General features: G+C 55.2%; 58 protein-coding genes, 6 tRNA genes and 3 rRNA genes. 59 read left to right on the forward strand and 8 right to left on the reverse strand.

All coding sequences use genetic code 11. The annotated features are described in order from the left end of the window. The first annotated feature begins 466 nt into the window (after positions 1–466). From ACVBEG_RS00005 to bfr, 55 genes are all read left to right on the forward strand, one after another. Positions 467–2,005, forward strand: a 16S ribosomal RNA gene (locus ACVBEG_RS00005). Positions 2,006–2,088: 83 nt separating this feature from the next. After that, a tRNA-Ile gene (locus ACVBEG_RS00010) sits at positions 2,089–2,165 on the forward strand. Between the two features lie 30 nt (positions 2,166–2,195). Then, positions 2,196–2,271 (forward strand) — tRNA-Ala (locus ACVBEG_RS00015). Positions 2,272–2,507: 236 nt separating this feature from the next. Then, a 23S ribosomal RNA gene (locus ACVBEG_RS00020) occupies positions 2,508–5,398 on the forward strand. A gap of 146 nt (positions 5,399–5,544) precedes the next feature. Then, positions 5,545–5,660, forward strand: a 5S ribosomal RNA gene (gene rrf / locus ACVBEG_RS00025). Together the 16S, 23S and 5S rRNA genes with 2 tRNA genes alongside form the textbook arrangement of a ribosomal RNA operon. Before the next feature lie 132 nt (positions 5,661–5,792). After that, positions 5,793–6,752 (forward strand): bifunctional biotin--[acetyl-CoA-carboxylase] ligase/biotin operon repressor BirA, encoded by a 960-nt coding sequence (birA, locus tag ACVBEG_RS00030; RefSeq protein WP_322182894.1) that lies wholly within the window; start codon positions 5,793–5,795, stop codon positions 6,750–6,752. Further along, the gene (locus ACVBEG_RS00035) at positions 6,742–7,491 is read left to right on the forward strand and encodes a pantothenate kinase (RefSeq protein ID WP_322182404.1); all 750 of its coding nucleotides are present in this window, start codon (positions 6,742–6,744) and stop codon (positions 7,489–7,491) included. The genes birA and ACVBEG_RS00035 overlap by 11 nt, the downstream gene beginning before the upstream one ends. A 7-nt stretch (positions 7,492–7,498) precedes the next feature. Further along, positions 7,499–7,939: a hypothetical protein gene (locus tag ACVBEG_RS00040; RefSeq protein WP_322182402.1), complete on the forward strand. Its 441-nt coding sequence runs from the start codon at positions 7,499–7,501 to the stop codon at positions 7,937–7,939. 142 nt (positions 7,940–8,081) lie between these two features. Continuing rightward, positions 8,082–8,166 (forward strand) — tRNA-Tyr (locus ACVBEG_RS00045). A gap of 25 nt (positions 8,167–8,191) precedes the next feature. After that, positions 8,192–8,265, forward strand: a tRNA-Gly gene (locus ACVBEG_RS00050). A 26-nt stretch (positions 8,266–8,291) separates the two neighbouring features. Then, positions 8,292–8,367 (forward strand) — tRNA-Thr (locus ACVBEG_RS00055). Positions 8,368–8,443: 76 nt separating this feature from the next. Next, positions 8,444–9,637, forward strand: a complete 1,194-nt coding sequence (gene tuf, locus ACVBEG_RS00060; RefSeq protein WP_447107262.1) for an elongation factor Tu — start codon at positions 8,444–8,446, stop codon at positions 9,635–9,637. A 54-nt stretch (positions 9,638–9,691) separates the two neighbouring features. After that, positions 9,692–9,767 (forward strand) — tRNA-Trp (locus tag ACVBEG_RS00065). Positions 9,768–9,814: 47 nt separating this feature from the next. Next, positions 9,815–10,183 (forward strand): preprotein translocase subunit SecE, encoded by a 369-nt coding sequence (gene secE, locus ACVBEG_RS00070; protein ID WP_219062800.1) that lies wholly within the window; start codon positions 9,815–9,817, stop codon positions 10,181–10,183. A 9-nt stretch (positions 10,184–10,192) separates the two neighbouring features. Continuing rightward, positions 10,193–10,726, forward strand: coding sequence for a transcription termination/antitermination protein NusG (gene nusG / locus ACVBEG_RS00075; protein WP_219062798.1), 534 nt, complete (start codon positions 10,193–10,195; stop codon positions 10,724–10,726). Between the two features lie 117 nt (positions 10,727–10,843). After that, on the forward strand, positions 10,844–11,275 hold the full coding sequence (rplK, locus tag ACVBEG_RS00080; protein WP_219062797.1) for a 50S ribosomal protein L11: 432 nt from the start codon (positions 10,844–10,846) through the stop codon (positions 11,273–11,275). Further along, positions 11,275–11,970 carry a 50S ribosomal protein L1 gene (gene rplA, locus ACVBEG_RS00085; protein ID WP_219062796.1) on the forward strand — a complete coding sequence of 232 codons (696 nt, stop codon included), beginning with the start codon at positions 11,275–11,277 and terminating at the stop codon, positions 11,968–11,970. The genes rplK and rplA overlap by 1 nt, the downstream gene beginning before the upstream one ends. A 194-nt stretch (positions 11,971–12,164) precedes the next feature. Next, positions 12,165–12,665 carry a 50S ribosomal protein L10 gene (gene rplJ, locus ACVBEG_RS00090; protein WP_219062794.1) on the forward strand — a complete coding sequence of 167 codons (501 nt, stop codon included), beginning with the start codon at positions 12,165–12,167 and terminating at the stop codon, positions 12,663–12,665. 77 nt (positions 12,666–12,742) lie between these two features. After that, positions 12,743–13,108, forward strand: a complete 366-nt coding sequence (rplL, locus tag ACVBEG_RS00095; protein WP_219062792.1) for a 50S ribosomal protein L7/L12 — start codon at positions 12,743–12,745, stop codon at positions 13,106–13,108. Between the two features lie 221 nt (positions 13,109–13,329). Further along, on the forward strand, positions 13,330–17,403 hold the full coding sequence (gene rpoB / locus ACVBEG_RS00100) for a DNA-directed RNA polymerase subunit beta (RefSeq protein WP_322182396.1): 4,074 nt from the start codon (positions 13,330–13,332) through the stop codon (positions 17,401–17,403). Positions 17,404–17,467: 64 nt separating this feature from the next. Further along, on the forward strand, positions 17,468–21,667 hold the full coding sequence (rpoC, locus tag ACVBEG_RS00105; protein ID WP_219062790.1) for a DNA-directed RNA polymerase subunit beta': 4,200 nt from the start codon (positions 17,468–17,470) through the stop codon (positions 21,665–21,667). 201 nt (positions 21,668–21,868) lie between these two features. Then, positions 21,869–22,240 (forward strand): 30S ribosomal protein S12, encoded by a 372-nt coding sequence (rpsL, locus tag ACVBEG_RS00110; protein WP_003186084.1) that lies wholly within the window; start codon positions 21,869–21,871, stop codon positions 22,238–22,240. A gap of 124 nt (positions 22,241–22,364) precedes the next feature. Next, on the forward strand, positions 22,365–22,835 hold the full coding sequence (gene rpsG / locus ACVBEG_RS00115) for a 30S ribosomal protein S7 (RefSeq protein ID WP_003400433.1): 471 nt from the start codon (positions 22,365–22,367) through the stop codon (positions 22,833–22,835). Between the two features lie 30 nt (positions 22,836–22,865). Further along, positions 22,866–24,968 (forward strand): elongation factor G, encoded by a 2,103-nt coding sequence (fusA, locus tag ACVBEG_RS00120; protein WP_322182373.1) that lies wholly within the window; start codon positions 22,866–22,868, stop codon positions 24,966–24,968. A 31-nt stretch (positions 24,969–24,999) separates the two neighbouring features. After that, positions 25,000–26,193 (forward strand): elongation factor Tu, encoded by a 1,194-nt coding sequence (gene tuf / locus ACVBEG_RS00125; RefSeq protein WP_219062788.1) that lies wholly within the window; start codon positions 25,000–25,002, stop codon positions 26,191–26,193. A 140-nt stretch (positions 26,194–26,333) separates the two neighbouring features. Then, positions 26,334–26,645 (forward strand): 30S ribosomal protein S10, encoded by a 312-nt coding sequence (rpsJ, locus tag ACVBEG_RS00130; protein ID WP_003186070.1) that lies wholly within the window; start codon positions 26,334–26,336, stop codon positions 26,643–26,645. An 81-nt stretch (positions 26,646–26,726) separates the two neighbouring features. After that, the gene (rplC, locus tag ACVBEG_RS00135) at positions 26,727–27,362 is read left to right on the forward strand and encodes a 50S ribosomal protein L3 (protein ID WP_219062787.1); all 636 of its coding nucleotides are present in this window, start codon (positions 26,727–26,729) and stop codon (positions 27,360–27,362) included. Positions 27,363–27,374: 12 nt separating this feature from the next. Continuing rightward, on the forward strand, positions 27,375–27,977 hold the full coding sequence (gene rplD / locus ACVBEG_RS00140) for a 50S ribosomal protein L4 (protein WP_219062785.1): 603 nt from the start codon (positions 27,375–27,377) through the stop codon (positions 27,975–27,977). Next, a complete protein-coding gene (rplW, locus tag ACVBEG_RS00145; RefSeq protein ID WP_017129879.1) occupies positions 27,974–28,273 on the forward strand; it encodes a 50S ribosomal protein L23 in 300 nt (99 codons plus the stop codon). Before rplD ends, rplW begins: the two co-directional genes overlap by 4 nt. A gap of 14 nt (positions 28,274–28,287) precedes the next feature. Next, positions 28,288–29,112, forward strand: a complete 825-nt coding sequence (gene rplB, locus ACVBEG_RS00150) for a 50S ribosomal protein L2 (RefSeq protein WP_322182370.1) — start codon at positions 28,288–28,290, stop codon at positions 29,110–29,112. Positions 29,113–29,128: 16 nt separating this feature from the next. Next, complete coding sequence (rpsS, locus tag ACVBEG_RS00155; RefSeq protein WP_002555486.1) at positions 29,129–29,404, forward strand: 30S ribosomal protein S19; 276 nt, start codon at positions 29,129–29,131, stop codon at positions 29,402–29,404. Positions 29,405–29,417: 13 nt separating this feature from the next. After that, the gene (rplV, locus tag ACVBEG_RS00160) at positions 29,418–29,750 is read left to right on the forward strand and encodes a 50S ribosomal protein L22 (RefSeq protein WP_002555485.1); all 333 of its coding nucleotides are present in this window, start codon (positions 29,418–29,420) and stop codon (positions 29,748–29,750) included. A gap of 13 nt (positions 29,751–29,763) precedes the next feature. Next, positions 29,764–30,450, forward strand: a complete 687-nt coding sequence (gene rpsC, locus ACVBEG_RS00165) for a 30S ribosomal protein S3 (protein WP_003176422.1) — start codon at positions 29,764–29,766, stop codon at positions 30,448–30,450. 12 nt (positions 30,451–30,462) lie between these two features. Then, a complete protein-coding gene (rplP, locus tag ACVBEG_RS00170; RefSeq protein ID WP_095080428.1) occupies positions 30,463–30,876 on the forward strand; it encodes a 50S ribosomal protein L16 in 414 nt (137 codons plus the stop codon). Further along, positions 30,876–31,067: a 50S ribosomal protein L29 gene (gene rpmC / locus ACVBEG_RS00175; RefSeq protein WP_002555481.1), complete on the forward strand. Its 192-nt coding sequence runs from the start codon at positions 30,876–30,878 to the stop codon at positions 31,065–31,067. Before rplP ends, rpmC begins: the two co-directional genes overlap by 1 nt. A gap of 2 nt (positions 31,068–31,069) precedes the next feature. Then, complete coding sequence (gene rpsQ / locus ACVBEG_RS00180) at positions 31,070–31,336, forward strand: 30S ribosomal protein S17 (RefSeq protein ID WP_003444370.1); 267 nt, start codon at positions 31,070–31,072, stop codon at positions 31,334–31,336. Positions 31,337–31,359: 23 nt separating this feature from the next. After that, entirely contained in the window at positions 31,360–31,728 is a 369-nt protein-coding gene (gene rplN / locus ACVBEG_RS00185; protein ID WP_002555479.1) for a 50S ribosomal protein L14, read from the forward strand. An 11-nt stretch (positions 31,729–31,739) separates the two neighbouring features. Then, on the forward strand, positions 31,740–32,054 hold the full coding sequence (gene rplX / locus ACVBEG_RS00190; RefSeq protein WP_219062783.1) for a 50S ribosomal protein L24: 315 nt from the start codon (positions 31,740–31,742) through the stop codon (positions 32,052–32,054). 20 nt (positions 32,055–32,074) lie between these two features. Then, a complete protein-coding gene (gene rplE, locus ACVBEG_RS00195; protein ID WP_219062782.1) occupies positions 32,075–32,614 on the forward strand; it encodes a 50S ribosomal protein L5 in 540 nt (179 codons plus the stop codon). 13 nt (positions 32,615–32,627) lie between these two features. Further along, the gene (gene rpsN / locus ACVBEG_RS00200; protein ID WP_219062780.1) at positions 32,628–32,933 is read left to right on the forward strand and encodes a 30S ribosomal protein S14; all 306 of its coding nucleotides are present in this window, start codon (positions 32,628–32,630) and stop codon (positions 32,931–32,933) included. Positions 32,934–33,147: 214 nt separating this feature from the next. Beyond that, a complete protein-coding gene (gene rpsH, locus ACVBEG_RS00205; protein WP_065833640.1) occupies positions 33,148–33,540 on the forward strand; it encodes a 30S ribosomal protein S8 in 393 nt (130 codons plus the stop codon). Positions 33,541–33,552: 12 nt separating this feature from the next. Then, the gene (gene rplF, locus ACVBEG_RS00210) at positions 33,553–34,086 is read left to right on the forward strand and encodes a 50S ribosomal protein L6 (protein WP_219062778.1); all 534 of its coding nucleotides are present in this window, start codon (positions 33,553–33,555) and stop codon (positions 34,084–34,086) included. Positions 34,087–34,096: 10 nt separating this feature from the next. Next, entirely contained in the window at positions 34,097–34,447 is a 351-nt protein-coding gene (gene rplR, locus ACVBEG_RS00215) for a 50S ribosomal protein L18 (protein ID WP_219062777.1), read from the forward strand. Positions 34,448–34,450: 3 nt separating this feature from the next. Continuing rightward, entirely contained in the window at positions 34,451–34,951 is a 501-nt protein-coding gene (gene rpsE / locus ACVBEG_RS00220) for a 30S ribosomal protein S5 (RefSeq protein ID WP_003186035.1), read from the forward strand. A gap of 2 nt (positions 34,952–34,953) precedes the next feature. After that, positions 34,954–35,130, forward strand: a complete 177-nt coding sequence (gene rpmD / locus ACVBEG_RS00225; RefSeq protein ID WP_003186033.1) for a 50S ribosomal protein L30 — start codon at positions 34,954–34,956, stop codon at positions 35,128–35,130. A 3-nt stretch (positions 35,131–35,133) separates the two neighbouring features. Continuing rightward, entirely contained in the window at positions 35,134–35,568 is a 435-nt protein-coding gene (gene rplO, locus ACVBEG_RS00230; RefSeq protein ID WP_002555470.1) for a 50S ribosomal protein L15, read from the forward strand. Then, positions 35,569–36,897: a preprotein translocase subunit SecY gene (gene secY / locus ACVBEG_RS00235; RefSeq protein ID WP_219062775.1), complete on the forward strand. Its 1,329-nt coding sequence runs from the start codon at positions 35,569–35,571 to the stop codon at positions 36,895–36,897. A 28-nt stretch (positions 36,898–36,925) separates the two neighbouring features. Beyond that, positions 36,926–37,042: a 50S ribosomal protein L36 gene (rpmJ, locus tag ACVBEG_RS00240; protein WP_002555468.1), complete on the forward strand. Its 117-nt coding sequence runs from the start codon at positions 36,926–36,928 to the stop codon at positions 37,040–37,042. Between the two features lie 131 nt (positions 37,043–37,173). Then, positions 37,174–37,530: a 30S ribosomal protein S13 gene (gene rpsM, locus ACVBEG_RS00245; protein ID WP_002555467.1), complete on the forward strand. Its 357-nt coding sequence runs from the start codon at positions 37,174–37,176 to the stop codon at positions 37,528–37,530. A 30-nt stretch (positions 37,531–37,560) separates the two neighbouring features. After that, on the forward strand, positions 37,561–37,950 hold the full coding sequence (gene rpsK, locus ACVBEG_RS00250) for a 30S ribosomal protein S11 (RefSeq protein ID WP_002555466.1): 390 nt from the start codon (positions 37,561–37,563) through the stop codon (positions 37,948–37,950). 18 nt (positions 37,951–37,968) lie between these two features. Next, the gene (gene rpsD / locus ACVBEG_RS00255; protein ID WP_322166322.1) at positions 37,969–38,589 is read left to right on the forward strand and encodes a 30S ribosomal protein S4; all 621 of its coding nucleotides are present in this window, start codon (positions 37,969–37,971) and stop codon (positions 38,587–38,589) included. Positions 38,590–38,611: 22 nt separating this feature from the next. After that, entirely contained in the window at positions 38,612–39,613 is a 1,002-nt protein-coding gene (locus tag ACVBEG_RS00260) for a DNA-directed RNA polymerase subunit alpha (protein ID WP_003176403.1), read from the forward strand. A gap of 42 nt (positions 39,614–39,655) precedes the next feature. Further along, positions 39,656–40,042, forward strand: a complete 387-nt coding sequence (gene rplQ, locus ACVBEG_RS00265) for a 50S ribosomal protein L17 (protein ID WP_219062771.1) — start codon at positions 39,656–39,658, stop codon at positions 40,040–40,042. Positions 40,043–40,212: 170 nt separating this feature from the next. Next, positions 40,213–41,667, forward strand: a complete 1,455-nt coding sequence (locus tag ACVBEG_RS00270; RefSeq protein WP_322218246.1) for a catalase — start codon at positions 40,213–40,215, stop codon at positions 41,665–41,667. Positions 41,668–41,822: 155 nt separating this feature from the next. Next, positions 41,823–42,287 (forward strand): bacterioferritin, encoded by a 465-nt coding sequence (gene bfr, locus ACVBEG_RS00275; protein WP_322182350.1) that lies wholly within the window; start codon positions 41,823–41,825, stop codon positions 42,285–42,287. A 72-nt stretch (positions 42,288–42,359) separates the two neighbouring features. Here the strand turns inward: bfr and uvrA are convergent, their stop codons facing one another. After that, a complete protein-coding gene (gene uvrA, locus ACVBEG_RS00280) occupies positions 42,360–45,203 on the reverse strand; it encodes an excinuclease ABC subunit UvrA (protein ID WP_322182348.1) in 2,844 nt (947 codons plus the stop codon). A 129-nt stretch (positions 45,204–45,332) separates the two neighbouring features. Here uvrA and ACVBEG_RS00285 point away from each other — a divergent pair, with 129 nt between their 5' ends. From ACVBEG_RS00285 to ACVBEG_RS00295, 3 genes are all read left to right on the forward strand, one after another. Then, entirely contained in the window at positions 45,333–46,730 is a 1,398-nt protein-coding gene (locus ACVBEG_RS00285; RefSeq protein ID WP_322182345.1) for an MFS transporter, read from the forward strand. A 9-nt stretch (positions 46,731–46,739) separates the two neighbouring features. Beyond that, positions 46,740–47,285, forward strand: coding sequence for a single-stranded DNA-binding protein (locus ACVBEG_RS00290; protein WP_322182343.1), 546 nt, complete (start codon positions 46,740–46,742; stop codon positions 47,283–47,285). Positions 47,286–47,622: 337 nt separating this feature from the next. Further along, positions 47,623–48,111: a hypothetical protein gene (locus ACVBEG_RS00295; protein WP_322182341.1), complete on the forward strand. Its 489-nt coding sequence runs from the start codon at positions 47,623–47,625 to the stop codon at positions 48,109–48,111. A 253-nt stretch (positions 48,112–48,364) separates the two neighbouring features. Here the strand turns inward: ACVBEG_RS00295 and ACVBEG_RS00300 are convergent, their stop codons facing one another. From ACVBEG_RS00300 to ACVBEG_RS00330, 7 genes are read right to left on the reverse strand one after another with little or no spacing between them, the layout of a single operon-like run. Then, on the reverse strand, positions 48,365–49,408 hold the full coding sequence (locus tag ACVBEG_RS00300) for an ABC transporter substrate-binding protein (protein ID WP_322182339.1): 1,044 nt from the start codon (positions 49,406–49,408) through the stop codon (positions 48,365–48,367). Then, entirely contained in the window at positions 49,405–50,589 is a 1,185-nt protein-coding gene (locus ACVBEG_RS00305; protein ID WP_322218242.1) for an NAD(P)/FAD-dependent oxidoreductase, read from the reverse strand. The genes ACVBEG_RS00300 and ACVBEG_RS00305 overlap by 4 nt, the downstream gene beginning before the upstream one ends. Next, positions 50,586–51,947 (reverse strand): FAD/NAD(P)-dependent oxidoreductase, encoded by a 1,362-nt coding sequence (locus ACVBEG_RS00310; protein WP_322182335.1) that lies wholly within the window; start codon positions 51,945–51,947, stop codon positions 50,586–50,588. Before ACVBEG_RS00310 ends, ACVBEG_RS00305 begins: the two co-directional genes overlap by 4 nt. Further along, positions 51,944–52,234 carry a (2Fe-2S)-binding protein gene (locus ACVBEG_RS00315; RefSeq protein WP_447107263.1) on the reverse strand — a complete coding sequence of 97 codons (291 nt, stop codon included), beginning with the start codon at positions 52,232–52,234 and terminating at the stop codon, positions 51,944–51,946. Before ACVBEG_RS00315 ends, ACVBEG_RS00310 begins: the two co-directional genes overlap by 4 nt. A 14-nt stretch (positions 52,235–52,248) precedes the next feature. After that, entirely contained in the window at positions 52,249–53,043 is a 795-nt protein-coding gene (locus ACVBEG_RS00320; RefSeq protein WP_322182328.1) for an ABC transporter permease, read from the reverse strand. Positions 53,044–53,046: 3 nt separating this feature from the next. After that, positions 53,047–53,919 carry an ABC transporter permease gene (locus tag ACVBEG_RS00325; RefSeq protein ID WP_322182326.1) on the reverse strand — a complete coding sequence of 291 codons (873 nt, stop codon included), beginning with the start codon at positions 53,917–53,919 and terminating at the stop codon, positions 53,047–53,049. Further along, positions 53,916–54,944, reverse strand: coding sequence for an ABC transporter ATP-binding protein (locus tag ACVBEG_RS00330; RefSeq protein ID WP_322182324.1), 1,029 nt, complete (start codon positions 54,942–54,944; stop codon positions 53,916–53,918). The genes ACVBEG_RS00325 and ACVBEG_RS00330 overlap by 4 nt, the downstream gene beginning before the upstream one ends. A gap of 242 nt (positions 54,945–55,186) precedes the next feature. Here ACVBEG_RS00330 and ACVBEG_RS00335 point away from each other — a divergent pair, with 242 nt between their 5' ends. Then, the gene (locus ACVBEG_RS00335) at positions 55,187–56,017 is read left to right on the forward strand and encodes an IclR family transcriptional regulator (RefSeq protein ID WP_323566473.1); all 831 of its coding nucleotides are present in this window, start codon (positions 55,187–55,189) and stop codon (positions 56,015–56,017) included. Positions 56,018–56,045 lie beyond the last annotated feature (28 nt).

The following is a 56,045-nucleotide window of genomic DNA, read 5'->3' on the forward strand; positions in this document are numbered from 1 at the left end:
CTATAATTCGCACCTCTTCCGGAGCAGGCGAAACGGAAAACTCCTTGTAAATCAAAGAGTTATCCAGAGTAAGCGGCGAGGGAGGGGTTTTGATCTTCTGGATCGAAAGCGGTAGAAAAGAGGTGTTGACAGCAGCGTGTAACGCTGTAGAATTCGCCTCCCGCTAACGAGAGACGTGAAGTTGATCGAAGCGCAAGTGGTTGAAGTTGCAAAGGAAACTTTGAAACTTGTTAAAATAACCGCTTGACAGCAACAAGGGCTGCTGTAGAATGCGCGCCTCGGCTGAGACGAAAGATCTCAACCACCCGCTCTTTAACAACTGAATCAAGCAATTCGTGTGGGTGCTTGTGTTGTAAGACTGAAGTCAACTGATTATCAGCATCACAAGTTACTCCGCGAGAAATCAAAGATGTAACCAACGATTGCTGAGCTAAGTTTAGGGTTTTGTCAAAACCCAAAGATGTTTGAACTGAAGAGTTTGATCATGGCTCAGATTGAACGCTGGCGGCAGGCCTAACACATGCAAGTCGAGCGGCAGCACGGGTACTTGTACCTGGTGGCGAGCGGCGGACGGGTGAGTAATACCTAGGAATCTGCCTGGTAGTGGGGGATAACGTTCGGAAACGGACGCTAATACCGCATACGTCCTACGGGAGAAAGCAGGGGACCTTCGGGCCTTGCGCTATCAGATGAGCCTAGGTCGGATTAGCTAGTTGGTGAGGTAATGGCTCACCAAGGCTACGATCCGTAACTGGTCTGAGAGGATGATCAGTCACACTGGAACTGAGACACGGTCCAGACTCCTACGGGAGGCAGCAGTGGGGAATATTGGACAATGGGCGAAAGCCTGATCCAGCCATGCCGCGTGTGTGAAGAAGGTCTTCGGATTGTAAAGCACTTTAAGTTGGGAGGAAGGGCATTAACCTAATACGTTAGTGTTTTGACGTTACCGACAGAATAAGCACCGGCTAACTCTGTGCCAGCAGCCGCGGTAATACAGAGGGTGCAAGCGTTAATCGGAATTACTGGGCGTAAAGCGCGCGTAGGTGGTTCGTTAAGTTGGATGTGAAATCCCCGGGCTCAACCTGGGAACTGCATTCAAAACTGTCGAGCTAGAGTATGGTAGAGGGTGGTGGAATTTCCTGTGTAGCGGTGAAATGCGTAGATATAGGAAGGAACACCAGTGGCGAAGGCGACCACCTGGACTGATACTGACACTGAGGTGCGAAAGCGTGGGGAGCAAACAGGATTAGATACCCTGGTAGTCCACGCCGTAAACGATGTCAACTAGCCGTTGGGAGCCTTGAGCTCTTAGTGGCGCAGCTAACGCATTAAGTTGACCGCCTGGGGAGTACGGCCGCAAGGTTAAAACTCAAATGAATTGACGGGGGCCCGCACAAGCGGTGGAGCATGTGGTTTAATTCGAAGCAACGCGAAGAACCTTACCAGGCCTTGACATCCAATGAATCTGCTAGAGATAGCGGAGTGCCTTCGGGAGCATTGAGACAGGTGCTGCATGGCTGTCGTCAGCTCGTGTCGTGAGATGTTGGGTTAAGTCCCGTAACGAGCGCAACCCTTGTCCTTAGTTACCAGCGCGTAATGGCGGGCACTCTAAGGAGACTGCCGGTGACAAACCGGAGGAAGGTGGGGATGACGTCAAGTCATCATGGCCCTTACGGCCTGGGCTACACACGTGCTACAATGGTCGGTACAGAGGGTCGCCAAGCCGCGAGGTGGAGCTAATCCCAGAAAACCGATCGTAGTCCGGATCGCAGTCTGCAACTCGACTGCGTGAAGTCGGAATCGCTAGTAATCGCGAATCAGAATGTCGCGGTGAATACGTTCCCGGGCCTTGTACACACCGCCCGTCACACCATGGGAGTGGGTTGCACCAGAAGTAGCTAGTCTAACCTTCGGGAGGACGGTTACCACGGTGTGATTCATGACTGGGGTGAAGTCGTAACAAGGTAGCCGTAGGGGAACCTGCGGCTGGATCACCTCCTTAATCGAAGACATCAGCTTCTTCATAAGTTCCCACACGAATTGCTTGATTCATTGAAAAAGACGATTTAGAAGCAGCCCGAAATTGGGTCTGTAGCTCAGTTGGTTAGAGCGCACCCCTGATAAGGGTGAGGTCGGCAGTTCGAATCTGCCCAGACCCACCAATTTTGTGTGGGAAACGCCTGTAGAGATACGGGGCCATAGCTCAGCTGGGAGAGCGCCTGCCTTGCACGCAGGAGGTCAACGGTTCGATCCCGTTTGGCTCCACCACTTACTGCTTCTGTATTGTAGAGTTTAGAAATGAGCATTCCATCGGTTCGATGGTGAATGTTGATTTCTAGTCTTTGATTAGATCGTTCTTTAAAAATTTGGGTATGTGATAGAAAGTTAGACCGGACAGCACTTTCACTGGTGGTGTTACGGGCTAAGGTAAAATTTGTGAGTTAAATTGCGAATTTTCGGCGAATGTCGTCTTCATAGTATAACCAGATTGCTTGGGGTTATATGGTCAAGTGAAGAAGCGCATACGGTGGATGCCTTGGCAGTCAGAGGCGATGAAAGACGTGGTAGCCTGCGAAAAGCTTCGGGGAGTCGGCAAACAGACTTTGATCCGGAGATGTCTGAATGGGGGAACCCAGCGGTCATAAGACCGTTACCTTACACTGAATACATAGGTGTATGGAGCGAACCAGGGGAACTGAAACATCTAAGTACCCTGAGGAAAAGAAATCAACCGAGATTCCCTTAGTAGTGGCGAGCGAACGGGGACCAGCCCTTAAGCTGTATTGAGATTAGCGGAACGTTCTGGAAAGGACGGCCATAGTGGGTGATAGCCCTGTACGCGAAAATCTCTTTGCAGTGAAATCGAGTAGGACGGAGCACGAGAAACTTTGTCTGAATATGGGGGGACCATCCTCCAAGGCTAAATACTACTGACTGACCGATAGTGAACTAGTACCGTGAGGGAAAGGCGAAAAGAACCCCGGAGAGGGGAGTGAAATAGATCCTGAAACCGTATGCGTACAAGCAGTGGGAGCCCACTTTGTTGGGTGACTGCGTACCTTTTGTATAATGGGTCAGCGACTTATTTTCAGTGGCGAGCTTAACCGAATAGGGGAGGCGTAGCGAAAGCGAGTCTTAATAGGGCGTCTAGTCGCTGGGAATAGACCCGAAACCGGGCGATCTATCCATGGGCAGGTTGAAGGTTGGGTAACACTAACTGGAGGACCGAACCGACTACCGTTGAAAAGTTAGCGGATGACCTGTGGATCGGAGTGAAAGGCTAATCAAGCTCGGAGATAGCTGGTTCTCCTCGAAAGCTATTTAGGTAGCGCCTCATGTATCACTGTAGGGGGTAGAGCACTGTTTCGGCTAGGGGATCATCCCGATTTACCAACCCGATGCAAACTCCGAATACCTACAAGTGCCGAGCATGGGAGACACACGGCGGGTGCTAACGTCCGTCGTGAAAAGGGAAACAACCCAGACCGTCAGCTAAGGTCCCAAAGTTATGGTTAAGTGGGAAACGATGTGGGAAGGCTTAGACAGCTAGGAGGTTGGCTTAGAAGCAGCCACCCTTTAAAGAAAGCGTAATAGCTCACTAGTCGAGTCGGCCTGCGCGGAAGATGTAACGGGGCTCAAACCATACACCGAAGCTACGGGTATCACTTAGGTGATGCGGTAGAGGAGCGTTCTGTAAGCCTGTGAAGGTGAGTTGAGAAGCTTGCTGGAGGTATCAGAAGTGCGAATGCTGACATGAGTAACGATAATGGGTGTGAAAAACACCCACGCCGAAAGACCAAGGTTTCCTGCGCAACGTTAATCGACGCAGGGTTAGTCGGTCCCTAAGGCGAGGCTGAAAAGCGTAGTCGATGGAAAACAGGTTAATATTCCTGTACTTCTGGTTATTGCGATGGAGGGACGGAGAAGGCTAGGCCAGCTTGGCGTTGGTTGTCCAAGTTTAAGGTGGTAGGCTGAGATCTTAGGTAAATCCGGGATCTTAAGGCCGAGAGCTGATGACGAGTGTGCTTAGGCACACGAAGTGGTTGATGCCATGCTTCCAAGAAAAGCTTCTAAGCTTCAGGTAACCAGGAACCGTACCCCAAACCGACACAGGTGGTTGGGTAGAGAATACCAAGGCGCTTGAGAGAACTCGGGTGAAGGAACTAGGCAAAATGGCACCGTAACTTCGGGAGAAGGTGCGCCGGTGAGGGTGAAGCATTTACTGCGTAAGCCCATGCCGGTCGAAGATACCAGGCCGCTGCGACTGTTTATTAAAAACACAGCACTCTGCAAACACGAAAGTGGACGTATAGGGTGTGACGCCTGCCCGGTGCCGGAAGGTTAATTGATGGGGTTAGCTAACGCGAAGCTCTTGATCGAAGCCCCGGTAAACGGCGGCCGTAACTATAACGGTCCTAAGGTAGCGAAATTCCTTGTCGGGTAAGTTCCGACCTGCACGAATGGCGTAACGATGGCGGCGCTGTCTCCACCCGAGACTCAGTGAAATTGAAATCGCTGTGAAGATGCAGTGTATCCGCGGCTAGACGGAAAGACCCCGTGAACCTTTACTATAGCTTTGCACTGGACTTTGAATTTGCTTGTGTAGGATAGGTGGGAGGCTTTGAAGCGTGGACGCCAGTCTGCGTGGAGCCAACCTTGAAATACCACCCTGGCAACTTTGAGGTTCTAACTCAGGTCCGTTATCCGGATCGAGGACAGTGTATGGTGGGTAGTTTGACTGGGGCGGTCTCCTCCTAAAGAGTAACGGAGGAGTACGAAGGTGCGCTCAGACCGGTCGGAAATCGGTCGTAGAGTATAAAGGCAAAAGCGCGCTTGACTGCGAGACAGACACGTCGAGCAGGTACGAAAGTAGGTCTTAGTGATCCGGTGGTTCTGTATGGAAGGGCCATCGCTCAACGGATAAAAGGTACTCCGGGGATAACAGGCTGATACCGCCCAAGAGTTCATATCGACGGCGGTGTTTGGCACCTCGATGTCGGCTCATCACATCCTGGGGCTGAAGCCGGTCCCAAGGGTATGGCTGTTCGCCATTTAAAGTGGTACGCGAGCTGGGTTTAGAACGTCGTGAGACAGTTCGGTCCCTATCTGCCGTGGACGTTTGAGATTTGAGAGGGGCTGCTCCTAGTACGAGAGGACCGGAGTGGACGAACCTCTGGTGTTCCGGTTGTCACGCCAGTGGCATTGCCGGGTAGCTACGTTCGGAATAGATAACCGCTGAAAGCATCTAAGCGGGAAACTAGCCTCAAGATGAGATCTCACTGGGACCTTGAGTCCCCTGAAGGGCCGTCGAAGACTACGACGTTGATAGGTTGGGTGTGTAAGCGCTGTGAGGCGTTGAGCTAACCAATACTAATTGCCCGTGAGGCTTGACCATATAACACCCAAGCAATTTGCGTCGAAAGAGCAGATTGCGGTGTGTGAAGACGACACAAACCGAAAATTGGCAACAACCCACAGATCTATCACATCCCCATTAGTTGGCCCGTTGCGCGCAAGCACGACGATCCGGCAGCCGAATTTCTTGACGACCATAGAGCATTGGAACCACCTGATCCCATCCCGAACTCAGCAGTGAAACGATACATCGCCGATGGTAGTGTGGGGTTTCCCCATGTGAGAGTAGGTCATCGTCAAGATTAAATTCCGAAACCCCTGTTTGCTTACGCAAACAGGGGTTTTGTTTGTGCGGTTGATAAACACATTTTCGTTTCTATGCATTAGCGGGCCGGGTGGCTATTATGCGTGCCTCATTGTTAGGCGATATCCGCATGCTGACGTTATTGAAGCTTCTTAAGGATGGCAATTTTCATTCGGGGCAAGCCCTGGGCCATGCTCTTGGAGTCAGTCGCAGTGCTGTATGGAAGCAGCTGCAGCAGCTCGAAGCGGAGTTGAGTCTTGAGATCCATAAAGTAAGAGGTCGAGGCTACCGCTTGGCCGATCCGATATCGCTACTGGATCGGGATGAAATCTCCATCGCGGGTTCTTCTCCTGCGTGGCCAATCCTGACCTTCGATTCAATCGACTCCACCAATGCAGAGGCGCTACGCGCAATTGAGCGCGGCCATGATATGCCAGTGCTTGTACTCGCTGAGCGGCAAACTGCCGGCAGAGGGCGACGCGGGCGTAAATGGGTAAGTCCATTTGCGGAGAATATCTACTACAGCCTGGTCTTGAGAGTTGAGGGCGGTATGCGCCAGCTTGAGGGCTTGAGCCTGCTTGTGGGGCTGGCGGTGATGCAGACCCTCCGTGGAGTGGGGGTCGAGAATGCCGGCCTGAAATGGCCGAATGACATTCTTGTCGGGCAGCGCAAGATTGCAGGCGTTCTATTAGAGTTGGTGGGAGATCCCGCTGATGTCTGTCACGTTGTAATAGGCATAGGCATCAACGTAAATATGCAAGCGGCGTCCGAAGTCGATCAGCTTTGGACTTCTGTCCGACTTGAAACCGGCGTCTTGTCAGATCGTAATGACTTGATCGCGCGACTGAATCGCACGCTTGAGCGCTATTTAAGTATTCATCGGCAAAATGGATTCCCCGCTTTTCAGGCTGAGTGGGAGCAGGGGCACTTATGGCAGGGGCGAGCCGTTACGCTGCTCGCGGGAGCCAGTAGCGTTGAGGGTGTGGTTTTAGGGGTTGATGCGCAAGGTGCTCTGCGGTTGAGGGTGGGTTCGCAGGAGAAAACTTTTAGTGGTGGTGAGCTCAGTTTGAGGCTGCGTGATGATTCTTGAACTTGATTGCGGTAACAGCTTCATCAAATGGCGGGTAATTCACGAGGATGCTCCATCGGCAGTCGTGGGAGGTATTGTCGATTGTGATGAGGCGCTGCTACGGGCTCTTCATCAGGTGCCGGGTCTGCGCTTGGCTCGCTGTAGATTGGTAAGCGTGCGCAGCAACGAGGAAACGGCCCAGTTGGTCGCTGTTCTGGTCAAGGCCTTTTCGATAGACGTCATGTATGCCGCTCCTGCGAGGCTTATGGCCGGCGTAACAAATGGTTATGACGAATATGAGCTGCTAGGCCTGGATCGGTGGCTTGCCATAGTGGGTGCGTATCATCTGGCAGGTGGCGCGTGCTTGGTGCTGGATCTGGGGACTGCTATCACGTCCGATTTTGTTGCACCCGATGGGCAGCACCTGGGAGGTTTTATCTGTCCGGGTATGCCCTTGATGCGCAATCAGCTGCGTACACATACACGACGGATTCGCTACGACGATGCTGCTGCGGAGCGCGCACTGATCAACTTCGCCCCAGGACGCTCGACAGCTGAGGCGGTGGAGCGTGGGTGTTCGTTGATGGCGCGAGGTTTTGTACTGACTCAATTGAGCATGGCTCGCGATCATTGGAAGGACGATTTCACCGTTTTTGTTACGGGCGGCGATGCGGATTTGATTGGGGGGATTTTGCCGGACGCGCGAATGATGCCTGATCTGGTTTTCGTGGGGCTGGCCCTGGCTTGTCCATTGCCTTGAGGTTGCTATGCGCTGGCTATTTCTTTTGCTATTGATGCTCAATGCCTTCTATTACATATGGCATCAGCAGGAAGCACCTCTGCGGGCCAAGGAGGTTATTTCCTTGTCGTTGTATCGAGGTTCTCAGCAAGATATTCATCTGCTGAGTGAGTCTGATGCTGCGCGCGAAAACCCTTCTGCTCCCCATGAGGCGGAGGAAAAGTGCCTGTATCTGGGTGGTTTTGTTCGTCAGGAGGATGCACGCCTGGTTGAGCAGCGGTTAACGAGCCTCGATATACAGTCGCAGTTTCAGTCTCCCGCGGCAGGTTCTACGGCTGGTTATTGGTTGAGGGTTGCTCCGTCGAGTCGACGGCTTGTGGATGAGGGCCTGATTCAGGAACTCACTCAGGACTTCTCACAGCTAAAAAACAAAATAATGTCTTGTGAGGGCATTGCAACTACGGATTAGTTTGCATAGAATGGCGCCCGCTTCGCAGCGTGGCGTTAACAGCGTCACCTGTAGAGTTGTTGTCAGCGAATGTAACCTCAGGTTTTTAATGAGAAAATAGTTGACAGAAGGGTAGCATGAGTTGAAAATGCTGCCTCGTTCAGGAGGGGTTCCCGAGCGGCCAAAGGGATCAGACTGTAAATCTGACGTCTACGACTTCGAAGGTTCGAATCCTTCCCCCTCCACCAAATTTCAGCGTTAGCAGCAAGCGCCGCGGGTATAGTTTAGCGGTAGAACCTCAGCCTTCCAAGCTGATGATGCGGGTTCGATTCCCGCTACCCGCTCCAAGTTTGCTGTTGGTGCAATGTGTTTCGCTCTTGTAGCTCAGTTGGTAGAGCACACCCTTGGTAAGGGTGAGGTCAGCAGTTCGAATCTGCTCAAGAGCTCCATTACCAAGGCAGATATGAAAATATCTGCCTTTGTTTTAAGCGGTCAAGATTCATTCTTCTATTGGAGATGGTGTCGATGGCTAAAGAAAAGTTCGAACGCAAGAAGCCGCACTTGAACGTTGGTACCATAGGTCACGTTGACCATGGAAAGACGACCTTGACTGCAGCTCTGACCAAAGTATGCGCTGAAGCATTCGGTTGTTCTGCTCGTGACTTCTCTCAAATCGATAATGCTCCTGAAGAAAAGGCGCGCGGCATTACAATCAACACGTCGCACGTTGAATATGATTCTGCGATCCGTCACTACGCTCATGTTGACTGTCCTGGCCACGCTGATTATGTGAAAAACATGATTACCGGAGCTGCTCAGATGGATGGCGCGATCCTAGTGTGCTCTGCGGCTGATGGTCCAATGCCGCAGACTCGTGAACACATTTTGTTGTCTCGTCAGGTTGGGGTTCCATATATTGTTGTCTTCCTGAATAAGGCTGACATGGTTGACGATCAAGAGTTGCTTGAATTGGTCGAAATGGAAGTCCGGGATCTGCTGAGTGCGTACGGTTTTCCGGGTGATGAAACCCCGATCGTGATTGGTTCCGCTTTGATGGCGTTGAATGGTCAGGATGAAGGCGGAATGGGCACGACAGCCGTCCGTAAATTGGTTGATACTCTGGACAGTTATATTCCAGAGCCTGAGCGTGCAGTCGACAAGCCGTTCCTGATGCCGATCGAAGATGTGTTCTCGATCTCAGGTCGCGGTACGGTTGTAACGGGTCGCGTTGAGCGTGGCATCGTCAGGGTGCAGGAAGAGATCGAGATTATCGGTATCGTTCCCACCATAAAGACGACGTGTACGGGTGTTGAAATGTTTCGGAAGCTGCTCGATGAAGGTCGTGCGGGCGAGAATGTCGGAGTACTGTTGCGCGGCACCAAACGTGATGATGTTCAGCGAGGTCAGGTTTTGGCCAAGCCGGGCTCTGTCAGGCCGCATACCAGGTTCGAAGGTGAAGTGTATATTCTGAGCAAGGAAGAGGGTGGTCGTCATACGCCATTCTTCAAAGGTTACCGTCCACAGTTTTACTTCCGTACAACGGATGTGACCGGTAACTGTGAATTGCCAGAGGGCATTGAGATGGTAATGCCTGGTGACAACGTGAAAATGGTTGTCACCCTGATTCAGCCGATTGCGATGGAGGATGGTCTTCGTTTCGCTATTCGTGAGGGCGGTCGTACCGTCGGCGCGGGTGTCGTAGCTAAAATCATCGAGTAAGTTGTTGAAAAACTCTTGTTGGGCCGGCATAATGGTCGGCCTAATTTTGCTTTTAGGTCAGTAGCTCAATTGGCAGAGCGACGGTCTCCAAAACCGTAGGTTGGGGGTTCGATTCCCTCCTGACCTGCCAGATTCACTCGGTGTTAATCTGGCTTTCTTTTCACAGGATCCTCGTAGATGACTCCCAAGGCTGAAGCCCAAGACTCTCGCTTTGACCTGCTTAAATGGCTCCTGGTAGCCGTTTTGGTGGTCGTAGGTGTTGTCGGCAATCAGTACTACTCAGCGGAACCGATCCTGTACCGCGTGCTTGTATTGCTTGCTATTGCTGCTGCTGCTGCCTTTGTTGGTTTGCAGACAGGAAAAGGTAAAGCTTTCTTCGTGTTGGCAAAGGAAGCTCGTACCGAGATTCGTAAAGTCGTTTGGCCTACTCGCCAAGAAACTACGCAGACCACATTGATTGTTGTGGCTGTTGTGTTGGTTATGGCGCTGCTGTTGTGGGGTTTAGATTCCCTGCTCGGTTGGCTTGTTTCTTTGATTGTCGGCTAAGGGTGTCCCGTGGCTAAGCGTTGGTACGTAGTGCATGCTTACTCCGGTTATGAGAAGCATGTCATGCGCTCTCTGCTTGAGCGTGTGAAGCTGGCTGGCATGGAAGAAGGCTTCGGCGAAATTCTGGTTCCCACTGAAGAAGTGGTTGAAATGCGTAATGGCCAGAAACGCAAAAGCGAGCGCAAATTCTTTCCAGGCTATGTGCTGGTACAGATGGATATGAATGAGGGTACTTGGCACTTGGTCAAGGACACTCCTCGTGTGATGGGTTTCATCGGCGGTACTGCTGATAAGCCAGCACCGATCACTGATAAAGAGGCAGAAGCGATTCTGCGTCGCGTCGCTGATGGTAGCGACAAACCGAAGCCAAAAACACTGTTCGAGCCAGGTGAAGTTGTTCGTGTCACCGACGGTCCATTCGCTGATTTTAACGGCACGGTTGAAGAAGTTAACTACGAAAAAAGCCGGATCCAAGTGGCTGTGCTTATTTTCGGTCGCTCTACTCCGGTAGAGTTAGAGTTCAGCCAGGTCGAAAAGGCATAGCTGAACGAAAATCCCAACCCCGCAGCCCTAGGCTGTGGGGTTTTGTCGTCACTGGGATAAACGCGCAAGTAACCGGGGAGCCTTTTTAGGCGTCTGAACCCGTAATTGGAGTGCCTCATGGCCAAGAAAATTACCGCTTACATCAAGCTGCAAGTGAAGGCCGCTCAGGCTAACCCAAGCCCACCTGTTGGTCCTGCTCTGGGTCAGCATGGCGTGAACATCATGGAATTCTGCAAGGCTTTCAACGCCCGTACTCAGGGTCTTGAAGCAGGTCTGCCGACTCCAGTGATCATCACTGTCTACAGCGACCGTAGCTTCACTTTCGAAACCAAATCCACACCTGCTTCGGTTCTGCTGAAGAAGGCTGCTGGTCTGACTAGCGGTTCCGCTCGTCCGAACACCGTTAAGGTTGGCACCGTGACCCGTGCTCAGCTGGAAGAAATCGCGAAAACCAAAAACGCGGATCTGACAGCAAGTGATATGGACGCCGCTGTGCGTACCATCGCTGGCTCTGCTCGTAGCATGGGCCTTAACGTGGAGGGTGTGTAATGGCTAAGTTGACTAAGCGCCAAAAAGCTATCGCGGCTAAAATTGAGCCGGGCAAAGCTTATAACTTCGCAGACGCAGCTGCTCTGTTGACCGAGCTGTCGACGGTCAAGTTCAGCGAATCTGTTGACGTTGCGGTTAACCTTGGTGTTGACCCGCGTAAATCCGATCAGGTTGTTCGCAGTGCAACCGTGCTTCCGCACGGCACTGGCAAAACTGTTCGCGTTGCTGTGTTCACCCAGGGCCCTGCTGCTGAAGCTGCTCTGGCTGCTGGCGCTGATCGTGTTGGTATGGACGACCTGGCCGCCGAAATGAAAGCCGGTAACCTGAACTTCGACGTTGTTATCGCCTCCCCGGACGCGATGCGTGTTGTTGGTCAGTTGGGTCAGATCCTCGGCCCACGTGGCCTGATGCCTAACCCTAAAGTCGGCACTGTGACGCCAGACGTAGCCACGGCGGTTAAAAACGCCAAGGCTGGTCAGGTTCGTTATCGCACCGACAAAAACGGCATCATCCACACTTCCGTTGGCAAAGTCGGTTTCGACGCTGTCAAGTTGAAGGAAAACGTTGAAGCGCTGATCGCTGATTTGAAGCGTATCAAGCCAGCTTCTTCGAAAGGTATTTATGTCAAGCGCGTTACCCTGAGCACCACTATGGGCCCAGGTCTGGTCATCGACCAAGGCTCGCTGGACGCGTAAGACAAATGGGTGCAGGCGACTGCACCTATGAAAGATTGGGGTCCCTGCCTGGCGGGGGCTATCCAAGACCGTAGGCGGCGAAAGTCTTAAACCTCAAGCCTACGCAGATGGTGCTCCCGGTTCCTTACCGAATCAGACACCAAAACGACATCCGACCTCGGTTGGATGAAACGGTAACAAGCAGGAGTTAACCCGTGGCAATTAAACTCGAAGACAAGAAGGCCATCGTCGCTGAAGTCAACGAGGCTGCCAAAGTAGCTCTGTCCGCTGTCGTGGCTGATGCCCGCGGTGTGACAGTAAGCGCTATGACCGGACTCCGTAAAGAGGCCCGTGAAGCAGGCGTTTACGTACGTGTTGTACGTAACACCTTGCTGCGACGCGCCGTTGCAGGCACTCAATATGACGTGCTCAACGACGTGTTCACAGGCCCGACCTTGGTTGCGTTCTCCAACGAACACCCTGGCGCTGCTGCCCGTTTGTTCAAGGAATTCGCCAAAGGTCAGGATAAGTTCGAGATCAAGGCAGCTGCGTTCGAGGGCAAGTTCCTCGCAGCTAATCAGATCGACGTACTGGCAACTCTGCCGACCCGTAACGAAGCTATTTCTCAGCTGATGAGCGTGATTCAAGGCGCTACCAGCAAGTTGGCTCGTACTCTGGCGGCTGTTCGCGAACAAAAAGAAGCGGCCGCAGCTTAAGGCTGAGCACTTCTTCTCGCGTATTTTTGTTTATTTCGATGGCCGCGTAGGCCGTCCCCAAATCAGGAATTAGAGTCATGTCTATCTCTCAAGACGATATCCTCAACGCCGTAGCTGAAATGTCCGTTCTGCAGGTTGTTGAGCTGATCAAAGCTTTCGAAGAAAAATTCGGCGTTTCTGCTGCCGCTGCTTCCGCCGGCCCAGCTGCTGCTGCCGCTGTTGTTGAAGAGCAGACTGAATTCAACGTTATGTTGACCGAAACTGGCGAGAAGAAAGTTAACGTGATCAAGGCTGTACGTGAACTGACTGGCCTGGGCTTGAAAGAAGCCAAAGCTGTAGTTGACGGCGCTCCTGGCATCGTTCTGGAAGCTGTATCGAAAGATGCTGCTGACAAAGCCAAAGCTGTTCTGGAAGAAGCAGGCGCTAAAGTCGAGCTGAAATAAGCATCGACTTTGCGTATCCAGCCCAAGCGTTAAGCGAAAGGCTGATGGCTGGTGGCTCTTGCCACCGGCCTTTTTCCGTTATAGATGGCTGGCCTGGTCAGCATCTGTAACGTGTAAGAGCCACCCGATGCGGGTGGTGCAAACCAAGGGGTTTGCACGATTTTCTGGCTGCTCCCGTCGGGAGAAGCCAAACAAGCAGGTGACCAAGCTGGGGAACGCTGATGGCTTACTCATATACTGAGAAAAAACGTATCCGCAAGGACTTTAGCAAGTTGCCGGACGTAATGGATGTGCCTTATCTCCTGGCCATCCAGCTGGATTCGTATCGCGAATTCCTGCAAGCGGGAGCTACCAAAGATCAGTTCCGCGACGTCGGTCTGCATGCAGCCTTCAAATCCGTTTTCCCGATCATCAGCTACTCCGGCAATGCTGCGCTGGAGTATGTGGGTTATCGCTTGGGCGAACCGGCATTTGATGTCAAAGAGTGCGTGCTGCGCGGTGTGACTTACGCTGTGCCTTTGCGGGTCAAGGTCCGTTTGATCATTTTCGACAAAGAATCGTCGAATAAAGCGATCAAGGACATCAAAGAGCAAGAAGTCTACATGGGTGAAATTCCCCTGATGACTGAGAACGGTACCTTCGTAATCAACGGTACCGAGCGCGTAATCGTTTCCCAGTTGCACCGTTCCCCGGGCGTGTTCTTCGACCACGACCGCGGTAAGACGCACAGCTCCGGTAAGCTGCTTTATTCCGCGCGTATCATTCCATACCGCGGCTCGTGGCTGGACTTCGAGTTCGACCCGAAAGACTGCGTGTTCGTTCGTATCGACCGTCGTCGTAAGCTGCCTGCGTCCGTATTGTTGCGCGCGCTGGGCTATACGACTGAGCAAGTGCTCGATGCGTTCTATACCACCAACATTTTCCATGTGCAGGGTGAAAACCTGAATCTGGAGCTGATTCCTCAGCGTCTTCGTGGTGAAATTGCGGCTATTGACATCTTGGACGACAAAGGCAAAGTCATTGTCGAACAAGGTCGTCGGATCACCGCTCGCCATGTAAACCAGATGGAAAAAGCCGGGATCAAAGAGCTGGAAGTGCCTATGGACTATGTCCTGGGTCGCACTACCGCCAAGATCATCGTGCATCCAGCGACCGGCGAAATCATTGCCGAATGCAACACGGAGCTGAACACCGAGATTCTGGCAAAAATCGCCAAGGCTCAGGTTGTCCGTGTCGAAACGTTGTACACCAACGATATCGATTGCGGTCCGTTTGTCTCTGACACGCTGAAGATCGACTCCACCAGCAACCAATTGGAAGCGCTGGTCGAGATCTATCGCATGATGCGTCCTGGTGAGCCACCGACCAAAGATGCAGCCGAAACGCTGTTCAACAACCTGTTCTTCAGCCCTGAGCGCTATGACCTGTCTGCAGTCGGTCGGATGAAGTTCAACCGTCGTATCGGTCGTACCGAGATCGAAGGTTCGGGTGTGTTGTGCAAAGAAGATATCGTCGCCGTCCTGAAGACGCTGGTTGATATCCGTAACGGGAAAGGCATCGTCGATGACATCGACCACTTGGGTAACCGTCGTGTTCGTTGTGTTGGCGAAATGGCCGAAAACCAGTTCCGCGTTGGCCTGGTACGTGTAGAGCGTGCGGTCAAAGAGCGTCTGTCGATGGCGGAAAGCGAAGGTCTGATGCCTCAAGACCTGATCAACGCCAAGCCAGTCGCAGCCGCGGTCAAAGAGTTCTTCGGTTCCAGCCAGCTTTCGCAGTTCATGGACCAGAACAACCCGCTGTCCGAGATCACCCACAAGCGTCGTGTCTCTGCACTCGGCCCTGGTGGTTTGACTCGTGAACGTGCCGGCTTCGAAGTTCGTGACGTACACCCGACTCACTATGGTCGTGTATGCCCGATTGAAACGCCGGAAGGTCCGAACATTGGTCTGATCAACTCCTTGGCTGCCTATGCGCGTACCAACCAGTACGGCTTCCTCGAAAGCCCGTACCGTGTGGTTAAAGACGCACTGGTGACTACCGAAATCGTGTTCCTCTCGGCTATCGAAGAAGCGGATCACGTTATCGCTCAGGCTTCGGCCACGATGAACGACACCGGTCACCTGATCGACGAATTGGTTGCGGTACGTCACCTCAACGAATTCACCGTCAAGGCGCCTGAAGACGTGACGCTGATGGACGTTTCGCCGAAGCAGGTAGTTTCGGTAGCGGCCTCGCTGATCCCGTTCCTCGAGCATGACGACGCCAACCGTGCGTTGATGGGTTCGAACATGCAGCGTCAGGCGGTACCGACCCTGCGTTCCGACAAGCCGCTGGTCGGCACCGGGATGGAGCGTAACGTTGCCCGTGACTCCGGTGTTTGCGTCGTGGCTCGTCGTGGCGGCGTGATCGACTCGGTCGATGCCAGCCGTATCGTGGTTCGTGTTGCTGATGACGAAGTTGAAACCGGTGAAGCTGGTGTAGACATCTACAACCTGACCAAATACACCCGTTCCAACCAGAACACCTGCATCAACCAGCGTCCGCTGGTGAGCAAGGGTGATCGGGTTGAGCGTAGCGACATCATGGCTGACGGTCCGTCCACCGATATGGGTGAGCTGGCTCTGGGTCAGAACATGCGCATCGCATTCATGGCGTGGAACGGTTACAACTTCGAAGACTCCATCCTCCTGTCCGAGCGTGTTGTTCAAGAAGACCGTTTCACCACGATCCACATTCAGGAACTGACCTGTGTGGCTCGTGACACCAAGCTTGGGCCTGAAGAGATCACTGCAGACATTCCGAACGTGGGTGAAGCTGCACTGAACAAGCTTGATGAAGCCGGTATCGTTTATGTCGGTGCTGAAGTCGGCGCTGGCGACATTCTGGTCGGTAAGGTCACTCCGAAAGGCGAGACCCAGCTGACACCAGAAGAAAAACTGTTGCGTGCGATCTTCGGTGAGAAGGCGAGCGACGTTAAGGACACTTCCCTGCGCGTACCTACGGGTACCAAGGGCACTGTCATCGACGTTCAGGTCTTCACTCGTGACGGTGTTGAGCGTGATGCTCGTGCTCTGTCCATCGAGAAGATCCAGCTCGACGAAATCCGTAAGGACTTGAACGAAGAGTTCCGTATCGTCGAAGGCGCTACGTTCGAACGTCTGCGTTCCGCTTTGGTAGGCCGTACGGCTGAAGGCGGCGCAGGTCTGAAGAAGGGTCAGGACATCACCGACGAAATTCTCGACGGTCTCGAGCATGGTCAGTGGTTCAAACTGCGCATGGTTGAAGATGCTCTGAACGAGCAGCTCGAGAAGGCTCAGGCTTACATCGTTGATCGTCGCCGTCTTTTGGATGACAAGTTCGAAGACAAGAAACGCAAGCTGCAGCAGGGCGATGACCTGGCACCTGGCGTTCTGAAGATCGTCAAGGTTTACCTGGCAATCCGCCGTCGCATCCAGCCGGGTGACAAGATGGCTGGTCGTCACGGTAACAAAGGTGTGGTCTCCGTGATCATGCCAGTTGAAGACATGCCGCACGATGCCAATGGCACACCGGTCGATATCGTCCTCAACCCGCTGGGCGTACCTTCGCGTATGAACGTCGGTCAGATCCTTGAAACCCACCTGGGCCTTGCTGCCAAGGGCTTGGGTGAGAAGATCAACCGTATGCTTGAAGAGCAGCGTAAAGTCGCAGACTTGCGCAAGTTCCTCAACGAGATCTACAACGAAATCGGCGGTCGCCAGGAAAATCTGGAAGACTTCACCGACAAGGAAATCCTGGATCTCGCGAAGAACCTTCGCAACGGCGTGCCAATGGCAACTCCGGTGTTCGACGGTGCCAAGGAAAGCGAAATCAAGGCAATGCTTAAACTGGCTGATATGCCAGAAAGCGGCCAGATGCAGCTGTTCGACGGTCGTACCGGCAACAAATTCGAGCGCCCGGTAACAGTTGGCTACATGTACATGCTGAAGCTGAACCACTTGGTGGACGACAAGATGCACGCGCGTTCCACTGGTTCTTACAGCCTGGTTACCCAGCAGCCGCTGGGTGGTAAGGCTCAGTTCGGTGGTCAGCGTTTCGGGGAGATGGAAGTGTGGGCGCTGGAAGCATACGGCGCGGCTTACACTCTGCAAGAAATGCTCACAGTGAAGTCGGACGATGTGAACGGTCGGACCAAGATGTACAAAAACATCGTGGACGGCGATCACCGTATGGAGCCGGGCATGCCCGAGTCCTTCAACGTGTTGATCAAAGAAATTCGTTCGCTCGGTATCGATATCGATCTGGAAACCGAATAACACGTGACGCGAATTGGGAGCAGGGCTGTATTGCCTGCTCCCTGCTCCGCCAGGAGGAAAGGCCTTGAAAGACCTACTGAATTTGCTGAAAAACCAGGGTCAAGTCGAAGAGTTCGACGCCATCCGTATTGGATTGGCATCGCCTGAGATGATCCGTTCGTGGTCGTTCGGTGAAGTTAAAAAACCGGAAACCATCAACTACCGTACGTTCAAACCTGAGCGTGACGGCCTGTTCTGCGCCAAGATCTTTGGCCCGGTAAAGGATTACGAGTGCCTGTGCGGTAAGTACAAGCGCTTGAAGCATCGTGGTGTGATCTGCGAGAAGTGCGGCGTAGAAGTCGCGCTGGCAAAAGTTCGTCGCGAGCGTATGGCTCACATCGAACTGGCCTCGCCAGTTGCCCACATCTGGTTCCTGAAGTCCCTGCCGTCCCGTATCGGCTTGCTGATGGACATGACCCTGCGTGATATCGAACGCGTTCTCTATTTCGAGAGCTATGTCGTTATCGATCCAGGCATGACCACCCTTGAAAAGGGTCAACTGCTCAACGACGAGCAGTACTTTGAAGCACTCGAAGAGTTCGGCGATGACTTCGACGCCCGTATGGGTGCTGAAGCTGTCCGTGAACTGCTGCACGCTATCGACTTGGAACACGAGATTGGCCGTCTGCGCGAAGAAATTCCGCAAACCAACTCCGAAACCAAAATCAAGAAGCTGTCCAAGCGCTTGAAGTTGATGGAAGCCTTCCAGGGTTCCGGCAACCTTCCTGAGTGGATGGTGCTGACCGTTCTGCCGGTTCTGCCGCCAGATCTGCGTCCTTTGGTTCCGCTTGACGGTGGTCGTTTCGCGACGTCCGACCTCAACGATCTGTATCGTCGAGTGATCAACCGTAACAACCGCTTGAAGCGCCTGCTTGATCTGTCCGCACCGGACATCATCGTGCGCAACGAAAAGCGTATGTTGCAGGAAGCGGTCGATGCCTTGCTCGACAACGGCCGTCGTGGCCGTGCCATTACTGGTTCGAACAAGCGTCCTCTGAAGTCCCTGGCTGACATGATCAAGGGTAAGCAAGGTCGTTTCCGTCAGAACTTGCTCGGTAAGCGTGTTGACTACTCGGGTCGTTCGGTAATTACCGTAGGCCCGGCTCTGCGTCTGCACCAGTGCGGTCTGCCAAAGAAAATGGCTCTCGAGCTGTTCAAGCCGTTCATTTTCGGTAAGTTGGAAATGCGTGGCCTCGCCACCACCATCAAAGCCGCGAAGAAAATGGTTGAGCGCGAGTTGCCAGAGGTTTGGGACGTTCTCGCTGAAGTGATTCGCGAACACCCGGTTCTCCTCAACCGTGCACCGACTCTTCACCGTCTGGGTATCCAGGCGTTTGAACCGGTTCTGATCGAAGGTAAAGCTATTCAGCTTCACCCGTTGGTCTGTGCTGCGTACAACGCCGACTTCGACGGCGACCAAATGGCCGTTCACGTACCGCTGACGCTGGAAGCCCAGCTCGAAGCGCGTGCGCTGATGATGTCGACCAACAACATCCTGTCGCCAGCCAACGGTGAGCCAATCATCGTTCCGTCGCAGGACGTTGTATTGGGTCTGTACTACATGACGCGTGAAGCGATCAACGCCAAGGGCGAAGGTCGTGTGTTCGCGGATCTGCAGGAAGTTGACCGTGTGTTCCGTGCCGGCGAAGCCGCGCTGCATGCCAAAGTCAAAGTCCGCATCCACGAAACCGTCAATGATCGTGATGGTGGCAGCGTCAAGAACACCCGTATCGTCGACACAACCGTCGGCCGTGCGCTGTTGTTCCAGGTGGTTCCGGCCGGCCTGTCGTACGACGTGGTCAACCAGCCGATGAAGAAAAAAGCGATCTCCAAACTGATCAACCAGTGCTACCGCGTGGTTGGTTTGAAAGAGACCGTTATTTTCGCTGACCAATTGATGTATACCGGTTTTGCCTACTCGACTATTTCGGGTGTTTCCATTGGTGTTAACGACTTCGTTATCCCTGATGAAAAAGCTCGCATCATCGACGCTGCGACCGAAGAAGTTAAAGAGATCGAAAGTCAGTACGCCTCAGGCCTGGTAACCCAGGGCGAGAAGTACAACAAGGTGATCGACCTTTGGTCCAAGGCCAACGACGAAGTTTCCAAGGCGATGATGTCGAACCTCTCGAAAGAGAAAGTCATCGACCGTCATGGCGTCGAAGTTGATCAGGAATCCTTCAACTCGATGTACATGATGGCTGACTCCGGCGCACGGGGTTCCGCTGCACAGATTCGTCAGCTCGCAGGTATGCGTGGCTTGATGGCCAAGCCGGATGGCTCGATCATCGAAACGCCGATCACTGCGAACTTCCGTGAAGGTTTGAGCGTACTTCAGTACTTCATCTCCACTCACGGTGCTCGTAAAGGTTTGGCGGATACCGCGTTGAAAACTGCGAACTCCGGTTATCTGACTCGTCGTCTGGTAGACGTGGCTCAGGATCTGGTGGTTACAGAAGTCGACTGCGGTACCGAGCACGGTCTGCTGATGACGCCGCACATTGAAGGCGGCGACGTCGTTGAGCCATTGGGTGAGCGCGTACTGGGTCGAGTTATCGCCCGTGACGTGTTCAAGCCGGGTACCGATGATGTCATCGTTCCTGCAGGCACCCTGGTTGACGAGAAGTGGGTTGAGTTCATCGAGCTGAACAGCATCGATGAAGTGATCGTACGTTCGCCAATCAGCTGCGAAACTCGTTTCGGTATCTGCGCCAAGTGCTACGGTCGTGACCTGGCTCGCGGGCATCAGGTGAACATCGGTGAAGCTGTCGGCGTAATCGCTGCGCAGTCGATCGGTGAGCCGGGTACTCAGCTGACCATGCGTACGTTCCACATCGGTGGTGCGGCAAGCCGGACCTCTGCTGCTGACAGCGTTCAGGTGAAGAATGGCGGTACTGTCCGCCTGCACAACCTGAAGCACGTTGAGCGAGTTGATGGTTGCCTGGTTGCAGTGTCTCGTTCTGGTGAACTGGCTATTGCTGATGACTACGGTCGTGAGCGTGAGCGTTACAAGCTGCCGTACGGTGCTGTGATTTCGGTGAAGGAAGGCGACAAGGTCGACGCTGGCGCAATCGTGGCCAAGTGGGATCCGCACACTCACCCAATCGTCACCGAGATGAAAGGTACCGTGACCTACGTGGGCATGGAAGAAGGCATCACGATCAAGCGTCAGACAGACGAATTGACCGGTATGACCAACATCGAAGTACTCGACGCCAAAGACCGTCCAGCTGCCGGTAAGGACATCCGTCCTGCCGTTAAGATGGTCGGTGTGGATGGCAAGGATCTGCTGCTGCCAGGTACCGACGTACCGGCTCAGTACTTCCTGCCGGCTAACGCCCTGGTCGGTGTTGCGGATGGTGTGCAGGTTGCGATCGGTGATGTTATCGCCCGTATCCCGCAAGAGACTTCGAAAACCCGTGACATCACCGGTGGTCTGCCGCGTGTTGCCGACTTGTTCGAAGCGCGTCGTCCGAAAGAAGCCTCCATTCTGGCTGAGGTCAGCGGCACCATCGCGTTCGGTAAAGAGACCAAAGGCAAGCGCCGTCTGGTCATTACCCCGAACGATGGCAGCGACTTGTACGAAGAGCTGATTCCAAAGTGGCGTCACCTGAACGTCTTCGAAGGCGAGCAAGTGAACCGCGGTGAAGTCATCTCCGACGGCCCGAGCGATCCACACGATATCCTGCGTCTGCTGGGTGTGAGTGCGCTGGCCAAGTACATCGTTAACGAGATCCAAGACGTTTATCGTCTGCAAGGCGTGAAAATCAACGATAAGCACATCGAAACGATTCTTCGTCAGATGCTGCGTAAAGTTGAGATCGCCGAGTCTGGCGATTCAACCTTCATCAAGGGCGACCAGATGGAGTTGACGCATGTTCTGGTCGAGAACGAGCGCCTGAGCGCGGACGAGAAATTCGTTTCCAAGTTCACTCGTGTGTTGCTGGGTATCACCAAGGCATCGTTGTCCACCGAGTCGTTCATCTCCGCAGCCTCCTTCCAGGAGACAACGCGGGTACTGACCGAAGCGGCTGTAACCGGCAAGCGCGACTACTTGCGCGGCCTGAAAGAAAACGTGGTCGTGGGTCGTTTGATCCCGGCCGGTACCGGTCTGGCTTATCACAGCGAGCGCAAACGTCGCCGTGAAGCAGACAAACCGTTGCGTGTTAGCGCCAGTGAAGTCGAAGCTGCACTGACCGAAGCGTTGAACTCAAGCGGTAATTAAGATTGAAGCCCTGGCCCTCCCGGCCAAAAGGCAATGGCGTTATGCTGTTGTCTTCATGGTCGGGGAGGTTGGGGCTTTGTCTTGACTGGGGGCAGGATCCTCTTTAGACTCTTGTACCCCTAAATTTGGCGGGACTCGTGTCCTGCCATTTTGCTTTTCTTGTAAGACAATAGCGTCGCAAGACAACAGTGGAGCTAGTAGATGGCAACTATCAACCAGCTGGTACGTCAGCCGCGTAAGCGTATCGTCGAGAAATCCGACGTACCTGCGCTGCAGAACTGCCCGCAACGTCGTGGCGTATGCACCCGTGTGTATACAACTACGCCGAAAAAACCAAACTCGGCACTGCGTAAAGTATGCCGTGTGCGCCTGACCAACGGTTTCGAGGTTTCCTCGTACATCGGTGGTGAAGGTCACAACCTGCAAGAGCACAGCGTCGTACTGATTCGTGGCGGTCGTGTAAAAGACTTGCCAGGTGTTCGTTACCACACCGTTCGCGGCTCCCTGGATACTTCCGGCGTTAAAGGTCGTAACCAAGGTCGTTCGAAATACGGTACCAAACGTCCGAAGTAATCGGCCGTTTTTTGCGATAAATTGCAGATTTCTATTTTTCTGAGTCGATAAGAGTAAGGTCGGGCGCACCTCGCAAGAGCGCTGTGGTCCCGAGCTAACCTGAAGACCGTTTGAGGGCTTATCCATGCCAAGAAGACGCGTAGCAGCCAAGCGCGATGTGCTTGACGATCCAAAATACGGCAGCCAGATTCTGGCCAAGTTCATGAACCACGTGATGGAAAGCGGCAAGAAAGCCGTTGCCGAGCGTATCGTTTATGGCGCGCTGGAAAAGGTTAAAGAACGCAAGAACAGCGACCCCCTGGAAATCTTCGAGAAAGCTCTCGACGCCATCGCTCCGCTGGTCGAAGTGAAGTCGCGCCGTGTAGGCGGTGCTACTTACCAGGTTCCGGTCGAAGTTCGTCCGTCCCGTCGTAACGCCCTGGCAATGCGCTGGTTGGTAGACTTCGCGCGCAAGCGTGGCGAAAAGTCTATGGCTCTGCGTTTGGCTGGCGAATTGATGGACGCTGCTGAAGGTAAAGGTGCTGCAGTTAAGAAGCGTGAAGACGTGCACCGTATGGCTGAAGCCAACAAGGCTTTCTCGCACTACCGCTTCTAATTTCGGCATCACTAATTTTGCGAGGGCTTTATGGCTCGTACTACTCCGATTAACCGCTACCGTAACATTGGTATCGTAGCTCACGTGGATGCTGGTAAAACCACCACCACCGAGCGCGTCCTTTTTTACACTGGCGTAAACCACAAAATGGGCGAGGTGCATGATGGCGCCGCGACCATGGACTGGATGGTGCAGGAGCAGGAGCGTGGTATCACTATCACCTCCGCTGCAACCACGGCCTTCTGGTCGGGTTCTGCCAAGCAGTTCGACAAGTATCGCTTCAACATCATCGACACCCCTGGCCACGTTGACTTCACTATTGAAGTAGAGCGTTCGCTGCGCGTACTTGATGGCGCTGTCGTTGTGTTCTGTGGCACTTCGGGTGTTGAGCCTCAGTCGGAAACCGTATGGCGTCAAGCCAACAAATACGGTGTTCCGCGTCTTGTTTACGTAAACAAGATGGACCGTGCGGGTGCTAACTTCCTGCGCGTTGTCGCTCAGATCAAGCAGCGCCTGGGTCACACTCCAGTCCCTATTCAGCTCGCTATTGGCGCTGAAGATAACTTCCAGGGTCAGATCGATCTGATCAACATGGAAGCGGTCTACTGGGATGATGCTGACAAGGGCATGGCTCCACGCCGCGAAGCAATTCCGGCGGACATGCTTGAGCTGGCTGAAGAGTGGCGCGGCAACATGGTAGAGGCTGCGGCCGAAGCCACTGAAGAGTTGATGAACAAGTACCTCGAAGGTGAAGAGCTCACCATCGAAGAGATCAAGTCTGCTCTGCGTCAGCGTACTATCGCTGGTGAGATCGTTCTTGCTGTCTGCGGTTCTTCGTTCAAGAACAAGGGCGTTCCCCTGGTTCTAGACGCCGTTATCGATTTCCTGCCGGCTCCAGCTGACATTCCAGCCATCAAGGGTTCTGACCCGGATGACGAAGAAGTCGCTATGGAACGTCATGCAAACGACGACGAACCGTTCTCGGCTCTGGCTTTCAAAATTGCTACCGACCCATTCGTGGGTACTCTGACTTTCGTGCGCGTTTACTCGGGCGTGTTGAGCTCCGGCGACGGCGTGATCAACTCGGTCAAGGGCAAGAAAGAGCGCGTTGGTCGTATGGTGCAAATGCATGCGAACACTCGTGAAGAGATCAAGGAAGTACGCGCTGGTGACATCGCGGCCTTGATTGGTATGAAGGACGTCACCACCGGTGACACCCTTTGCTCGAGCGACAAGCCGATCATCCTCGTTCGTATGGACTTCCCGGAACCCGTTATTTCGGTTGCCGTTGAGCCAAAGACTAAGGATGACCAGGAAAAAATGGGTATCGCTCTGGGCAAACTTGCTCAGGAAGATCCATCTTTCCGCGTCAAAACTGATGAAGAGACTGGTCAAACGATCATCTCTGGCATGGGCGAGTTGCACCTGGACATCCTGGTAGACCGGATGCGCCGTGAGTTCAACGTCGAAGCCAACATCGGTAAGCCACAGGTTTCCTATCGTGAAAAAATCACGAAGGCCTGTGAGATCGAAGGCAAGTTCGTTCGCCAGTCCGGCGGTCGTGGTCAGTTCGGCCACTGCTGGATTCGTTTTGCTCCTGCTGACGAAGGTCAGGAAGGTCTGCAATTCGTGAACGAAGTAGTGGGTGGTGTGGTTCCTAAGGAATTCATCCCGGCTATCCAGAAGGGTATCGAAGAGCAGATGAAGAACGGCGTTGTTGCCGGCTATCCGCTGATCGGCCTGAAGGCTACTGTGTTCGATGGTTCTTACCATGACGTCGACTCCAACGAGATGGCGTTTAAGGTGGCTGCTTCCATGGCGACCAAGCAGTTGGCCACTAAAGGTGGTGGTGTTCTGCTTGAGCCGGTCATGGCTGTAGAGGTTGTTACACCTGAGGACTATATGGGTGACGTGATGGGCGACTTGAATCGTCGTCGCGGCATGATCTTGGGTATGGAAGATACGGTTTCCGGCAAAGTGATTCGCGCCGAGGTTCCGTTGGGTGAGATGTTCGGTTATGCGACCGACGTCCGTTCCATGTCTCAGGGTCGCGCGAGCTACTCTATGGAATTCAAAAAATACGATGTAGCTCCGGCGCATATCGTCGAAGCTGTCACTAAAAAACAAGGCTGATTCAGCCCCTTTAGGCTAGGAGTTAATTGTCGTGGCTAAAGAAAAATTTGAACGTACCCTCCCGCACGTCAACGTTGGCACCATTGGTCACGTTGACCATGGCAAAACCACTCTGACTGCTGCTCTGACTCGAGTGGCTGCAGAAGCGTTTGGTGGTAAAGCAGCTGATTTCGGCAGCATCGATAGCGCGCCGGAAGAAAAGGCTCGTGGTATCACCATCAACACTGCTCACGTTGAATACCACACCAAGATCCGTCACTACGCTCACGTTGACTGCCCAGGTCACGCTGACTATGTGAAGAACATGATCACCGGTGCTGCGCAGATGGACGGCGCTATCCTGGTTTGCTCGGCAGCTGATGGTCCTATGCCTCAGACTCGCGAGCACATCCTGTTGTCCCGTCAGGTAGGTGTTCCGTACATCGTTGTTTACCTGAACAAGGCTGACTTGGTAGACGACGCTGAGCTGTTGGAACTGGTTGAGATGGAAGTGCGCGATCTGCTGAGCACTTACGACTTCCCAGGTGACGATACTCCAATCATTATCGGTTCCGCGCGTATGGCGCTGGAAGGTCTGGACGATAACGAAATGGGTACCACTTCGGTTCTTAAGCTGCTTGAGACTCTGGACAGCTACATCCCAGATCCAGTGCGTGCGATCGACAAGCCGTTCCTGATGCCAATCGAAGACGTGTTCTCGATCTCTGGTCGTGGCACCGTGGTAACAGGTCGTATCGAGCGTGGGATCATCAAGATCCAGGAATCGATCGAGATCGTTGGTCTGCGTGACACCGTCACCACTACCTGCACCGGCGTTGAAATGTTCCGTAAGCTGCTCGACGAAGGTCGTGCTGGCGAGAACTGCGGCGTGCTGTTGCGCGGTACCAAGCGTGAAGACGTTGAGCGTGGCCAGGTTCTGGTCAAGCCGGGTTCGGTTAAGCCGCACACCACGTTCACCGCAGAAGTTTACGTTCTGAGCAAAGAAGAAGGCGGCCGTCATACTCCGTTCTTCAAAGGCTACCGTCCACAGTTCTACTTCCGTACAACTGACGTGACCGGTAACTGCGAATTGCCAGAAGGCGTTGAAATGGTAATGCCAGGTGATAACATTCAAATGACTGTTACCCTGATCAAAACCATCGCGATGGAAGAAGGTCTGCGTTTCGCCATTCGTGAAGGCGGTCGTACCGTCGGCGCTGGCGTAGTAGCCAAGATCCTCGCGTAAGCGTTGATTGATAAAAGGGCCCCCGCTTGCGGGGGCTTTTTTATTGGGTTGACACTAGGTTGGGCCGTCTATAGAATTGCGCCTCCTTTTAACGGGCGTATTGCGTCCGGTGGGAATAGCAGCTGGGAGTCTGAAATCCAATGCAAAATCAGCAAATCCGTATCAGGTTGAAGGCTTTTGACCATCGTCTGATCGACCAATCCACCCAGGAAATCGTGGAAACCGCGAAACGTACTGGTGCACAGGTGCGTGGTCCGATTCCACTTCCTACCCGTAAAGAGCGGTTCACTGTTCTGGTTTCTCCGCACGTCAACAAAGACGCGCGCGACCAGTATGAGATCCGTACTCACAAGCGCGTTCTGGACATCGTCCAGCCAACGGATAAAACCGTTGACGCACTTATGAAGCTTGATCTTGCGGCCGGTGTGGAAGTACAGATCAGCCTCGGCTAAGACTCGGGTCTTAGTCGTGTAACGCTCTGAAATGGGCGGCCATAGCGGGTGAAAGCCCCGTACACTCATGAGGTTTACAACATGACTATTGGTGTAGTCGGTCGTAAATGCGGTATGACCCGTATTTTCACCGAAGAAGGTGTCTCCATTCCGGTTACGGTCATTGAGATCGAGCCGAATCGCGTCACCCAGTTCAAAACCGAAGAAACTGATGGCTATCGTGCAGTGCAAGTCACTGTCGGTGTGCGTCGTGCTTCGCGTGTGACTGCTGCTCAAGCAGGTCACTTCGCAAAAGCGAACGTTGCTGCTGGTCGCGGTGTTTGGGAGTTTCGTCTTGAAGAAGGCGACTACCAGGCTGGCGACGTAATCAATGCAGAAATCTTCGCCGCTGGTCAGATGGTCGATGTGACCGGTCAGTCCAAAGGTAAAGGTTTCCAGGGTACGATCAAACGCCACAATTTCCGTGGCCAAGACAATACTCACGGCAACTCCGTATCCCACCGCGTCCCGGGCTCAATCGGCCAGTGCCAGACTCCTGGTCGTGTATTCAAGGGCAAAAAAATGTCCGGTCATATGGGCGCTGAGCGCGTGACCGTGCAGTCCCTGGAAGTGGTGCGCGTGGACGCTGAACGCAATCTGTTGTTGGTCAAGGGTGCTGTTCCTGGCGCTACTGGCGGCAACCTGGTTGTACGTCCGGCAGCCAAGGCTCGCGGTTAAGGGGAAGCTGACATGCAATTAAATGTAAATGACGCTCAGGCGATCGAAGTTTCCGAACTGACGTTCGGCGGCGAGTTCAACGAGACGCTGGTTCACCAAGCAGTCGTGGCCTACATGGCCGGCGGCCGTCAAGGTAGCAAGGCCCAGAAGACCCGTTCAGACGTTTCCGGTGGCGGTAAGCGCCCATGGCGTCAGAAAGGTACTGGTCGTGCTCGTGCCGGTACTATCCGTAGCCCAATCTGGCGTGGCGGCGGTACCACTTTTGCTGCTCGTCCTCAGGATCACTCCCAGAAACTCAACAAGAAGATGTATCGCGCAGCATTGCGCTCCATCCTTGCTGAGCTGGTACGTACTGATCGTCTGGTCGTGGTTCAGGACTTCGTAGTTGAAGCGCCGAAAACCAAAGACCTGCTGAACAAGCTGAATGGCATGGGTCTGACTGATGTCTTGATCGTGTCTGATGCTGTTGATCAGAACCTGTACCTGGCTGCTCGTAACCTGCCGCACGTTGATGTTCGTGACGTACAGGGTTCCGATCCAGTTAGTCTGATCGCATACGACAAGGTGTTGATCACCGTGTCGGCCGTGAAGAAATTCGAGGAGCTGCTGGGATGAACCAGGAACGCGTATTTAAAGTTCTACTCGGCCCGCACGTTTCCGAGAAGGCTACGGTTCTGGCTGACAAGAAAGGCCAGTTCGTTTTCAAGGTTGCTACTGACGCAACCAAGCTGGAAATCAAGAAGGCCGTCGAAAGCCTGTTCAGCGTGAAAGTAGAGCGTGTTACTACCCTGAATGTTCTGGGTAAGAGCAAACGTACTGCTCGCGGTCTGGGCAAGCGTAATGACTGGAAGAAGGCGATTATTTCCCTTCAACCGGGCCAAGATCTCGATTTCAGCAGCAGTGCTGAGTAAGGAAGGGGTGCATCATGGCAATCGTTAAATGCAAACCGACTTCCCCTGGCCGCCGTTTTGTGGTCAAGGTGGTCAACCAGGAGCTGCATAAAGGCGCTCCTCACGCACCGCTGCTCGAGAAGAAATCGAAGACTGGTGGTCGTAACAACAATGGCCGTATTACCACTCGTCACATCGGTGGTGGTCATAAGCAGCATTATCGTTTGGTCGATTTCCGTCGTAACGACAAAGATGGCATCAGTGCCACCGTTGAGCGTATCGAATACGATCCAAACCGTACTGCTCACATCGCCCTGCTGTTGTACGCAGATGGCGAGCGCCGCTACATTATTGCCCCTAAAGGCATTAGTGCTGGCGACCAGCTGATCGCAGGTGCCTTGGCACCGATCAAGCCGGGCAACGCTCTTCAGTTGCGCAACATTCCAGTGGGTAGCACCGTACACGGCATCGAGTTGAAGCCGGGTAAAGGCGCGCAAATCGCTCGTTCCGCTGGTGCTTCTGCTCAGCTGGTAGCGCGTGATGGTGTCTACGTGACCCTGCGTCTGCGCTCTGGTGAAATGCGTAAAGTATTGGCTGAATGCCGTGCAACGCTTGGCGAAGTCTCGAACTCCGAGCACAGCCTGCGTTCGCTGGGTAAAGCTGGTGCCAAACGCTGGCGTGGCGTTCGCCCAACCGTTCGTGGTGTTGCCATGAACCCGGTTGACCACCCACATGGTGGTGGTGAAGGTCGTACCTCTGGTGGTCGTCATCCGGTATCGCCGTGGGGCTTCCCGACTAAGGGCGCGAAGACTCGTGGTAATAAGCGTACCGACAAAATGATCGTCCGTCGTCGCAAGTAAATAGAGGGATACGACAGTGCCACGTTCTCTGAAAAAAGGTCCTTTTATCGATCTTCACCTACTGAAGAAGATCGAAGTGGCGGCGGAAAAGAATGATCGCAAACCAGTTAAGACCTGGTCGCGCCGTTCTATGATTCTGCCGCAAATGGTCGGTTTGACCATTGCTGTGCATAACGGTCGTCAACATGTCCCAGTTCTTGTGAACGAAGACATGGTCGGCCATAAACTAGGCGAGTTTGCCGGTACCCGCACTTATCGTGGGCACGTGGCAGACAAGAAAGCCAAGCGTTAAGGGGTAAGGAACGATGGAAGTAGCCGCTAAGTTGTCGGGCGCTCGAATCTCCGCCCAGAAAGCCCGCTTGGTCGCCGACCAGATCCGCGGGAAGAAGGTGGGCGAAGCGCTCAACCTGTTGGCTTTCAGCAGTAAGAAAGCCGCCGAGATCCTGAAGAAAGTGCTGGAGTCGGCCGTAGCCAACGCCGAGCATAACGAAGGCGCAGACGTTGATGACCTTAAGGTCTCCACCGTTTTCGTCAACGAAGGGCGTTCGCTGAAGCGAATCATGCCGCGTGCCAAAGGCCGCGCTGATCGCATCGTCAAGCGGTCTTGCCATATCACTGTCAAGGTTGCTGACAAGTAACGGAGTCGAAGAGATGGGTCAGAAAGTACATCCCATTGGCATTCGCCTGGGAATCGTCAAGGAGCACACCTCCGTCTGGTACGCAGACGGTCGGACTTATGCGGACTATTTGTTCGCTGATCTGAAGGTGCGCGAGTATCTCCAAGACAAACTAAAAAGCGCGTCCGTAAGCCGTATCGATATCCATCGTCCGGCTCAGACTGCACGTATCACCATCCACACCGCTCGTCCCGGCATCGTGATCGGCAAGAAAGGTGAAGATGTTGAGAAACTGCGTCAGGACCTGACCAAGCAAATGGGTGTGCCTGTGCACATCAATATCGAAGAGATCCGCAAGCCGGAGCTCGACGGTATGCTGGTTGCGCAGAGCGTAGCTCAGCAGCTGGAGCGTCGCGTAATGTTCCGTCGCGCTATGAAGCGCGCTGTTCAGAACGCCATGCGCATTGGTGCCAAAGGCATCAAAATCCAAGTGAGCGGTCGTCTCGGCGGTGCTGAAATCGCACGTACTGAATGGTATCGCGAGGGTCGTGTGCCACTGCACACCCTGCGTGCTGACATCGACTATGCCAACTACGAAGCTCACACCACTTATGGTGTGATCGGTGTAAAGGTTTGGATCTTCAAAGGCGAAGTAATTGGTGGTCGCCAAGAAGAGCTGAAACCACAAGCACCAGCGCCTCGTAAAAAAGCTGCTAAGTAAGGGGTACGCCAAATGTTGCAACCAAAGCGTACGAAGTTCCGCAAGCAGATGACAGGCCACAACCGTGGCTTGGCTCAGCGCGGTAGCAAAGTCAGCTTCGGCGAATATGCGCTGAAGTCTGTTGCTCGTGGTCGTCTCACCGCTCGTCAGATTGAGTCAGCGCGTCGTGCACTGACCCGTCACGTTAAACGTGGCGGCAAAATCTGGATCCGTGTATTCCCGGACAAACCTGTAACCAAAAAGCCACTCGAAGTTCGGATGGGTAAAGGTAAGGGTAACGTTGAGTACTGGGTTGCCCAGATTCAGCCAGGCAAAGTCCTGTATGAAATCGAGGGTGTTACTGAAGAGCTGGCGCGTGAGGCTTTCGCCCTGGCTGCTGCGAAGCTGCCACTCGCCACCTCCTTTGTTAAACGGACGGTGATGTGATGAAAGCGAATGAACTTCGTGAAAAATCAGCACAGCAGCTGAACGAGCAATTGCTCGGCCTGCTGCGCGACCAGTTCAATCTGCGTATGCAGAAAGCAACTGGCCAGTTGGGGCAGTCTCACCTGCTCTCGCAAGTTAAACGTGACATTGCTCGCGTGAAGACTGTGCTTAACCAGCAGGCAGGTAAGTGATCATGGCTGAAGCCGAAAAAACCGTCCGTACGCTGACTGGCCGTGTTGTCAGCGACAAGATGGACAAGACCATCACCGTTCTGATCGAGCGTCGCGTAAAGCACCCGATCTACGGTAAATATGTTAAGCGTTCGACTAAGCTGCACGCGCACGACGAAACCAATCAGTGCCACATCGGCGACAAAGTCACGATTCGTGAAACTCGTCCGCTGGCCAAGACCAAGTCTTGGGCATTGGTTGATATTCTCGAACGCGCTGTGGAAGTCTAAGGACTAGGGGTCGGAGAAATTATATGATTCAGACTCAATCCATGCTCGATGTGGCCGATAACAGCGGCGCACGCCGCGTTATGTGCATCAAGGTGCTGGGTGGCTCCCATCGTCGTTACGCTGGTATCGGTGACATCATCAAAGTGACCGTCAAGGAAGCAATTCCGCGCGGCAAGGTGAAAAAAGGCCAAGTGATGACTGCAGTAGTAGTCCGCACTCGCCATGGTGTTCGTCGTGCTGACGGCTCCATCATCCGCTTTGACGGCAACGCTGCTGTTCTGTTGAACAACAAGCAAGAGCCGATTGGCACCCGTATCTTTGGGCCAGTGACCCGTGAACTTCGTACTGAGAAGTTCATGAAGATCGTCTCGCTCGCCCCAGAAGTGCTGTAAGGAGATCCGACATGCAAAAGATTCGTCGTGACGACGAGATCATCGTGATCGCCGGCAAAGACAAAGGTAAGCGCGGTAAGGTGCTTAAGGTTCTCGTTGACGACCGTCTGGTCGTTGGTGGGCTCAACCTGGTTAAGCGTCATACCAAGCCTAACCCGGCGTCGGGCGTTCAGGGCGGTATCGTCGAGAAAGAAGCGCCATTGCACGCTTCTAACGTCGCCATTTTCAACGGCGCAACCAACAAGGCTGACCGCGTTGGTTTCAAAGTTGAAGACGGCAAGAAAATTCGTGTCTTCAAGTCGACCCAAAAAGCGGTTGATGCTTGAACACTGCTAGGTAGAAGACCATGGCACGACTAAAAGAGATTTACCGGAAGGAAATCGCTCCGAAACTTAAGGAAGAACTTAAGCTTTCGAACGTGATGGAAGTTCCGCGCGTTACAAAGATCACCCTTAACATGGGTCTTGGCGAAGCGGTCGGTGACAAAAAAGTCATCGAGCACGCTGTTGCTGACCTGGAAAAGATCACCGGTCAGAAAGTCGTTGTGACTTACGCTCGGAAATCCATCGCTGGCTTTAAAGTCCGTGAAGGTTGGCCGATCGGCGTTAAAGTCACTCTGCGTCGCGATCGTATGTACGAATTCCTGGATCGTCTGCTGTCGATCTCCCTGCCTCGGGTTCGCGATTTTCGCGGCCTGAATGCCAAGTCCTTCGATGGTCGTGGTAACTACAGCATGGGCGTTAAAGAGCAGATCATTTTCCCGGAAATCGATTACGACAAGATCGATGCTCTTCGCGGTCTGGACATTACCCTGACCACCACTGCTCGTACGGATGACGAGGGTCGCGCATTGCTGCGTGCCTTCAAGTTCCCGTTCCGCAACTGATTGGAGTAGGACAATGGCCAAGATGAGCATGAAAAACCGCGAGCTGAAACGTCAGCTCACGGTTGCCAAGTACGCCAAGAAGCGTGCAGAACTGAAAGCTATCATCGTTGATCTGAACGCAAGTCCAGAAGCACGTTGGGAAGCTCAAGTAGCTCTGCAGAAGCAGCCACGTGACGCAAGCGCTGCGCGCATGCGTAACCGCTGCCGCATCACTGGCCGTCCACACGGCGTCTATCGCAAGTTCGGCCTTGGCCGTAACAAGCTGCGTGAAGCAGCAATGCGTGGCGACGTTCCTGGTCTGGTCAAGGCTAGCTGGTAAGGCGTCCATCTCGTCTCGCACGGGTCAATCTTGTAAAAGATTGGTCTGTGTGAAGCGTGATTTTGAATCAAGCCCCTTTTGGGGCTTGATTCATTTCCGGGGTGTGTCTAGAATGATCGGCTCGCCTGAGCCCGTGCTTTCATTTGCCCGGAGTTTCTCGGCGACAAGCTGTAGCCGCAAGGCTAATTATTTTTGTAACAGGAGCGTCTAGCCCATGAGTATGCAGGACCCGTTAGCGGACATGCTAACTCGTATCCGTAATGCCCAGATGGCTGAAAAGCCCGTCGTAAGCATGCCATCTTCCACGTTGAAGGTAGCTGTAGCCAAAGTCCTCAAGGACGAAGGTTACATTGCGGGTTATCAGATCAGCAGCGAAATCAAACCGCTGCTATCCATCGAGCTGAAGTACTTCGAAGGCCGTCCAGTCATCGAAGAAGTGAAGCGCGTTAGCCGTCCAGGCTTGCGTCAGTACAAGTCCGTCGATGATCTGCCAAAAGTTCGTGGCGGTCTCGGTGTGTCTATCGTCTCCACCAACAAAGGTGTGATGACGGATCGTGCTGCGCGCGCTGCCGGTGTCGGCGGCGAAGTTCTTTGCACAGTGTTCTAAGGGGGGATAAGCATGTCACGCGTAGCTAAGAACCCCGTTAAGTTGCCAGCAGGCGTCGAAGTTAAACTCGTCGGCCAGCAGCTTTCGGTGAAGGGTGCCAAGGGCACTCTAGATCTGAACATCCATTCGTCCATTGAGATTGTTGAAGAAGCTGGTGAGCTGCGTTTCGCTGCTCGCAATGGCGATCAACAGACTCGTGCAATGGCCGGCACCACTCGTGCACTGGTTAACAACATGGTCCAAGGCGTAAGCCAAGGCTTCGAGCGTAAGCTCCAGCTGGTCGGTGTCGGTTATAAAGCGCAAGCAAAAGACAAAGTGCTGTCCCTGGCTCTCGGCTTTTCGCATCCAGTGGAATACGACCTGCCGAATGGCATCACCGCTGAGACTCCCAACCAGACCGATATCTTCATCCGAGGTATCGATAAGCAGTTGGTTGGTCAAGTGGCCGCTGAGATCCGCGACTTCCGCCGTCCTGAGCCGTACAAAGGCAAAGGTGTGCGTTACGCAGACGAAGTCGTCCGCCGTAAAGAAGCCAAGAAGAAGTAGGGCATAGCAAATGACCGTCAAAAAAGTTACCCGACTGCGTCGCGCTCGCAAAGCACGCTTGAAAATGCACGAGCTAGAAGTCGTGCGTCTCTGCGTGTTCCGCTCTTCGCAGCACATTTATGCCCAGGTCATCTCGGCCGACGGCAGCAAAGTCTTGGCGAGCGCCTCGACTTTGGACAAAGAACTGCGTGATGGAGCCACTGGCAACATCGACGCGGCCACTAAGGTTGGCCAGCTGGTCGCTGAGCGTGCGAAAGCCGTAGGCGTCTCGCAAGTGGCTTTTGACCGTTCTGGCTTCAAGTACCACGGTCGCGTCAAGGCGCTGGCTGATGCTGCTCGTGAAGGCGGGCTGGAGTTCTAAGTTATGTCAAATAACGACCAAAAACGCGACGAAGGCTACATTGAGAAGCTGGTTCAAGTGAACCGCGTTGCTAAAACCGTTAAAGGCGGCCGTATCTTCACTTTCACCGCGTTGACCGTGGTGGGTGATGGTAAAGGGCGTGTTGGTTTCGGCCGTGGCAAGTCACGTGAAGTGCCTGCTGCGATCCAGAAAGCAATGGAAGCTGCTCGTCGCAACATGATTCAGGTGGACCTTAACGGTACCACTCTGCAGTACGCAATGAAGTCTGCTCATGGCGCTTCGAAGGTGTACATGCAGCCTGCGTCTGAAGGTACTGGTATCATCGCTGGCGGCGCTATGCGCGCAGTGTTGGAAGTTGCTGGTGTTCAGAACGTACTGGCCAAGTGCTACGGCTCGACTAACCCGGTAAACGTGGTTCACGCCACTTTTAAAGGTTTGAAAGCTATGCAATCTCCTGAATCTATTGCTGCCAAGCGCGGTAAAAGTGTCAAGGAGATCTTCTGATCATGGCTACCGTTAAAGTAACGCTGATCAAAAGCATGACCGGTCGCATCCCTAACCACAAATTGTGCGTTAAGGGTTTGGGTCTGCGTCGCATCGGTCACACTGTAGAAGTGCTGGATACTCCCGAGAATCGCGGGATGATCAACAAGGCTTACTACATGCTGCGAGTCGAGGGTTAATCGATGAAACTCAATGATCTGAGTCCAGCGCCGGGTTCCCGTCGCGAAAAGCATCGTCCGGGCCGTGGTATCGGTAGTGGTTTGGGTAAGACCGGTGGCCGTGGCCACAAAGGTCAGTCCTCCCGCTCCGGTGGCACTATTGCTCCGGGCTTTGAAGGCGGCCAACAGCCGTTGCATCGTCGTCTGCCGAAATTCGGTTTCGTTTCCCTGAAAGCTATGGATCGCGCAGAAGTGCGTTTGTCCGAACTGGCTAAAGTGGAAGGCGACATCGTCACCGTGCAGTCCCTGAAGGATGCCAACGTGATCAACCAAAACGTACAACGTGTGAAAATCATGTTGTCCGGTGAGGTTACTCGCGCTGTCACCATCAAAGGTATCGCAGCCACCAAAGGTGCGCGTGCGGCTATCGAAGCAGCTGGCGGCAAGTTCGAGGAATAAATGGCTAAGCAAGGTGCTCTCTCAGCGCTCAGCAAAGGCGGGTTATCCGAGCTCTGGGCTCGACTGCGTTTTCTACTCCTGGCGATTATCGTCTACCGGATAGGCGCGCACATCCCAGTTCCTGGTATCAACCCGGACCGGCTGGCGGACCTGTTTCGACAGAATGAGGGGACCATTCTTAGCTTGTTCAACATGTTTTCCGGCGGCGCGCTGGAACGGATGAGTATCTTTGCACTGGGGATCATGCCGTACATTTCGGCATCGATCATCATGCAGTTGATGACCGCCGTCAGCCCGCAGTTGGAGCAGTTGAAGAAGGAAGGTGAGGCTGGTCGTCGTAAGATCAGTCAATACACCCGCTATGGCACTGTCGTCCTCGCTCTTGTTCAGGCTATTGGCATGTCCATTGGTCTGGCAGGGCAGGGCGTTGCGTTCACTGGTGACTTTGGCTTCCATTTCGTTGCGGTATCCACGTTTGTGGCTGGCGCGATGTTCATGATGTGGCTGGGTGAGCAGATTACCGAGCGCGGTGTTGGTAACGGTATCTCGATGTTGATTTTTTCGGGTATCGTCGCCGGTCTTCCGAGAGCGATTGGGCAGTCTTTCGAGTCTGCACGTCAGGGTGATATCAACATTTTCGCCTTGGTTGCCATCGGTTTGCTGGCAGTAGCGATTATCGGTTTTGTGGTGTTCATTGAGCGTGGTCAGCGTCGTATTGCCGTTCACTACGCCAAGCGTCAGCAGGGCCGTAAGGTCTTCGCTGCGCAGACTAGCCACTTACCGCTGAAAGTGAATATGGCCGGTGTAATTCCAGCTATTTTCGCGAGCAGCATTTTGCTGTTTCCGGCTTCGTTGGGTGCCTGGTTTGGCCAGTCTGAAGGTATGGGCTGGTTGCAGGACCTCTCGCAGTCGATCGCTCCTGGTCAGCCGTTGAATATTCTGCTGTTTAGTGCAGGGATTATTTTCTTCTGCTTCTTCTATACGGCGTTGATGTTCAATCCGAAAGACGTAGCGGAAAACCTGAAGAAGTCCGGTGCCTTTATTCCGGGCATCCGTCCAGGCGAGCAGTCTGCGCGCTATATTGATGGCGTTCTGACCCGCTTGACCATGTTCGGTGCTCTTTATATGACGGCCGTGTGTCTGCTTCCCCAGTTTCTGGTGGTTGCGGCAAACGTACCGTTCTACCTTGGCGGGACTTCGTTGCTGATCGTCGTAGTGGTTGTGATGGACTTCATGTCCCAAGTACAATCGCACCTCGTTTCGCACCAGTACGAATCCCTGATGAAGAAAGCCAACCTGAAGGGCTACGGTAGCGGCATGCTGCGCTGAAGCACCCATAAGGTTCGAGGAGTTGGTGATGAAAGTTCGTGCATCGGTGAAAAAGCTGTGCCGTAACTGCAAGATTATTCGCCGCGAAGGTGTTGTTCGAGTAATTTGCAGCGCGGAACCACGTCATAAACAGCGCCAAGGCTGAGTGTGATTTGTGCTTAAAGCCCAGCAGCTAGTGCGCTGCTGGGTTGATTATTTGTTATTACAGCGATATTATCTCGCGCCCTATTTCTTGGCTTCCGGGGCGTAGGTAGCTGTCAATTGGAGTCCCACTGAATGGCCCGTATTGCAGGCGTTAACATTCCAGATAACAAGCATACTGTTATCTCGTTGACCTACATCTATGGTGTTGGTCGCACCACTGCACAGAAAATTTGTGCAACCACTGGGGTTAACCCAGCGGTGAAGATCAAAGATCTGAGCGACGAGCAGATTGAACAGCTGCGTGGCGAAGTGGCAAAGTTCACCACTGAAGGTGACCTGCGTCGCGAAATCAACATGAAAATCAAGCGCTTGATGGATTTGGGCTGCTACCGCGGTCTTCGCCATCGTCGTGGTCTTCCAGTACGCGGTCAGCGTACCAAGACCAACGCGCGTACTCGCAAAGGTCCGCGTAAGCCGATCCGCAAGTAATCGCACCAGCGCAACGACAGGAATTTAGTCATGGCAAAACCTGCTGCTCGTCCTCGTAAAAAAGTTAAAAAGACAGTGGTTGATGGCATCGCCCACATCCACGCGTCTTTTAACAACACAATCGTCACCATTACCGATCGTCAAGGTAACGCGCTTTCTTGGGCTACCTCCGGCGGCTCGGGTTTCCGTGGTTCTCGCAAGTCCACCCCGTTCGCTGCTCAAGTAGCTGCTGAACGTGCTGGTCAAGCTGCGCTGGAATACGGCCTGAAGAACCTCGACGTTAACGTCAAGGGTCCAGGTCCAGGTCGTGAGTCCGCTGTCCGTGCTTTGAACGGCTGTGGCTACAAGATCGCCAGTATCACCGACGTGACGCCAATCCCGCACAACGGGTGCCGTCCGCCGAAGAAGCGCCGCGTGTAATCCAGGAGACTGTAAGAAATGGCTCGTTACATTGGTCCAAAATGCAAACTTGCACGTCGTGAAGGCACCGATCTCTTCTTGAAGAGCGGCGTCCGCGCTATCGAATCCAAGTGCAACATCGAAGCAGCCCCAGGTATCCACGGCCAACGCCGCGGTCGCCAATCCGATTACGGCACCCAACTGCGTGAAAAGCAGAAGGTCCGTCGTATTTACGGCGTTCTCGAACGTCAATTCAGCGGTTATTACAAAGAAGCAGCCGGCAAGAAAGGCGCTACTGGTGAGAACCTGCTGCAATTGCTCGAATGCCGTTTGGACAACGTTGTATACCGTATGGGTTTTGGCTCTACTCGTGCCGAATCCCGTCAGCTGGTATCGCATAAATCGGTCAGCATTAACGGCAAAACCGTTAACGTACCGTCCTACCAGGTTCGCCCTGGTGACGTGGTCGCTATTCGCGAGAAGGCAAAGAACCAACTGCGCATTGTCCAAGCTCTCGATCTGTGTGCCCAACGTGGCCGCGTAGAATGGGTAGAAGTAGACACTGAGAAAAAATCTGGCGTCTTCAAAAACGTTCCAGCTCGCAGTGATCTGTCCGCCGACATCAACGAAAGCCTGATTGTCGAGCTCTACTCCAAGTAAGGGCTAGAAAATAGGTGCATCCATGCAGATTTCGGTAAATGAGTTCCTGACACCCCGCCATATTGATGTGCAGGTTGTCAGTCCAACCCGCGCCAAGATCACGCTCGAGCCTCTCGAGCGTGGTTTCGGCCACACCCTGGGCAACGCGTTGCGACGCATCCTGTTGTCCTCAATGCCCGGCTGTGCAGTAGTCGAGGCCGAGATTGACGGTGTACTCCATGAGTACAGCGCCATCGAAGGTGTACAGGAAGACGTAATTGAAATCCTGTTGAACCTTAAAGGTCTGGCTATCAAGCTGCACGGTCGAGACGAAGTTACGCTGACCTTGTCGAAGAAGGGTTCGGGGGTGGTTACCGCTGCCGATATTCAGCTGGATCATGATGTCGAGATCGTTAATCCCGATCACGTAATCGCTAACCTGGCGTCTAACGGCGCCTTGAACATGAAGCTCACCGTAGCTCGTGGTCGTGGTTATGAACCGGCCGATTCGCGTCAGAGCGATGAAGACGAAAGCCGCAGCATTGGTCGCTTGCAGCTTGACTCTTCGTTCAGCCCGGTTCGCCGTATCGCATACGTGGTGGAAAACGCCCGTGTCGAGCAGCGTACTAACCTGGACAAGCTGGTTATTGATCTGGAAACCAACGGTACCCTGGATCCTGAAGAGGCTATTCGCCGCGCTGCAACCATTCTGCAACAGCAGTTGGCTGCGTTCGTCGATCTCAAAGGTGACAGCGAGCCAGTGGTTATCGAACAGGAAGACGAGATCGATCCGATCCTTCTCCGTCCGGTTGACGATCTGGAACTGACTGTACGTTCGGCCAACTGCCTTAAGGCGGAGAACATTTACTACATCGGCGACCTGATTCAGCGCACCGAAGTAGAACTGTTGAAGACTCCGAACCTGGGTAAGAAATCCTTGACTGAAATCAAGGACGTTCTGGCCTCCCGTGGTCTGTCCCTCGGCATGCGCCTCGACAACTGGCCGCCTGCAAGTCTTAAGAAGGACGACAAGGCGACTGCCTGATCGTCGTAATCACCGAACGTTGTGTTTGGTAAGGAATGAACCATGCGTCATCGTAAAAGTGGTCGTCACCTGAGCCGCACCAGCTCACACCGCAAGGCCATGTTTCAAAACATGGCGGTGTCGCTGTTTGAGCACGAGCTGATCAAAACTACACTGCCGAAAGCCAAGGAACTGCGCCGCGTTGCCGAGCCGCTGATCACCCTGGCTAAGACAGACAGCTTGGCTAACCGCCGTCTGGCCTTCGACCGTACTCGTTCGAAAGCCATCGTTGGTAAGCTGTTCAACGACCTGGGCAAGCGTTATGCAACCCGTGAGGGTGGCTACCTGCGCATCCTCAAGTGCGGTTTCCGCACTGGCGACAACGCGCCTATGGCGTACGTCGAACTGGTTGATCGTCCGGTTGGTGGTGTTGTAGAAGCTGCTGAATAAGACGTCAGTCTGTACAAAGAACCGGGCCTAGTGCCCGGTTTTTTGTGTCTGAATGATTAGTAAAATCTATCGATATTTATAATTTAATGAATTTGATGGCGTAACAAAATTGCCCAATACTCCTCTCAAGCCGTTTAGCCGGTTGGACACGTTAGAGAGGAAGATTTCGTATGAGCCTGAATAAAACGATTACGACTGCCAGTGGCGCTCCTGTCGCTGATAACCAAAACTCCCGGTCCGCAGGCCCGCGTGGCCCACTGTTACTCGACGATTTTCACCTGATCGAGAAACTTGCACACTTCAATCGCGAGAATATCCCGGAGCGCCGCGTGCACGCGAAAGGCTCGGGTGCTCACGGTACTTTCACGGTCAATCGCGACATCACTCAGTACACCAGCGCTAAATTGTTTGAGTCCGTGGGCAAGCAGACTCCAATTTTCATGCGCTTCTCTACCGTCGGTGGTGAGCGTGGTTCGGCAGACACCGAGCGCGACCCGCGTGGTTTTTCGATCAAGTTCTATACCGAAGAAGGCAACTGGGACATCGTCGGGAACAACACGCCCGTTTTCTTTATCCGTGACCCACTTAAATTCCCTGACTTCATTCACACCCAAAAACGGTTGCCCCAATCCAACCTGAAAAGCGCGCAAATGATGTGGGACTTCTGGTCGCACTCGCCCGAGGCGCTGCACCAGGTCACGATCCTGTTTTCGGACCGTGGCATTCCGGATGGCTACCGTCACATGCACGGCTTCGGCAGTCACACATACAGCCTGATCAGCGCGACGGGTGAGCGTCATTGGGTCAAATGGCACTACAAGACTAAGCAAGGTATCAAGAACCTGGCACCTGCTGATGCCGCGCGCCTGGCAGGTACTGACCCGGATTACTCCCAGCGCGATCTGTTCTCCGCGATCGAGAAGGGTGACTTCCCGAAATGGCGGGTGTGCATCCAGATCATGACTGAGACTCAGGTGGCCGCCCATCACGAGAACCCGTTTGACGTGACCAAAACCTGGTCGCAGAAAGAGTACCCGCTGATTGAGGTCGGCGAATTGGAGCTGAACCGTAACCCGCAGAACTACTTCGCCGAAGTCGAACAGGCCGCGTTTGCGCCAAGTAATAGGGTGCCTGGTGTTGGTTTGTCGCCTGATCGCATGCTGCAAGGGCGTGTCTTTGCTTACGCTGACGCACAGCGCTATCGGGTCGGTACCAACCACCAGCAATTGCCGATCAATGCGCCAAAGAGCCCGGTTAACAGCTATCAGCGTGATGGCGCCATGAGCTTTGGCAGCAATGGTGGTGGAACGCCTAACTACGAACCCAACAGCTACGCTGACGCCCCTAAGCAGGCCCCGCGTTATGCTGAGCCCGGGTTGGCGCTGAGCGGTGAGGCCACACGTTACGATCATCGTCAGGACGGTGACTACTTCAGCCACGCGGGTGCGCTCTTCAACCTGATGGACGATGCACAGAAAGCACTCTTGATCGGCAACATCGCCGGCGCGATGGCCGGTGTGACGGCTGATGTCGTGCAACGTCAGCTGCAATACTTCTACAAGGCCGATCCTGCGTACGGCGAAGGCGTCGCCAAAGCCCTTGGTGTGCAACTGAACCAGGTCTAAGTTGAAGCGATATACAGAACCGCCCTCAAGGGGGCGGCTTTTCGCATTTGATTGTTCGGCTTTCGCCGTGTTTTCACATTTTCTGGCTTTTTGTGAAGTGACCTCCCCGGCGGGTTGGTTCAAACTACGGCCTTTCAAGCAGGGAGATGAGGGCGATGCAAGGTCACCCGGATGTAATCGATTACCTCAATACGCTGCTGACGGGGGAGCTGTCAGCCCGCGATCAATATTTTATTCATTCGCGGATGTACGAGGACTGGGGCTTCAGCAAGCTCTACGAGCGTATCAACCACGAAATGGAAGAAGAGACCCAGCACGCCGATGCCTTGATGCGCCGGATCCTGATGCTCGAAGGCACGCCGCGCATGCGTCCCGATGATCTGGACATAGGCACCACGGTCCCTGAGATGCTCGCCAGCGATTTGCGCCTTGAGTACAAGGTGCGTGCCGCGCTTTGCAAGGGAATTGAGCTCTGCGAGCTGCACAAGGATTACGTAACCCGCGAAATCCTGCGCATTCAGTTGGCCGATACCGAAGAAGATCACACGTACTGGCTGGAACAGCAGTTCGGCCTGATCAAGTTGATCGGTCTGGAGAATTACCTGCAATCGCAGTTCTGATTCCCGCACCACAGCCATAAAAAAGCCCTGCCGCAGAAAAAATGCGGCAGGGCTTTTTCGTTAGCGCACCGGCTAGACTGCGTCGGCTTTATCCCGAAGCAGCAGCGGTTTGAGGTAGTGGCCGGTGTAAGACTGCTTCATCTCTGCGACTTCCTCCGGGGTACCGCAGGCGATGATCTGGCCGCCCTTGGAACCGCCTTCCGGACCCAGGTCCACCAACCAGTCAGCGGTCTTGATCACATCCAGGTTGTGCTCGATCACCACTACGGTATTCCCGTGATCGCGCAGACGATGCAGCACGTCGAGCAACTGCTGAATATCGGCGAAGTGCAAACCGGTGGTCGGCTCATCGAGGATGTACAGCGTCTTGCCCGTATCACGCTTGGACAACTCGCGTGACAGCTTGACCCGCTGCGCCTCGCCGCCCGACAGCGTGGTCGCGGACTGCCCCAGCTTGATGTACGACAGCCCAACATCCATCAGCGTTTGCAGTTTGCGCGCCAGTGCAGGTACGGCATCGAAGAACACCCGAGCTTCCTCGATGGTCATCTCCAGCACTTCGTGGATGTTCTTGCTCTTGTATTTGATTTCCAGCGTTTCGCGGTTATAGCGCTTGCTCTTGCACACATCGCAAGGCACGTAGATGTCCGGCAGAAAGTGCATCTCGACCTTGATCAGACCATCGCCCTGGCACGCCTCACAACGGCCGCCCTTCACGTTGAACGAGAAACGTCCCGGGCCGTACCCGCGTGAGCGCGACTCTGGAACACCGGAAAACAACTCGCGAATAGGTGTGAACAACCCGGTATACGTTGCCGGATTGGAGCGCGGGGTTCGACCGATGGGGCTTTGGTCGATATCGACGACTTTATCCAGGTGCTGAAGGCCATCGATGCTGTCGTGCGCCGCGGCTTCTAGCGTGGTTGCGCCATTCAGGGCCGTGGCGCTGAGCGGGAACAGTGTGTTGTTGATCAGCGTCGACTTGCCCGAGCCGGAAACACCGGTCACGCAGGTCAGCAGACCGATCGGGATTTCCAGATCGACATTGCGCAAGTTGTTGCCACGCGCGCCCTTGAGGGTCAGGTTCAGCTTCTTGTCGCGTGGCGTGCGCTTGGCCGGTACTTCAATCTTCACCCGGCCTGACAGGTATTTGCCGGTCAGTGAATCAGGATGCGCCATGACTTCGGCCGGCGTGCCTTGCGCAACGATGTGCCCGCCATGAATACCGGCACCAGGGCCGATGTCCACCACGTAGTCAGCCAGGCGAATAGCATCTTCGTCATGCTCGACCACGATCACCGTATTGCCGATGTCACGCAGATGCTTGAGCGTGCCCAGCAGCCGGTCGTTGTCCCGTTGATGCAAGCCAATGGACGGTTCGTCTAGGATATACAGGACCCCGACGAGGCCCGCGCCGATCTGGCTGGCCAAGCGAATACGTTGGGCTTCACCGCCAGACAAGGTATCTGCACTGCGGTCCAGGGACAGATAATCCAGGCCGACGTTGACCAGGAACTGCAGGCGCTCGCGAATTTCCTTGAGGATCTTGTCGGCAATTTCACCGCGCCGTCCGGTTAGCTTCAGCGTGCTGAAATACTCGGTAGCATCGCCGATGGGCAGACTGGTCACGGCCGGCAGGGTTTTTTCGCCTACCCAGACATGCCGCGCCTCACGACGCAGACGGGTGCCACGGCAATCCGGGCAGGGCTGAGTGCTGAGGAACTTGGCCAGCTCTTCGCGCACTGTGGCCGACTCGGTCTCGCGATAGCGCCGCTCGAGATTGGGCACGATGCCTTCGAACGGATGCGCACGCTTGACGATGTCGCCGCGATCATTGAGATAGCGGAAGTCGACGTTCTGCGTGCCGCTGCCATTCAGGAGGATTTTCTGCTGATCGGCGGGCAACTCGTTGAACGGCACTTCGAGGCTGAACCCGTAGTGGCTCGCGAGAGAGCCGAGCATCTGGAAGTAATAGACGTTGCGCCGGTCCCAGCCACGAATCGCGCCTTCGGCCAGCGTCAACTCGCCATTGACCAGACGCTTGATGTCGAAAAACTGCTTCACACCCAGGCCGTCGCAGGTCGGGCACGCGCCAGCCGGGTTATTGAAGGAGAACAGCTTGGGCTCCAGCTCGCTGATGGCGTGTCCACAGATCGGGCAGGCAAACCGTGCGGAGAAAATCATTTCCTCGCCCGGCTCGTCATCCATCGGCGCGACCCAGGCGATACCGTCAGCCAGTTTCAGCGCGGTTTCGAAGGACTCGGCCAGACGCTGCTGCATGTCTTCACGAACCTTGAACCGGTCAACCACCACGTCGATGGAGTGCTTCTTCTGTTTATCCAGCTTGGGCAGTTCATCGAGTTCACATAGCCTGCCGTTGACCCGTGCGCGGACGAAGCCTTGAGCGCGCAGCTCTTCGAAGATCGCCAGGTGCTCGCCTTTGCGCTCGCGAACCACAGGCGCCAGGAGCATCAGTTTGCTGCCTTCAGGTTGCGCCAGTACCAGGTCGACCATCTGGCTGACGGTCTGCGCTTCCAGCGGAATATCGTGGTCCGGGCAGCGAGGCTGGCCGACACGCGCATACAGCAGGCGCAGGTAATCGTAGATTTCGGTGATCGTGCCCACCGTCGAACGCGGGTTGTGCGACGTGGATTTCTGTTCGATAGAAATCGCCGGCGACAGCCCTTCGATCGTATCGACGTCCGGCTTTTCCATCATCGACAGAAACTGCCGAGCGTACGCGGAAAGCGACTCGACATAGCGCCGCTGCCCTTCGGCGTAAAGCGTATCGAAGGCTAGCGACGATTTACCAGAACCGGAAAGACCGGTAATGACGATCAATTTGTCGCGTGGCAGGGTCAGGTCAATGTTCTTCAGGTTGTGGGTTCGCGCCCCACGTATCAGGATCTTGTCCACTGCGGCCTCGCTTGGCGGGCTTAAACACGGGAGTATACGGCTCCATACCATTACGCGGCAAAGCGTCGCGTATGTGCTCTACATCGATGGGACTGGTAGAATCGCTGCCGGTTCACACGAGGTTTTTCCATGCACGATCCCCTTAGCGAACGCATGAGTGGCAGCGAGACCCGCGCAGCAAGCGGTCTGGCGCTGGTGTTCGCCTTCCGTATGCTTGGCATGTTTATGGTTTTGCCGGTGCTGGCCACCTATGGCATGGACCTGGCGGGCGCGTCTCCTGCGCTCATCGGTCTGGCTATCGGCGCTTATGGCCTGACCCAAGCGGTGCTGCAGATTCCATTCGGGATGATTTCCGACCGGATCGGTCGGCGGCCAGTAATTTATCTGGGCTTGATCATCTTTGCTCTTGGCAGCTTGCTGGCGGCCAATGCGGACTCGATCTGGGGCGTGATCGCCGGACGGATCCTGCAAGGGGCTGGCGCCATCTCGGCGGCGGTGATGGCGTTGCTCTCGGACCTTACCCGCGAACAGCACCGCACCAAAGCGATGGCCATGATCGGCATGACCATCGGTCTCTCCTTTGCGGTTGCCATGGTCGTCGGCCCCTTGCTGACCCGCGCGTTCGGCCTGTCGGGGCTGTTTCTGGCCACGGGCGGGATGGCGCTGGTAGGGATTCTGATCGTCGCCTTCATGGTGCCGAAGTCGACCGGACCACTGCAGCATCGCGAATCGGGCGTTGCACGTCAGGCGTTGGGCCCGACCTTGCGTCATCCCGACTTGCTGCGCCTGGATTTAGGTATCTTTGTGTTGCACGCGATGCTCATGTCCAGCTTCGTTGCCTTGCCTCTGGCGTTGGTCGAAAAAGCCGGTTTGCCCAAGGAACAGCACTGGTGGGTCTACCTGACCGCGTTGCTGATTTCGTTCTTTGCGATGATCCCGTTCATCATTTATGGTGAAAAGAAGCGCCAGATGAAACGTGTATTGCTCGGGGCGGTCAGCGTGCTGCTGCTGACTGAGCTATTCTTCTGGGCATTCGGCGATACGTTGCGGGCTTTGGTGATCGGGACGGTGGTGTTCTTCACCGCGTTCAACTTGCTTGAGGCCTCGTTGCCGTCGTTGATCAGTAAAGTGTCACCGGCAGGCGGAAAAGGCACGGCGATGGGGGTTTACTCCACCAGCCAGTTCCTCGGTTCGGCGGCTGGCGGCATTCTTGGCGGCTGGTTATTTCAGCACGGTGGATTGAGCATTGTGTTCCTCGGCGGGGCTGGCCTGTGTGCCATATGGCTCGCCTTTGCTGTTACTATGCGCGAACCACCGTACGTGACGAGCCTGCGTGTGCCGTTGACGCCAGAAGCACAGCGCGAAGCCGGCCTGATTGAGCGTTTGATGGCCGTCACCGGAGTAACAGATGCAGTGGTGGTGGCTGATGAAGCTGCCATCTATATCAAATTAGACACCGAACTATTGGATCGCACGTCCCTTGAGCGCTTGGTCAACGACCCGGCGCCGACAGCGTGCGAAGCCTAGGAGAACGTTATGGCCCGTGGGGTTAACAAAGTCATATTGGTCGGTACATGCGGCCAGGATCCCGAAGTTCGCTACTTGCCTAACGGTAACGCCGTGACCAACCTGAGTCTGGCGACCAGCGAACAGTGGACCGATAAACAAACCGGTCAGAAGGTCGAAAAGACTGAATGGCACCGTGTTTCGATGTTCGGCAAGGTTGCTGAAATCGCCGGCGAATACCTGCGCAAAGGTTCGCAGGTGTACATCGAAGGCAAGCTGCAAACCCGCGAGTGGGAAAAAGACGGTATCAAGCGCTACACCACTGAAATCGTCGTCGACATGCAAGGCACCATGCAACTGCTGGGCGGCCGTCCACAAGGCGAAGGCGCTCCACAGGGTCAAGGCGGCATGTCCAACTCCGCGCCGCGCCCTCAACAGTCGCGTCCGCAGCAGTCCCAACCGCAATCCCAACCGCAATCCCAGCCACAACGCGAATCGCGTCCTGCGCCACAGCAGCAGGCCGCACCGCAACCGGCTCCGGATTTCGACAGCTTTGATGACGATATTCCGTTCTAGGATATAGCTCCTCAGCTGTAAAAAAGGCCCGTAGCGTCCAACGCTACGGGCCTTTTGGTTTGTGCGTAGCCCATGTCTGCGATTCATTGACCTCCATCTACCGGTGGGAGCCGCCCTACTCGAATAGGTTTCGGTTTGGTTTTCTGGATGACTGAGTTATACGGTTACTTAAAGTACTGCGCCACTTACTGCACAAGTTGTTAATTGCTAATTATGTCAACATGGATTGATGGATGGTTCATGTGGGAATACTCCTGGAAATTATTTTTAATAATTAGATGTGCCGCTATAAACCAGCCATTTGCTATGATTTTCTTTTTTTAGGCGGCGGTTGGAAATGGAGTGGGCAAGAGGTGGCCTAATTAAGGTTCGTGTTTCTGAGTTTCCAGGATATTTTGAAGTAAAGGGTTTTGAACGGAACTACCTTGACTATTTTGATCGTGCCTGTTGTCCGTGGCGTTTTTTGTACGCTATCGGCTTTGTAATTATTGCTTTTGGTTTGACAGGCTTCTTTGTAAGCCCTACCGCTATCATTTTTGATTCAAAGCTCAGCACAATGATTTCGCATCTGATCAGCCTCAATCGTGGGTCCATGATTGAGGCTGGCATTCTATGTATGGTGTGTGCCGCCCTGCTGGACGAATGGGCCAACCAGAGTCTGCTTTCACCAAAATTATACTTCGACAAACATTATCGGCTTGAGATGTCTGACACATCAGTTGCCGTGTTGACGACAAAAATACTTTATCAGAAGGGTGACAGATTCTACGTATGTTCAGAACGGGAACTCAAGGCGGCTATACGTGCCGTACAAGGAGCGGGTTGAATACGAGGCGCAGTGATGAGTAATGGTTTTTCTCCGGCTGAGTGTTCTATGAGTATGTTGAGTTATTAGGTGAGGATGATCCCGCTGTCATCGGAAGTGAGGTTGTATAGAACTTAGTGACGTGTAGGCGCGCGCTTGCTCGTGATAAATCGGCTCTGCCCGGTGCGATAGTGAATTCACTACTTTTCCGACTCTGTTAGCCGATCGCGGCGGGACGCATAGTTGCAAGCGCGCTCTTACATGGTGTTGCTCTCTACCGCTCGATCGTCCGGCTCCAGCGCGCATTCCATTCCGGGCGTTGCTGATTAACCTGATCCCAATCAATCGAGATGGCCGTCTCCAGGTAGGCGTTCATCGCTGCGACCTGGCTGCGGGTTTTATCGGTGGTTGGGGTTTTTGGGTTGGAGGGGATTTGGTCGCCTTCTTCCAGTGCCGGGGCCTGCGCTTCCGGGCTCAGGAGGTAGGCGGCGAGTTTTTGCGCGAGCTCGGGCTGGTTGTTGTTGGCGATGGTGCATTCGGCGACGTTGAGTACCACCGCACCTTCTTTGGGTTGTGCGTATTCAACCGGCACGCCGAGCAGTTTCAGGGTGGAGACCTGGGTCGGTGTCAGGGGGAAGAGGGCGGCTTCGTCGGTTTGCACCATTTCGGAAATCTTCGCTGAGCTGGCGATGTATTCCAGTACGTTGGGGCCGACGGTTTTCGGCCAGGCCTTGAAGCCCGGTTCGACGTTGGTTTCGCTGCCGCCCTGGATACGGTTGAACATCAAGAAGCCGTGCAGGCCATAGGTCGACGAAGCCAGGGACTGGAAGACTACTTTGTCCTTGTAACGACTGTCGGCCATGTCCATCCACGAGGTGGGAGCGCTCCAGCCTTTCTCCTTGAACATTCGTGTGTTGTAGGCGAGGCCGGTGACGCCCAGGGTTACTGCTGCGGCTTCTTCCTTGATCCGAGCCTTGGCCGGAATGTCTGCCAGCGCCGCGCTTGGCTGCAGCTTGCCGCACAGGCCCATGGAGATGGCGCGGTACATGATGCCGTCGTCGAGGAACATGACGTGTAGTTGCGGGTTGTCCTTGCTGGCCTGGACCTTGGCCAGAATGTCAGAAGAGGTGCCGGGTACGATCACCACCTTGACGTTATTGGCCTTCTCAAAAGCCGGCAAAACCTTGTCGGCATAGACGCGTTCCATGGTGCCGCCGTTCATGCCCAGATACAGCGTCGGTTCGGCATGCGCCGGTGCCGTGAGCAGCAGGCTGGCCAAGGGTAGACAAGACAGGGCGATACGTTTGACGTTCTTCATTGAAGTGACCTTCCTCTAGGCAATTGAATGACGGTCCCCGCGTGCAGCGACCGGTTTGGCGTAAACGCGGCGGGTTGAAAGCGGCTGATGGAAAACGCTGTGATGGGTTGTGTTGTGCCGCCGGTACAGACCAACTCGGCCAAGGCTTCACCCACTGCCGGGCCGATTTGGAAACCGGCACCGGCAAAGCCGAAGCCATGCAGCAAGCCGGGTTGAGTGGTGCTGGCGCCGATCACCGGTTCGCGATCGGGCAGATAACCTTCGGTGCCACTCCAGGTACGAATCGCCTGAGCGCCTGTCAAAAAGGGGTACAGCTCGGCGGCGTTGCGCAGGATATCCAGCACGGCGGCCTGTCCAGGGCGAGCCGACTCCGGGCCTAACGCGAACCCCTGGCCGCCGCCCAGTACGCAATTCCCGCGTGCGACCTGGCGCGCATAAATCCCGCCGCCTTCCACGCCGGTACTCACATCCATGACCATGGGCAATGGCTCGGTGACGAGCATCGCCGGATGCCCTGACTGCATCGACACCGGTTCGCCGAACTTGGCGGCGAGGGTGCCAGCCCACGCACCCGCACAGTTGAGCAGCCATGGTGCGCGGACCGTTAAACCCTTGGCGCTACGCACCTGAAACATCTGCCCATCGTGCGCGACGTCGATGACGTTGGCCTGCTCGAACACTTGCGCGCCCAAGCGTTGCGCGGCGCGGGCAAAGGCCGGAGAGACGAGTCGTGGGTTGGCGTGGCCGTCATCGGGGCACAGCGAGGCACCGACTGCCACATCGCCGACCCAGGGGAAGCGTGCTCGCAACTCGGCACGGTCGAGCAGTTGCAGGCCGAGGCCAAAGCCTTGGCTGTCCTCGGCGTAGGCCTGCAGCGCGGCCATGTCTTCATGGCTGCGGGCGAGCTTGAGATGCCCTGAGCGCACGTACTCCCCGTCGATGCCGATCAGTTCATGCAAGCGGCCCCAGATCTGGTGGGCGCGTTGGGACAATGGCAATTGGCTCAGCGGTCGACCCTGACGGCGCACACCGCCGTAGTTCACACCACTGGAATGTGAGCCACAAAAGTCACGCTCCAGCAGTGCCACGCGCTTGCCCATGCGGACGAGCATCAAGGCTGCCGACGCACCGACAATGCCGCCGCCGAGAATCACCACATCGGTTTCGATCACTGCGCTCATGGCTCGATCTCCACGCCGAACGGTAACGGCTTGATCGGTGCCTGACCGCGCAGCCGACCGATACTGTCCAGCGCCCGGCCGCTGCGTTGGGCGACGATTTCTGCCGCTGCCGCGCCGCACATTCGGCCCTGACACCGGCCCATACCAACCCTGCAATGGGCCTTGACCCGGTTGAGTTCCCAATGACCCTCATCGACCACTGTCCGCACGTCGCCGACCGAGACCTCTTCGCAGCGACACAGGATCAATTCATCGGGCGCTTCAGCGGCCCAATGTGTTGGGAAGGGGAACGCTGTTTCCAGACCATGCCGAAAGCGTTCGATGGCCGCGAGTTTGTGTTCCAGATGTGTACCGCGCGCGCTGTCGACGTTGTGTCCGCTGTCTTCGAGCAGCGCCAGGGCGGCACGCTCTCCGGCCATTTCTGCGGCGTCAGCGCCCATGATGCCGGCACCGTCGCCCGCCAGGTATACCCCTTCAACACTGCTGCGCCCGGCACTGTCGCGACGTGGCAACCAGGCACGGTTCAATGCGCTCCAGAGGAATTCGCAGGCCAGTAGATCGGCCAGTTGCGTCTCGCTGCGCAACGCGTGGGCGAACGCGATGGCATCACACTCCAGGCGTTGTTGGCGCTTACCTTTGTGCCAGAGCGCAGCACTGACCCGTTGTTCGCCGTCAATGCGTTCAAGTGTTGCGCCCTGATGCACCGGGATACCGTGAGCGGTCAACCAACTGCGGTAATACAGGCCCTTGGCCAAGGTGCCGGGCTGACCGATCAAAGCAGGCAATGCTTGGCATTGGGCGCTGAAGGGGGCGCTGTCGAGCACTGCCACGACCTTGGCGCCAGCCTTGGCGTATTGATACGCGACCAGATACAGCAGGGGGCCGCTGCCACAAAAGGCCACTCGCTCACCGATGGCGCAGCCCTGATATTTCAAGGCGATCTGTGCGGCGCCCAGGGTGTATACCCCCGGCAAGGTCCAGCCCGGCACCGGTAGAACGCGGTCGGTGGCGCCAGTGGCGACGATGATTCGTGAGTACTCCAATCCGCTGGCGTGTCCATTGTGCAGGGTATCCAGGCGGCCGTTTTCGGCATTCCACACCAGTGTTTCAGGGCGGTAGTCGATCTGCGCTGCCAGCTCATCCATGGTGCGATGGACCGCGTCGGCTTTCGAGGCCTCGAAGCCGTACACTTGCTGTGCCGAACGCTGAAAATTCGCGGGTTGGCGCCGATAAATCTGCCCGCCACCGCGCGGGGCTTCGTCCACCAGGCAAGGCTTGACCCCATGGGCCAGCAGGGTTTGCGCGGCCCGAATCCCTGCCGGGCCGGCACCGACAATGACCACCTTATGTTCGCTCATGGCCTGCGCCCTGGTTCACGGCTGACGTCTTGGCCTGCTTCGAGCAAGGTTGAGCAGGCGCGCACGCGGCGGCCGTCGCCCAGGCGTACCCAGCAATCCTGGCACGCACCCATCATGCAGAAGCCCGCGCGCGGTTCGGCACTGAAGTCGCTGCCGCGCACGTGCTCGGCACAGGTCAATACGGCGATCAACAGGGTGTCTCCCTGCAAGCCATTGGCCGGCTGACCGTCGAGGGTAAAAGCCAGGCGTGGACGATCAAGTTCGGCCAGTCGTTTGAACAACGCCATCTCAGTGCCCCCCCTCAATGTTTACCGACCAGAACCCGGTCCAGGCCATAGACCCTGTCGAGCAGAATCATGGTGCCTGCGGTCAGGGCGATGACCAGCGCCGAGACAGCTGCCATCATTGGGTCGATGGATTCGGTGGCGTACACATACATGCGCACCGGCAGCGTTTGGGTCGCGGGTGAGCTGACGAAGATCGACAGGGTGACCTCGTCGAAACTGTTGATGAACGCCAGCAGCCAGCCGCCAGCTACCCCCGGCAGAATCATCGGCAAGGTGATCTGACGAAACAGGGTAAGGCGGCTGGCGCCAAGGGATTCGGCGGCCTGCTCGGCGCTACGATCAATCCCGATGGCTGCGGCGATCACCAGGCGCAACACGTACGGGGTGATGATCACAACGTGAGCCAGCATCAGCCAGAAGAAGCTGCCGTTGACCCCCATCAGTGCGAACAGACGCAGCATCGCCACGCCCAGTACCAAGTGCGGAATGATGATCGGCGAGAGGAACAGTCCGTTGAAAAAATCGCGGCCGGGGAATTTATAGCGGGTGATCGCCAGCGCGGCTGGTACCGCAATCAAGGTCGCCAGAGTCGCGGCGACGAAGGCCAGGATCAGGCTGTTGTAGAACGCGTGGATAAAGTCTGCGCGTTCGAATACCGCCCTGAACCAGCGCAGAGAGAAACCGGAAGTCGGCAGGCTCAGGGTGTTCTCTGGAGTGAAGGCCACCAGGCATACCACCACCAGCGGCGCCATCATGAACAGCACCACCAGCGTATGAAATCCCAGAGACAGAGGACCATTTTTAGACATGCCTTATTCCCCCAACGTTTTTTTATAGCGACCTTCGACCATGCGGTTCCAGCTCAGCATGATCAGCAGGTTGGCTAACAGCAGCACCACGGCGATGGTCGCGCCCATGGGCCAGTTCAGCTCCGAGAGGTATTGGTCATAGACCACTGTGGCAACCATTTTCAGCCGTCGTCCGCCGAGCAGGCCGGGGATGGCGAACGAACTGGCCGACAGGCCAAACACGATCAGGGTCCCCGAAAGCACGCCGGGCATCACCTGGGGCAACACCACCAAACGCATGACCTTGGCCTGACTGGCACCGAGGGACAGCGCCGCCTGTTCGGCGGCCGGGTCGAGTTTTTGCAGCGAGGTCCAGATCGGAATGATCATGAAGGGCAGCATCACATGCACCAGGGCGATGACCACTGCGAACGGCGTATAGAGCAGTTTCACCGGACGCCCGCCGAGCGCTTGAATGGCCTGATTGACCAAGCCATCGGCACCGAGCAACAGGCTCCAGCCGAAAGCCCGTACCACCACTGAAATAAGGAGGGGGGTCAGGATCAGGATCAGAAAAATCGAGCGCCACGGGGTGCCCATGCGGCTGAGAATATAGGCCTCGGGCACGCCAATCAGCACACACAGCAGGGTCACCAGCGCGCTGATCCAGAACGTGCGAAAGAAGATCTCGTAGAAGTACGAATCGCTGAACAGGTCGATGTAGTGGGAGAGGGTGTAGGCGTCGTTTTTCACGCCGAGCTGGTAATCAAAAACGTTGAATGACAGCACCAGTGTCAGGCACAGCGGCAGGATCAACAGGCACACGAACAGCGCCATCGCGGGTGTCGACAACAAATAGCCGCGTCCGCCCCGGCGCATGGCCGCGAGGGTGCTCATGCATGCACCTCGTCGGCAGCCAGTACGCGCAACAGTTCGGCCTGCCAGTCGAGCCCGACGGCGGTGCCTTCGACCAGCGGCGCGCTGCCGTCGTTGCGGCGCACTACGGTCAATTCGCCCAAGGCGGTTTCAATGCGATACAGCCATTGGCTGCCCAGAAAGTAGCGGACCAGGACGCGCCCCTGCAGACGGCCGTTGCCGGCGTCCAGCATGTCGATTTTTTCCGGGCGCAGGCTCAGGGTCAGTGCGCCGTCGCCGCTGCTATGGCGTACTTGCGGGCAACCTGCGTCATCGAAGTCGCCTGCGAGCATGTTGGCCTTGCCGACAAAGCCGGAAATGAAACGCGTGCGAGGGTGTTCATAGAGCTTGTACGGCTCGTCGATCTGGGTCACTCGCCCGGCCTGCATCACCACCACGCGATCACTGATCGACAGTGCTTCGGCTTGATCATGGGTCACCATCAAGGTGGTGATCCCGACTTCGCACTGAATGCGGCGGATTTCGAACTGCATCTCTTCACGCAGGTTGGCGTCGAGGTTGGACAGCGGTTCATCGAGCAACAACACCGGTGGCTCGATTACCAGAGCGCGGGCCAGGGCCACGCGCTGGCGCTGACCACCGGACAGTTCTCGGGGATAGCGTTCGGTATGTGGGGCCAGGCGCACCAAGTCCAATACCGTGGCCACCCGCCGGGCGATATCCGCGGCCGGGACTTTGCGCATGCGCAGGCCGAATGCAACGTTGTCGCGCACGGTCATGTGCGGGAACAGTGCATAGCTCTGGAACACGACCCCCAGGCCACGGCTGCTCGGTTTGGCGTCGGTGATGTCCCGGCCGTCCAGGACGATGCGCCCGGCGGTGGCGTCGACGAAACCCGCGATCATTTGCAGGGTGGTGGTCTTGCCGCAACCGGAAGGGCCGAGCAGAGAAACGAATTCGCCTTTTTCCACCGCCAGATGTGTGGCGACGACGGCGTCGATTGCACCGTAGCGTTTGCTGAGACCTTCGAGCTGGAGAAAAGCCATGTCTGCGTTCCACCTGTATTTATAGGGCGCGTCGAAACACGCTTTTTTGTAATGGGCAGATGCGAAGGGATGCTGCGGGTGCGCTGGCGCTCGATCTGAGTCGGCTGCCAAATATTGTTCGATTCGCCCCTGTGGACTCAGATTAGGACGAAGCCTAGGATGGACGAAAGAGCGAATTTCACTGAAAGGAGTATTTTTTCACTTTCATTCAGTGAGCAGATTTCTATGAAGGATTTTGATAAATGAATTCCACTGATCGGAATGAAGAGGTGAAAGAAGTGGGCGTCGGTGGCGTCTCAAGGCTCTTCGCCGTGCTGCGTATGCTCGGCACGGCCCCGGACGGTGGTGAGCGGGTGACCCAATTGGCGCAGCAGGTCGGATTGTCGCAACCGACCACGCATCGTCTGCTGCGCAGCCTTATGGAAGAAGGCATGGTCGAGCAGGATAGGCGCAGCAAGCGCTACCGCCTGAGTCTGGAGTTCTTTGCCTTGGCCGCCCGCGCGGGGAATACCGGCAACCTGCGTGATCTGGTCAGGCCCTCCATGCTCCGGCTCAGTGCTTCGTTGGGCGATTCGCTATTTTTGCTGGCGCGCAGTGGCTTCGATGCGATCTGTCTGGATCGCAGCGAAGGGCCGTATCCGATTCGCACGTTTACCGGTGACATTGGCGGGCGCGTGGCCTTGGGAGTGGGTCAGGGCAGCCTGGCGATTCTGGCGTATCTGCCTGAAGAAGAGCGCGAGACTGTGATCCGCTACAACCTGCCCAGGCTCAAGGACTTCCACCTGTATGACGAGGTGTTCCTGCGTTCGGAGGTGGAGAGTGTTCGTCGCCTGGGTTATGCGGCTCGCAACACCGGGGCGTTGCCTGGCATGGCCGGTCTGGCCGTGCCCATTCTGAACCGCGATGGGCATGCCGTGGCCGCGCTCAGCGTGGCGACACTCAGCGAGCGGTTGGGGCCGGACCGGTTGCCAACGGTCGTGGAGTTGCTCAAGCGCGAGGCATCAGCCATCGGGCCGAAGATCAACCCGTTCGACCCGACCCTGCGCAGTCCTTCGCAAGTATTCGGTGGCTGACCCGTTCGCGGATCCTCGTGAAGGCCGC

This window comes from Pseudomonas sp. GG8, from assembly GCF_052976945.1.

Coding starts and splice junctions, on each gene's coding strand:
- birA (WP_322182894.1), top strand. CDS start 5,793: ATGCTGACGTTATTGAAGCTTCTTAAGGATGGCAATTTTCATTCGGGG.
- ACVBEG_RS00035 (WP_322182404.1), top strand. CDS start 6,742: ATGATTCTTGAACTTGATTGCGGTAACAGCTTCATCAAATGGCGGGTA.
- ACVBEG_RS00040 (WP_322182402.1), top strand. CDS start 7,499: ATGCGCTGGCTATTTCTTTTGCTATTGATGCTCAATGCCTTCTATTAC.
- tuf (WP_447107262.1), top strand. CDS start 8,444: ATGGCTAAAGAAAAGTTCGAACGCAAGAAGCCGCACTTGAACGTTGGT.
- secE (WP_219062800.1), top strand. CDS start 9,815: ATGACTCCCAAGGCTGAAGCCCAAGACTCTCGCTTTGACCTGCTTAAA.
- rplK (WP_219062797.1), top strand. CDS start 10,844: ATGGCCAAGAAAATTACCGCTTACATCAAGCTGCAAGTGAAGGCCGCT.
- rplA (WP_219062796.1), top strand. CDS start 11,275: ATGGCTAAGTTGACTAAGCGCCAAAAAGCTATCGCGGCTAAAATTGAG.
- rplL (WP_219062792.1), top strand. CDS start 12,743: ATGTCTATCTCTCAAGACGATATCCTCAACGCCGTAGCTGAAATGTCC.
- rpoB (WP_322182396.1), top strand. CDS start 13,330: ATGGCTTACTCATATACTGAGAAAAAACGTATCCGCAAGGACTTTAGC.
- rpsL (WP_003186084.1), top strand. CDS start 21,869: ATGGCAACTATCAACCAGCTGGTACGTCAGCCGCGTAAGCGTATCGTC.
- rpsG (WP_003400433.1), top strand. CDS start 22,365: ATGCCAAGAAGACGCGTAGCAGCCAAGCGCGATGTGCTTGACGATCCA.
- fusA (WP_322182373.1), top strand. CDS start 22,866: ATGGCTCGTACTACTCCGATTAACCGCTACCGTAACATTGGTATCGTA.
- rpsJ (WP_003186070.1), top strand. CDS start 26,334: ATGCAAAATCAGCAAATCCGTATCAGGTTGAAGGCTTTTGACCATCGT.
- rplC (WP_219062787.1), top strand. CDS start 26,727: ATGACTATTGGTGTAGTCGGTCGTAAATGCGGTATGACCCGTATTTTC.
- rplD (WP_219062785.1), top strand. CDS start 27,375: ATGCAATTAAATGTAAATGACGCTCAGGCGATCGAAGTTTCCGAACTG.
- rplW (WP_017129879.1), top strand. CDS start 27,974: ATGAACCAGGAACGCGTATTTAAAGTTCTACTCGGCCCGCACGTTTCC.
- rplB (WP_322182370.1), top strand. CDS start 28,288: ATGGCAATCGTTAAATGCAAACCGACTTCCCCTGGCCGCCGTTTTGTG.
- rplV (WP_002555485.1), top strand. CDS start 29,418: ATGGAAGTAGCCGCTAAGTTGTCGGGCGCTCGAATCTCCGCCCAGAAA.
- rpsC (WP_003176422.1), top strand. CDS start 29,764: ATGGGTCAGAAAGTACATCCCATTGGCATTCGCCTGGGAATCGTCAAG.
- rplP (WP_095080428.1), top strand. CDS start 30,463: ATGTTGCAACCAAAGCGTACGAAGTTCCGCAAGCAGATGACAGGCCAC.
- rpmC (WP_002555481.1), top strand. CDS start 30,876: ATGAAAGCGAATGAACTTCGTGAAAAATCAGCACAGCAGCTGAACGAG.
- rpsQ (WP_003444370.1), top strand. CDS start 31,070: ATGGCTGAAGCCGAAAAAACCGTCCGTACGCTGACTGGCCGTGTTGTC.
- rplN (WP_002555479.1), top strand. CDS start 31,360: ATGATTCAGACTCAATCCATGCTCGATGTGGCCGATAACAGCGGCGCA.
- rplX (WP_219062783.1), top strand. CDS start 31,740: ATGCAAAAGATTCGTCGTGACGACGAGATCATCGTGATCGCCGGCAAA.
- rplE (WP_219062782.1), top strand. CDS start 32,075: ATGGCACGACTAAAAGAGATTTACCGGAAGGAAATCGCTCCGAAACTT.
- rpsN (WP_219062780.1), top strand. CDS start 32,628: ATGGCCAAGATGAGCATGAAAAACCGCGAGCTGAAACGTCAGCTCACG.
- rpsH (WP_065833640.1), top strand. CDS start 33,148: ATGAGTATGCAGGACCCGTTAGCGGACATGCTAACTCGTATCCGTAAT.
- rplF (WP_219062778.1), top strand. CDS start 33,553: ATGTCACGCGTAGCTAAGAACCCCGTTAAGTTGCCAGCAGGCGTCGAA.
- rplR (WP_219062777.1), top strand. CDS start 34,097: ATGACCGTCAAAAAAGTTACCCGACTGCGTCGCGCTCGCAAAGCACGC.
- rpsE (WP_003186035.1), top strand. CDS start 34,451: ATGTCAAATAACGACCAAAAACGCGACGAAGGCTACATTGAGAAGCTG.
- rpmD (WP_003186033.1), top strand. CDS start 34,954: ATGGCTACCGTTAAAGTAACGCTGATCAAAAGCATGACCGGTCGCATC.
- rplO (WP_002555470.1), top strand. CDS start 35,134: ATGAAACTCAATGATCTGAGTCCAGCGCCGGGTTCCCGTCGCGAAAAG.
- secY (WP_219062775.1), top strand. CDS start 35,569: ATGGCTAAGCAAGGTGCTCTCTCAGCGCTCAGCAAAGGCGGGTTATCC.
- rpmJ (WP_002555468.1), top strand. CDS start 36,926: ATGAAAGTTCGTGCATCGGTGAAAAAGCTGTGCCGTAACTGCAAGATT.
- rpsM (WP_002555467.1), top strand. CDS start 37,174: ATGGCCCGTATTGCAGGCGTTAACATTCCAGATAACAAGCATACTGTT.
- rpsK (WP_002555466.1), top strand. CDS start 37,561: ATGGCAAAACCTGCTGCTCGTCCTCGTAAAAAAGTTAAAAAGACAGTG.
- rpsD (WP_322166322.1), top strand. CDS start 37,969: ATGGCTCGTTACATTGGTCCAAAATGCAAACTTGCACGTCGTGAAGGC.
- ACVBEG_RS00260 (WP_003176403.1), top strand. CDS start 38,612: ATGCAGATTTCGGTAAATGAGTTCCTGACACCCCGCCATATTGATGTG.
- rplQ (WP_219062771.1), top strand. CDS start 39,656: ATGCGTCATCGTAAAAGTGGTCGTCACCTGAGCCGCACCAGCTCACAC.
- ACVBEG_RS00270 (WP_322218246.1), top strand. CDS start 40,213: ATGAGCCTGAATAAAACGATTACGACTGCCAGTGGCGCTCCTGTCGCT.
- bfr (WP_322182350.1), top strand. CDS start 41,823: ATGCAAGGTCACCCGGATGTAATCGATTACCTCAATACGCTGCTGACG.
- ACVBEG_RS00285 (WP_322182345.1), top strand. CDS start 45,333: ATGCACGATCCCCTTAGCGAACGCATGAGTGGCAGCGAGACCCGCGCA.
- ACVBEG_RS00290 (WP_322182343.1), top strand. CDS start 46,740: ATGGCCCGTGGGGTTAACAAAGTCATATTGGTCGGTACATGCGGCCAG.
- ACVBEG_RS00295 (WP_322182341.1), top strand. CDS start 47,623: ATGGAGTGGGCAAGAGGTGGCCTAATTAAGGTTCGTGTTTCTGAGTTT.
- ACVBEG_RS00300 (WP_322182339.1), bottom strand. CDS start 49,408: ATGAAGAACGTCAAACGTATCGCCCTGTCTTGTCTACCCTTGGCCAGC.
- ACVBEG_RS00305 (WP_322218242.1), bottom strand. CDS start 50,589: ATGAGCGCAGTGATCGAAACCGATGTGGTGATTCTCGGCGGCGGCATT.
- ACVBEG_RS00310 (WP_322182335.1), bottom strand. CDS start 51,947: ATGAGCGAACATAAGGTGGTCATTGTCGGTGCCGGCCCGGCAGGGATT.
- ACVBEG_RS00315 (WP_447107263.1), bottom strand. CDS start 52,234: ATGGCGTTGTTCAAACGACTGGCCGAACTTGATCGTCCACGCCTGGCT.
- ACVBEG_RS00320 (WP_322182328.1), bottom strand. CDS start 53,043: ATGTCTAAAAATGGTCCTCTGTCTCTGGGATTTCATACGCTGGTGGTG.
- ACVBEG_RS00325 (WP_322182326.1), bottom strand. CDS start 53,919: ATGAGCACCCTCGCGGCCATGCGCCGGGGCGGACGCGGCTATTTGTTG.
- ACVBEG_RS00330 (WP_322182324.1), bottom strand. CDS start 54,944: ATGGCTTTTCTCCAGCTCGAAGGTCTCAGCAAACGCTACGGTGCAATC.
- ACVBEG_RS00335 (WP_323566473.1), top strand. CDS start 55,187: ATGAATTCCACTGATCGGAATGAAGAGGTGAAAGAAGTGGGCGTCGGT.